We start from the raw sequence: 57,671 nt of genomic DNA, 5'->3' as shown, positions 1-57,671 counted from the left end.
AATCAATAAAGAGGTACCACCAAAAAATAATGCCCAACCTTGCTGTACACCAAAGCTAACTACAATGGCAGGGAAAATGGCAATTAAGGCCAAAAACACAGAACCAGGAAGGGTGATTTGCGACATTATACGATCTAAATACTCGGCAGTTTCGGTTCCAGGACGAATCCCAGGGATAAACCCACCGCTTCTCTTAAGATCATCAGCCATTTTATTGGTAGGCACTGTAATTGCGGTATAAAAGTATGTAAATACAATAATCAATAAAGCAAAAACTAAGTTATACCAGAAGCCAAAGATATTTTGAAAAGCCGAGGTTATACCTTGCGCTGTTTCTGAATCTGAAAGTCCAGCAACAGCTGCAGGTATAAACATAATAGCTTGTGCAAAAATGATAGGCATTACTCCAGAAGCGTTTAACTTTAGGGGTATAAACTGTCTAGCACCTCCAAAAATATTTTTCTCATAGCCACCTGTAGCATTTCTACGTGCATACTGCACAGGAATTTGACGAACGGCCATTACCAACATTACCGATGCAAAAATAATCGCAAACCAAATAGCTAATTCGATTAAGATCATAATCAAACCACCATTACTTTCGGCAACACGCGATTGTATTTCTTGCAAAAATGATTGTGGAAGTGTAGCAATGATTCCCACCATAATTAATAAGGAGATTCCGTTACCAATACCTTTATCGGTAATTCGCTCACCTAACCACATTGCAAAAATACATCCTGTTGTTAAAATAATAACCGATGAAACTATAAAGGTAAAAGAGTCTCCTAACAAAAATGCACTATCTGGTAGTGTTGCATAAAGGTTATAAATGTACCCTGGGCCCTGCACTAAAGTAATAGCAATAGTAAGCCAACGGGTAATTTGATTAATCTTCTTACGTCCACTTTCGCCTTCCTTTTGCAGTTTTTGCAAATAAGGAACGGCAATCCCCATCAATTGTACTACAATCGATGCAGATATATAAGGCATAATTCCTAATGCAAAAATAGATGCATTTGAAAATGCCCCACCTGTAAAGGCATTAAGTAAACCCAGCAAACCTCCATCGGTTTGGTTTGCTAGATCTGTTAGTTGGGAGGCATCTATTCCTGGAAGAACAACTTGTGCTCCAAAACGATAAACAAGTAAAAGCCCAAGGGTAACCAAAATTCGGTTTTTGAGCTCTTCAATTTTCCAGATGTTTTTTATAGTTTCAAAAAATTTCATTGTTTCTCTATTATAAGGTTGTTGCTTCTCCTCCAGCAGCTTCGATAGCTTCTTTTGCAGTCGCTGTGAATTTATGTGCAGTTATTTTCAAACTTGCTTTCAACTCACCTCTTCCTAATATTTTGATTAAATCTCTTTTATTGGCCAATCGGTTTTCAACTAGAGTTTCAACCGTTACCTCTTCTTTAATCTTTCCTTCGTCAACCAATCGCTGTAACGTATCTAAGTTAATACCTTGATAAGCCACACGATTACGATTAGTAAATCCAAATTTCGGGACTCTTCTTTGAAGTGGCATCTGACCACCTTCAAATCCGATTTTCTTAGAATAACCAGAACGAGATTTAGCACCTTTGTGCCCACGAGTTGCAGTTCCTCCTTTACCAGAACCTTCACCTCGTCCTACTCGTTTGTTATTCTTACGAACTGAACCTTTTGCAGGTTTTAAATTATTTAATTCCATCGTGTTCAATTATTTTGCTTCCTCAACAGAAACTAAATGTTTTACTTTATTTATCATTCCAAGAATGTTAGGGGTGTCGTTATGCTCAACGCTTTGTCCGATCTTTTTCAACCCTAAAGCCTCCAATGTTAATTTTTGATTCTTGGTTCGGTTAATAGCACTACGTACTTTGGTAACTTTAATTTTTGCCATGACTTCCTGTATTATCCGTTAAAAACTTTATCTAATGAGATTCCTCTTTGCTTGGCAATTGTTTCTGCACTTCTTAACTGCAATAAAGCATCAAATGTGGCTTTAACAACATTGTGTGGGTTTGAAGAACCTTGCGATTTAGACAATACATCATGCACGCCAACTGCTTCAAGTACTGCTCTTACAGCACCACCTGCAATCACCCCTGTACCAGGAGCTGCAGGTAAAATAAGTACTCGCGCACCGCTATATTTACCCTTTTGCTCGTGAGGAACGGTTCCTTTATATAAAGGAATTCTAACTAAATTCTTCTTTGCATCTTCTACAGCTTTTGCAATAGCTTCTGCAACTTCTTTAGATTTACCTAAACCGTGACCTACTACACCATTTTCATCTCCAACAACTACGATTGCAGAGAATCCAAAAGCTCTACCACCTTTAGTAACTTTTGTAACACGTTGTACACCTACTAAGCGGTCTTTTAAATCTAAACCACTTGGCTTTACAAGTTCTACGTTTTTATAATCTTGATACATATTATTTTAGAATTTTAGTCCTCCTTCTCGAGCACCGTCTGCTAATGATTTAACTCTACCGTGATATAAATAGCCCCCTCGATCAAAGGTTACTAATTCTACACCAGCATTCTTTGCACGTTCTGCAATTAATTTTCCTACCTCTTGAGCAACTTCAATTTTAGTTCCCTTTGAGGTAATTTCTTTATCTCGAGAAGATGCCGCTGCTAGGGTTACTCCGTCTACATCATTGACCAACTGTGCATAAATTTCTTTATTACTTCTGTACACAGATAATCTAGGACGAGAAGCATTACCAGCTAAATTTTTGCGTATTCTTCTTCTGATTTTTTCTCTTCTTTTTTCTTTTGAAAATGCCATAATTACAATCTTTTAAGCTGATTTACCTGCTTTTCTTCTTAATTGTTCTCCTACAAATTTAATTCCTTTTCCTTTGTAAGGCTCTGGCTTACGGAATGATCGAATTTTTGCAGCCACTTGACCTACAAGTTGCTTATCATGAGAAGTTAGTTTAACGATTGGATTTTTTCCTTTTTCAGAAATTGCCTCAACTTTAACCTCTGGCGCCAATTCTAAAACAATATTATGCGAGAATCCCAAGGCTAAGTCTAAAACCTGCCCCTGGTTAGAGGCACGGTAACCCACCCCCACTAATTCTAATTCTTTAGTAAAACCGTTTGATACACCTTCAACCATATTTTGGATTAAAGCTCTATACAAACCATGTTTACCCTTAAAGTTCTTTTTATCTGAAGAACGCTCTAAAATAACTTGGTTATCTTCTATTTTTATTTCGATATCCGAGAATTCTTGAGTTAACTCTCCTAACTTACCTTTTACAGTAATCAACCCCTCATCTAGGGTTACAGTTACTCCTTCTGGTATCGAAACTGGACTGTTTCCTATTCTTGACATAACTTTTGTCTTTTAAAAATTAGTAAACGTAGCAAAGTAATTCACCACCTACTTTCTCTCTTTGGGCTTGCTTACCTGTCATAACTCCTTTTGAAGTAGAAACAATAGCAATTCCTAATCCGTTAAGGATTCGTGGAATCTCGTTCGCCCCTGCATATTTACGCAGACCAGGCTTACTAATTCGTTGTAATTTTTTAATTACACTCTCTTTAGTATCCTTGTCATACTTAAGCGCGATTTTGATACTTCCTTGAGCGGTAGTATCTTCAAACTTATAACTTAAGATATACCCTTGATCGAATAAAATCTTTGTTATTTGTTTTTTTAGATTAGAAGCAGGAATTTCAACTACACGGTGATTTGCCGCCATAGCGTTTCTAATTCTTGTCAAATAATCTGCAATAGGATCTGTATTCATTTTACAAATATTTTGATTGTGGTTTTCTTCTTTTTTATAGAACCTTCAATCAGTTAAACAATATTACCAACTGGCTTTCTTTACACCAGGTATCAAACCTTTGTTGGCCATTTCTCTAAACATTACACGAGAAATTCCAAATTGTCTCATGTAACCTTTAGGTCTTCCGGTTAATTTACATCTATTATGTAAGCGAACTGGAGAGGCGTTTTTAGGTAATTTTTGCAATGCTTCATAATCACCAGCTTCTTTCAAAGCTTTTCTCTTTTCAGCATATTTATCTACCAATTTTTGTCTCTTCACCTCGCGGGCTTTCATTGATTCTTTAGCCATGTTATTTCTTTTTAAATGGTAAACCTAGTTCTGTCAATAAAGACTTCGCTTCTTTATCGGTTTTTGCCGTGGTTACAAATGTAATATCCATACCTGATATTTTGTTCACTGTATCGATATTTATTTCAGGAAAAATAATTTGCTCAGTAATTCCTAAGTTATAATTACCTCTACCGTCAAAACCAGTGGCTTTAATTCCGTTAAAATCACGCACTCTTGGTAAAGAAGCGGTGATTAATCGATCTAAAAATTCATACATACGCTCACCTCTTAAAGTAACTTTGGCACCAATAGGCATACCTTTTCGTAATTTAAAAGAGGCAACATCTTTCTTTGAAATGGTTGCAACAGCTTTTTGACCTGTGATTGTAGTTAATTCATCAACGGCGTGATCAATTAATTTTTTATCAGCCACAGCTGCTCCTACACCTCTACTTACTACAATTTTAGTAAGCTTAGGCACTTCCATTTTATTTTCGTAACTAAATTCTTCCGTAAGAGCAGAAATGACCTTGTCTTTATACTCTTGTTTAAGTCTTGGTACGTAGCTCATAACTAAATTAGTTCATTAGATTTTTTAGAAAATCTCACTTTCTTTTCTCCCTCCATTTTAAAACCTACACGTGTAGTTTCTCCATTTTTATCGATAAGAGATAAATTTGAAATATGAATAGGAGCTTCTTTCTTTTGAATCCCACCTTGTGGATTAGAAGCACTAGGCTTCTGGTGTTTAGAAACCAAATTGATTCCTTCCACAATGGCCTTCTGTTTGTCAACCAATACCTTTTGCACTTTACCTTCTTGACCCTTATGATCTCCAGCAATTACGCGTACGGTATCTCCTGATTTTATTTTAAGCTTTGTCATTTTTTCTGTATTAAAGCACCTCTGGCGCTAATGATACAATTTTCATAAATTGCTTATCGCGTAGTTCTCTCGCAACTGGGCCAAATACGCGAGTTCCTCGCATTTCACCAGTTGGATTTAACAACACACAAGCATTATCATCAAAGCGGATGTATGAACCATCTGCTCTACGAACTTCTTTTTTGGTACGCACCACTACTGCGGTAGAAACGGCTCCTTTTTTAACGCTTCCGTTAGGAGTAGATTCTTTCACACTTACCACAATTTTGTCTCCAACAGAAGCATAACGCTTCTTGGTACCTCCCAATACACGGATAGTCAAAACCTCTTTGGCTCCAGTATTGTCTGCTACTTTTAATCTAGATTCTTGTTGTACCATAATTACTTAGCTCTTTCTATGATTTCTACTAATCTCCAACATTTAGATTTACTCATAGGTTTAGTTTCCATAATCCTAACCGTATCTCCTTCGTTGCAGTCATTTTTTTCATCGTGCGCTACGTACTTCTTCGTTTTTAATACGAATTTTCCATACATAGGGTGTTTCATTTTTTTCACTTCAGAAACCACAATAGATTTCTGCATTTTGTTACTAGTAACAACACCTATACGTTCTTTTCTTAAATTTCTTTTTTCCATTACTCAGCAGAATTATTGTAATTCTCTTTTTGTGATTTCTGTTGCTATACGTGCAATACTTCTTCTCACGTTTCTTATTTGCGCCGGGTTATCTAAAGGCGTGATCGCATGAGCCATTTTTAAATCTCTGTACGATTGTTCTTGTATAGCCAATTGCTCTTGCAATTCAGCTACAGATAATTCTTTTACTTCTGATTGTTTCATAACTCAAAAATTATTCTTGATAATCCCTTGCAACAATAAACTTAGTTCTTACAGGCAGTTTTTGAGCCGCTAAACGCAAGGCCTCTTTGGCTGACTCCTGAGGAACACCTCCTATTTCAAATAAGATTCTTCCTGGCTTCACAACAGCTGCCCAATACTCTACATTACCCTTACCTTTACCCATACGTACTTCTAATGGTTTCTTGGTAATTGGCTTATCTGGGAAAATTTTAATCCAAATAGACCCTTCTCTTTTCAAGTATCTTGTTGCTGCAATACGCGCAGCTTCAATTTGACGCGCAGTCACGAAGCTAGAATCTAATGATTTGATTCCAAAAGTACCGTTTGAAAGTCTGTGCCCTCTACCGGCATTTCCTTTCATACGACCTTTTTGCTGCTTTCTATATTTCGTTCTTTTAGGCTGTAACATTTCTCTTAATTTAAAAAATTACTTTCTACGACGTGATTTGTTACCACCTCGTCCAGATCCAGATTTACCTCCTTGCTTTTTAGACATTCCAACAAGTGGAGATAGTTCTCTTTTTCCGTATACTTCACCTTTCATGATCCATACTTTAACCCCTAATCTACCATAGGTAGTGTGGGCCTCAACTAAAGCATAATCAATATCGGCTCTAAAGGTTGATAAAGGTATTCTACCCTCTTTATAGGCTTCACTACGCGCCATTTCAGCTCCGTTTAAACGACCCGAAATTTGCACTTTAATACCTTCAGCATTCATACGCATTGCAGCCGCAATAGCCATTTTAATTGCACGACGGTAAGAAATTCTATTTTCAATTTGTCTTGCAATACTCGCCGCCACTAAATGAGCATCTAGTTCTGGTCTTTTAATCTCAAAAATATTAACCTGAACTTCTTTTCCAGTAATTTTCTTAAGCTCTTCTTTTAACTTGTCTACCTCTTGACCTCCTTTACCAATAATGATACCTGGTCTGGCCGTAGTGATAGTAACGGTTACAAGTTTAAGCGTACGCTCAATAATCACTCTAGATACACTAGCTTTAGAAAGACGAGCATGGATGTATTTTCTAATCTTATCGTCTTCAGCTAATTTATCGCCGTAGTTGTCTCCTCCGTACCAGTTAGATTCCCATCCTCTGATGATACCAAGTCTATTCCCGATTGGATTTGTTTTTTGTCCCATACTACTTCTTAGCTTTGTGTATTATTTTTAGATCCTAAAATCATAGTTACATGATTTGATCTCTTTCTTATTCTATGTGCTCTTCCTTGAGGTGCTGGTCTTAATCTTTTCAACATACTACCACCGTCAACTCTAATTTCTTTAATATAAAGTTCTGCATCTTCTAGACTCGCCTCTTCATTCTTGGCTTGCCAGTTTGCTATCGCAGACAACAAAAGTTTTTCTAAACGAATAGATGCTTCTTTTGTGTTAAACTTTAATATTTGAAGCGCCTTTTCTACACCTTCACCACGTACTAAATCTGCTACTAAACGCATTTTTCTTGGCGAAGTAGGGCAGTTATTTAGCTTTGCGAAAGCTACTTGTTTCTTAGCTTCTTTAATTTGCTCTGCTCTTTCTTTTTTACGAACTCCCATAGCTTCAATTATTTTTTACCTTTATTTTTAGAACCTCCGTGCCCTCTATAAGAACGAGTTGGTGAAAATTCTCCTAATTTATGACCCACCATATTCTCTGTCACATAAACTGGTACAAACTGTCTACCGTTATGCACCCCTATAGTCTGGCCTACAAAATCTGGAGTTATCATCGAAGCTCTTGACCACGTTTTGATAACAGTCTTTTTTCCAGACTCTACATTTTGCGCTACCTTTTTCTCTAACTTATAGTGAACGTAAGGTCCTTTTTTTAATGAACGTGCCATATCTTATTATTTCTTTCTACGTTCTACAATAAACTTATTACTCGCTTTGGTTTTAGAACGAGTTCTATAACCCTTGGCCGGTATACCTTTTCTAGATCTTGGATGACCTCCTGAAGCTCTACCTTCACCTCCACCCATTGGGTGATCAACTGGGTTCATTACTACCGGTCTCGTTCTAGGTCTTCTACCTAACCAACGTTTTCTACCTGCTTTACCAGATACCAATAATTGATGATCACTATTTGAAACAGCACCAATAGTAGCCATACACTCACTCAAGATCAATCTTATTTCTCCTGAAGGTAATTTTACCGTTGCATACTTTCCTTCTCTAGCGATTAATTGAGCAAAAGCACCAGCACTACGCGCCATTACAGCACCTTGACCAGGTCTTAACTCAATACAAGAAATCACCGTACCCAAAGGAATTTCCTTCAAAGGCATAGCGTTTCCAATTTCAGTTGCTACATCGTTACCAGAAACCAAGTTCTGACCTACCTGTAAACCGTTTTGAGCAATAACATAGCGTTTTTCACCATCTTGATAGTTCAGTAACGCGATGAACGCAGTTCTGTTCGGATCATACTCGATTGAAGCAACAGTAGCAGGAATCCCTGCTTTGTTACGTTTGAAATCGATAATACGATAACGTTTCTTATGACCACCACCTCTATAACGCATGGTCATTTTTCCTTGACTGTTTCTACCTCCTGTTCTTTTTCTCGGAGCAAGTAAACTTTTCTCCGGCTTATCAGTAGTTATGGCGTCATACCCATTAACTACTCTAAAACGCTGACCAGGAGTGATTGGTTTTAATTTTCTAACCGACATCCTTTAATTCTTAAAGATTAGTATATAAATCTATTGTCTCTCCGTCTGCCACCTGTACAATTGCCTTTTTATAAGCATTTGTTTTACCAGTCACGACACCCGTTTTAGTATAACGAGTTTTTCGATCTGGACGGACAATCATTGTGCGAACTTTTTCAACTGAAACGCCATAAGCAGACTCTACTGCGTCTTTTATTTCAATCTTGTTCGCCTTTTTATTCACCACAAAAGCAAAGCGATTATTCAATTCGCTATCATTAGTTGCTTTTTCTGTAATAATAGGTTTTATTAAGATACTCATAACGCTTATTTACTCAAATTCTTTTCAATTTCTTCTAACGACTCCTCAGTCAACACAACTTTATTTGCGTGCATTAATTTGTAAGTGCTTATTTCTGAGGCAGTTACAACTTCTGAGGTTTTTAAATTACGTGATGACAAATATACATTTTTATTTGTTTCACCCAATACTATCAATGATTTTTTATCATTTAAGCCTAAATTAGCTAAAAAGCTTAAAAAATCCTTAGTTTTTGGTTTATCAAAATTAAAATCCTCAACAACCATTAAGTTGTTAGATTTTGCCTTTTGAGAAAGAACCGATCTTCTAGCCAAACGCTTAAGGTTTTTATTCAATTTAAAACCATAATTTCTTGGTCTAGGTCCAAATATACGGCCACCCCCTCTAAAGATTGGCGACTTAATACTACCCGCACGGGCCGTACCTGTTCCTTTTTGCTTCTTAATCTTACGAGTACTTCCTACAATTTCGGCTCTTTCTTTAGCCTTATGTGTACCTTGTCTTTGATTTGCCAAGTACTGCTTAACATCTAAGTAAACAGCGTGCTCGTTAGGCTCAATTCCAAAAACAGCATCAGAAAGGTTTGCCTCTCTACCTGTTTCTTTACCTTGTTTATCTAAAACTGCTACTTTCATTATTTCTGAATAGTTACGTAAGCGTTTTTGTGGCCAGGAACACATCCTTTAACTACTAGCAGATTTTTTTCTGCTACCACTTTTAACACTTTAAGATTTTCTACTTTCACTCTTTCGCCTCCCATTTGACCTGCCATACGCATTCCTTTAAAAACACGCGCAGGGTAAGAAGCCGCACCAATCGATCCTGGAGCTCTTAAACGGTTATGTTGACCGTGCGTTTGTTGTCCAACACCACCAAAACCGTGACGCTTTACAACCCCTTGAAAACCTTTACCTTTAGAAGTTCCTGCTACATCAACAAATTCTCCTTCTGTAAAGTGCTCTACAGTAATTTGATCACCTAATTTGTAATCTTCTTCAAATCCTTGGAACTCGACAACTTTACGTTTTGCACCAGTACCTGCTTTCTTAAAGTGACCTGCAGCCGCTTTTGTAGTAGCTTTGTCTGATTTGTCATCGAAACCAAGTTGAAGAGCTTCATACCCGTCAACCTCGATGGTTCTGACTTGGGTAACTACACATGGTCCTGCTTGAATAACGGTACACGGAATATTTTTTCCGTTTTCGTCAAAAATGCTGGTCATGCCTATTTTCTTTCCTATTAACCCAGACATAATTATTATTTATTATTAAACATTTATATTAAAAAAATTTAGGGGCTAGAAAAATATATCTAACCCCTAGACTATATTCTTCCGTTTTTCCCTCGCTCGCAGCTCAGGACATGTTACTATCACTTGTAATCAAGTAATAGCTTGGTAAATCATTAAACTTTAATCTCTACCTCTACTCCACTTGGAAGCTCTAATTTCATAAGAGCATCAATTGTTTTAGAAGATGAGCTATATATATCTAATAATCTTTTATAAGAACTCAACTCGAACTGCTCACGCGCTTTTTTATTTACGTGTGGCGAACGCAACACAGTAAATATTTTTTTATGCGTAGGTAAAGGTATCGGCCCCGTTACCACAGCCCCTGTAGTTTTAACTGTTTTTACAATTTTCTCAGCAGATTTATCTACCAAGTTATAATCGTAAGATTTTAATTTTATTCTAATTTTCTGACTCATGTTTCCTTGATATTAGTCGTTAGCTCCTTTTGCTGCTTTGATTACTTCTTCTGAGATATTTGAAGGAGTTTCAGCATAGTGAGAAAATTCCATTGTAGAGGTAGCTCTACCTGAAGATAAGGTTCTTAGTGTAGTTACATAACCAAACATTTCTGCCAATGGCACTTCAGCTTTAATAACTTTTGCACCAGATCTATCAGACATATTATTAACTTGACCTCTTCTTCTGTTTAAGTCACCTACGATATCTCCCATATTTTCTTCTGGAGTAACCACTTCGTTTTTCATAATTGGCTCAAGGATAATAGCACCTGCTTTTTTAGCTGCCGCTTTATATCCTAATTTAGCCGCCAATTCGAACGATAATTGATCAGAATCAACAGGGTGAAATGATCCGTCTTTTAAAGTAACCTTTAAAGTATCCATTTGGAACCCTGCCAAGGGTCCGTTTTTCATCGCTTCTTCAAAACCTTTTTGAACCGAAGGAATAAATTCTTTTGGAATTCTACCCCCTTTAATTTCGTCTACGAACTGAAGACCAGTACCTTCGAAATCTTCATCAACAGGCCCCATTTCAAATACGATATCTGCGAACTTACCACGACCACCAGACTGCTTTTTATAAACTTCTCTGTGCTCAGCAGTTTGTGTAACAGCCTCTTTATACTCTACTTGCGGCTCACCTTCGTTAACCTCTACTTTAAATTCTCTTTTTAAACGATCTACTAAAATTTCGATATGCAACTCTCCCATACCCGAAATAATAGTTTGCCCTGAAGCTTCGTCAGTTTTTACCTGGAAAGTTGGATCTTCTTCAGCTAATTTAGCCAAAGCCATACCCATTTTATCAACATCAGCTTTTGTCTTTGGCTCTACCGCAATACCAATAACTGGCGCAGGGAAAGTCATTGATTCAAGCACGATTGGATTATCCATATCGGTAAGGGTATCGCCGGTTTTAATATCTTTAAAACCTACTGCAGCCCCAATATCACCAGCTTCGATACGATCGATAGGCTCTTGCTTATTGGCGTGCATCTGATACATTCTTGAAATACGCTCTTTTTTACCAGAACGATTGTTTAATACGTAAGAACCAGCATCCAATGCTCCTGAATAAGTTCTAAAGAATGCCAAACGACCTACGAAAGGATCGGTTGCAATCTTAAATGCTAAAGCAGAAAAAGGAGATTCTACATTTGGCTTACGCACTTCTGCATCTCCAGTTTGCGGATTAGTCCCTTCGATAGCATCGATATCTACCGGTGACGGCAAATAACGCATTACCGAATCAAGCATAGCCTGAACTCCTTTATTTTTAAAAGCTGAACCACACATCATTGGTATAATAGACATGTCAATTGTAGCTGCTCTTAAAGCTGCAATAATCTCATCTTCAGTAATAGAGTTTTCGTCTTCAAAGAACTTCTCCATTAACTCTTCGTCATATTCAGCAACAGCTTCAACAAGCTGAGCTCTATACTTATCTACATCTTCAACTAATTCAGCAGGAATTTCGATTTCCTTATAAGTCATACCGAAGTTATCCTCATCCCAAATAATTGCTTTTTTAGAAATAAGATCAACCACTCCTTTAAAATCAATTTCATCACCGATTGGCACTTGCAAAGGAACAGGGTTACCTCCTAACATTTCACGCACCTGATTACAAACATTAAAAAAGTCTGCACCTTGTCTATCCATTTTGTTCACAAAACCTAGACGCGGTACACGATATTTATCCGCTTGTCTCCATACGGTTTCAGACTGCGGCTCAACACCATCAACTGCACTAAATAAAGCCACAACACCATCTAAGATACGCAATGAACGCTCCACTTCAACGGTAAAATCAACGTGACCTGGCGTATCGATAATATTTACTACGTATTCTTGATCTCTATAGTTCCAGGTACAGTGCGTTGCCGCAGAAGTAATGGTAATACCACGCTCCTGCTCCTGCTCCATCCAGTCCATAGTTGCAGCACCTTCGTGTGTTTCACCTATTTTATGATTTACACCAGTGTAAAACAAAATACGCTCTGTGGTAGTTGTTTTACCCGCATCAATATGCGCTGCAATTCCTATATTTCTTGTAAATTTTAAATCTCTTTGTGCCATTGTTTTTTAGAATCTAAAGTGTGAGAATGCTTTGTTTGCTTCGGCCATTCTGTGCGTATCTACTCTCTTTTTAACCGCAGCACCTTCTTCTTTAGCGGCAGCTAAAACTTCTGCAGCCAATTTTGCCGCCATTCCTTTTTCATTACGCTTACGCGCAAACATAATCAACCACTTCATAGCGGTTGAAACTTTTCTATCTGGACGAATTTGCATAGGTATTTGAAAGGTAGCTCCACCAACTCTTCTACTGCGCACTTCTACGTGCGGCATTACGTTAGATAAAGCATCTTTCCATAGCTCTAAAGCCGATTTTTCTTCGTCTTGCTTTTTCTCTTCTACAATATCAATTGCATCATAAAAAATCTTAAAAGCGATTGACTTTTTACCGTCCCACATCATCATGTTAACGAACCTAGTTACTAACTGGTCATTAAACTTAGGATCTGGTAAAAGAGGTCTCTTTTTTGCCTGTCTTTTTCTCATGTCTTCTCTTAAATAAGTTAATTGTTAACGGTTATTGTTAATAGATAAATGTATTTCTCAACTTTTAGCGATTAACAAATAACTTTTACTTTTTAGGGCGTTTTGCTCCGTACTTTGACCTACGTTGCGTTCTACCTTCTACTCCGGCCGTATCTAATGCTCCACGAACAATATGATACCTAACCCCTGGTAAATCTTTTACCCTTCCACCTCTAACTAATACTATCGAGTGCTCTTGCAAATTGTGTCCTTCTCCTGGGATGTAAGCATTTACTTCCTTACCATTGGTCAACCTTACCCTAGCTACTTTACGCATAGCCGAGTTTGGTTTTTTTGGCGTAGTGGTGTAAACACGCGTACAAACCCCACGTCTTTGAGGACAAGAATCCAAAGCAGCCGATTTAGACTTCTTAGTTATTTTGGTTCTTCCTTTTCTTACTAATTGTGAAATTGTTGGCATAATTTCTTTTACACTAATTATTAAAATATTAATTCCCGTTTTTTCGGGTTTGCAAATGTAAAAATTAATTTCAAAAAAGCAAATTATAATCAATTAATTTTCAATACAATTGTACTTTGCATAAACAAGTTTATTCGATTAATTTCGTTATCCTAAAAAGCACCGATAAAAAAAATAAGTGAATCGCACCTTTATACAAATAATACTTCTACTGTTAATAAGCTGTCCTTTTGGTTTTTCACAAACAACAGTAAAAGCTTATATTTTAAACACAGTAATCTCTAAAGCAAAATCGGATACATTAGAAGTGCTACAAACAAAATCCGTAAAGGAACTAAAAAGAGTTTTGAACCAAAGAATAACCAACCTCCAAAAACAAGGCTATATAGATGCAGAATTCAACTTTTTAAAAGCACAAAAAAACAATACCTATATATATAGATTAAAAAAAGGCAAGCAATTTGAATACATACATTTAAAAATAACAGACAGTCTAGCGTTGGATTTAGCCGAATGTGATTTAAAAATTTTCAACAAAACAATTAAACTACCAATAGTTGGTTTAGAAGAACAACTCACAAAAATAAACAACTGTTTAGCCAATAAAGGCCAGCCTTTTTTACAAATACAAATAATCAAGATTCAAAAAAAGGACAACAACCTATTTGCCGCACTTCAATTAAATTCATCTAAAAACAGACAACTCGATGAAATTATCATAAAAGGCTACTCCAAGTTTCCCAAATCTTTTTTAAAACATCGCTTACAACTTATTACAGGAGTGAATTTCAACAAAGAAGAGATTTTGGAGAAATACAAACAAATCCAGCAATTAAATTTTGCCTCAAGCATAAAACCACCCGAAATTTTATTCCAAAAAGACAGTACCAAGCTATATCTATTTTTAAACAAGCAAAAACAAAACGAATTTGATGGCTACTTAGGATTTTCAAATGAGGATCAAGGGAAATTTAATTTAAACGGCTACTTGAATTTATCATTACTTAACAATTTTAATCAAGGGGAACGAATAGATCTCTCCTATTTAAATAATGCCGAATCTCAATTAGAATTTAAATTAGCAACAGAACTTCCTCATCTATTTAATTCTCCAATTGGTATTAATCTACGTTTTAACTTACTACGAAAAGACAGTACCTTTACACGCAACACCTTTGGAGCTCAGATACACTATAGCATTAAAAACTGGAAACCCTATATAGGCTACACCTCTATTAAGTCAAACCAGACCCAGTCAAGCGCATCCTATTCACAAACAGCAAATCTTGGCAATTACCGCGCTAAATTTTTTCAAGTAGGTGCTCGCCTCGACGCAAACCAAAGAAAAGATTTTTTCACTCCGCCCAGTTATCTAAACCTAAGTGCTTCTTTTGGCTCACGAAAAGCAACTATCAATAGCCCTCAGCAAATTTACACGCTGCAACACCAACACTTCCTACCAATTGCAAAACGTAGCGGAATACGCACCCATCTAACAGCTCACTATCTTGAGAGTAAGGACTATTTTATTAACGAATTAAGCTTTTTTGGAGGAATTAACAGCTTTCGCGGAATTGAAGAAAACAGTTTAACGACCAATTTTTACGCCATACTGCAAACCGAATACCGTTTCAAATTCGCCTCTAACTTTTATTTACATAGTATTTTAGACTATGGCCTTTACACACCCTTACCTAATTCTTCGTTAGAAAATCTAACCAGCCTAGGTTTTGGTTTGGCTTTAAACACCAAAGCAGGTAAACTAGAGGTAATGTTTGCTAATGCCAAGTACCCCGGCACAGGCTTTAAATTTAGAAATACATTAGTACACCTGCGTCTTCAAAGCAGGTTTTAAAACCCTCCTATTTCTTGCTTACTCAAAGTGTTAAAAATTAATTTTAGTAAAAATAAGTTGCATTATTAAGTATTTATTAAGATTTTTGACGTTGGCTAATTCAAATAAATTACAAAATGAAAACAAAGTTTAGTGGAATTTTGACGCTATTTCTAGCGTTTATGGTGCAACTATCGTTTGCCCAACAAAAATCAGTTTCCGGAACGGTTACCGACGACACCGGTATGCCGTTACCAGGAGTTAACATTATTATTAAAGGAACGTCTTCTGGTACTCAATCAGATTTTGATGGTAATTACAGCTTAAATGCTACCCAAGGAGATGTTTTAGAATTTACTTACATTGGTTTCCAAACTCAACAAGTTACTGTTGGTGCAGCAAACACTTACAATGTATCTATGAAAGCAGGTAACGAGTTAGACGAGATCGTTGTGACTGGTTACTCAAGCATAGACAAAACAAAGTATGCGGGTTCTATTTCAACCGTTAAGGCTGAGGCATTAGAGTCTGTGCCAATTCCTTCTTTTGACCAAGTATTACAAGGTCAAGCAGCAGGTCTTCAGGTTTCTGCAGGTTCTGGTCAACCAGGTTCATCTGCACGTGTTAGAATTCGTGGTAACGGATCTATTAATGGAGATAACAACCCATTATACATCGTAGACGGTATTCAAATTGGGGCGGCAGATTTTTCTGCTTTAAACTCAAACGATTTTGACCGAGTAGATGTATTGAAAGATGCAAGTGCAACCGCTCTTTACGGATCTCGTGGAGCAAACGGTGTAATTGTAGTAACTACTAAGAAAGGTTCTTTCTCACAGGCTACAACTTTCAACTACAAATCGTCAATTGGTTTTTCTGAAATTAGTGAACCTCGGTTTGATATGATGAACTCTAGCCAGTTATTAAATTTCCAAAGAACTATCAATCGTGGTGTAGGAGCTGGTTTAACCGATGCTCAAATCGCTGAGTTAGCTCAAGTAAATACCGACTGGAGCGAGCAATTCTTTAGAACTGGTGTAATTAATACACAAGAATTAAGTATGAGCGGAGGTAATGAAAACACGCGTTTCTTTAGCAGCGCCCAGTACTTAGACCAAGAAGGTTTAATAAAGCGTTCTGGATTACAACGTTTTACTTTACGTAACAACTTAGAGCACAGACCAAACGAAAAAACACAAATTGGTTTAAACACCCAGTTAGCGTTTACCAAACAATCTAGAATTGACTCGGAAGGTTCTGTTACCTTACAAAACCCTTTTGCTGCCGCTTATTTAGGATCACCTTACCACCCAGTATATGACGAAAACGGAGATTTCGCAACTGGTGGAGGACGTGTAGGTCCCAATGCATTAGAGCACTTATTAAGAAGTGATAACGATCGTTTAAGAACTAAGATTGTAGCTTCTGGTTTTGCCAAGAGAGAAATCTTTGACAATGTAACTGCTGGAATCAACTTAGGGGTAGATTATGAGCAGACTAACATTGTTCGATTTACAGATCCTAACACAGAATACGGTCGTACTACTACTCCTGGAAATGCAGGACGATATAACGAAGCTAACTCATACAATGCCAATTTCACTTCTACTACCAACATTGGTTATGCTAATACTTTTAATGAAAAGCACGACTTCAGTATAGACGGCTATATAGAGTATTTCAAGAATCATTTCAGATCTAGTAGTTTTACCGGCTACGGAATCAATGAACTATTAGTTGGTTACCCAGGTGGTATCACTGCTGGTACTCCAGATAACGAACTTATCCCTACTGTAGGCGGCTCAGATTACGAAGAAGGTTTATTCTCTTATTTCGCAATTGCTGATTACGGTTACGATGATAGATTTGGTATCGGTGCTTCGATCAGACGCGATGCTTCTAGTTTATTTGCTGATTCAAACAAATGGGCAACTTTCTGGTCTGTAGCAGGTCGTTGGAACATTAGTGAAGAGGCTTTTATGCAAGATGTAAGCTTTGTTGATAACTTAAAATTCAAAGCAAGTTATGGTACTTCTGGAAATAAAAATGCGATTACCGCTTTTCAATATGCTACTGGATACGGACAAGTATCTTATGCAGGTCAACCAGGATTTGCCCCTACCAACATTGGTAACCCAGATTTAAGATGGGAGGTTTCCAAACAATTGAACACTGGTTTTGATTTCGATTTATTCGATTATAGACTATCAGGAAGTGTTGAATATTACAACAACTTAACTACAGATTTATTTGTAAATTATAACTTAAGTGCTACCTCAGGAACTACTGCTATTCAAAGTAATAATGGTGAAATGAGAAATGCTGGGGTTGATTTATCACTAAACTATAACCTTTTAAGAGGTGAAGGCCGTGATGAAGTAAACATCAACTTAAGCTTTAATGGTAACTACAACAAAAACGAAATCGTTGATTTAGGACAAGTTAACGAGTTTGAGCTAGGTACTTCCATTATCCGTGAAGGATTGCCATTAGGAACTCACTACATCGTTGGATGGGCTGGAGTAAACCCGGCAAACGGACAACCATTGTATACCGACAAAGACGGTAACGTAACCAACGTATACTCTGAGGATAACTCTAGAGCAGATTTTGGAAGCTTTAACCCTGAGTATACAGGTGGTTTTGGTGGAGATATTTCTTACAAAGGTTTCACCTTATCTACATTGTTCACTTTCCAGGCAGAATACTACCGTTTCAACAACCAAACTTTCTTCCAAGAAAATCCTAACTTTGCACAGTACAACTTAAGTACTAAAATGTTAGATATGTGGCAACAACCTGGTGATGTAACCGAAGTACAGAGCTACCTTTACAACAGAGAGTTTACTTCTAAAGATATCGAAGATGCATCTTTCTTAAGATGGAGAAACGTAACTTTATCTTACAACTTCTCTGATGACGTAGTAGATGCTTTAAAATATTTCAAAGGAATCCGCGTTTATGGTATGGCACAAAACTTAGCCACTTGGACCAAGTTTACAGGTTTTGATCCTGAAGATGATAACAATATCGCACAGTACGAATACCCTACTCCAACAACCATCACTTTTGGTGTAGACTTAAAATTTTAATCTCCTATGAAAAATATATTTAAATTTAAATTAATTTTACTGGCCATTCTTACCATGGTATCTTGTAAAGATGCTTATGAGGTTGAGCCAAAAGATGAAGTGTTTGAAGAGAACGCTTTCAATACTGTTGATCAGTTAGAGACCGGTTTATACGGAGTGTATAGCGGTATATCAGGATCTGCATTAATCGATTTTACCTCAAAGTTTGTTGATGACTTAACAATCGCGGCTTCTAACCGTGGACAGGGAATTCAAGTATTTACTTGGTCAATCAACTCAGGTACAAATGAGCCAGAATCAATCTGGAACAACTATTACCTCGTGATCAACCGTGCTAACCGTATTTTACGTGCAGCAGAGGGAGTTGAGGCTAATACAGAAGCAGAGCAAGAGAAAAAAGACCGAATCATTGCTGAATTGCACGCTATTCGCGGATTTGCGCACTTCGATTTAATGCGTCTTTATTCTGCAAGCTACGAGCCTAATGCTGAGTCTGTGCCAATCGTAGACCGTGTTTGGGTATACGAGCAGCCGGCTAGAAATACTGTTGCAGATGTAGCAAAATTTATTAGCGATGAATTCAAAGCGGCTCAAGATATATTTGCTACTTTACCTGCCTCTACAGACATCAACAGAATGTCTAGTTTAGCAGTTAGCGCTTACCAAGCTCGTTTGGCTTTGTATACGGGAGATTTACCTGGAGCCATTAATTTTTCTACAGAAGTAATTAATAACTCTATTTTAGCTACTACTCAAACTGAATACTTAGGTATTTGGGCAGATGAATTCACTAGTGAAACTTTATGGCAATTAGCCAGAACACCTGGTCAAGGAGCAATTGGTACTTTATTTACCGACACCAACGGAGATGTTTTCTTTAATGTTTCTGAGGAAATGTTAAATACATTAAACAACAACGATTGGACAGATGATCATAGAACATATGCTGTATTAGATACACAAAACTTTGATCCAGCCAACCTACAAGTTGGTAAATACTTAGGTTCAGAAGCTAATCCATTTTTAAATAATATAAAAATGATTAGAACTTCAGAAATGTATTTAATTCGTGCAGAGGCATATGCTAGAGATAACCAATTAGGTTTAGCCTCTGCTGATATGGAAACTTTAAAAAATGCAAGAAAAGATATTACTGTAACTGTAGGTTATGCTTCGCAAGCTAATGCTTTAGCAGATATTTTAGAAGAAAGAAGAATTGAATTAGCTTACGAGGGGCACAGAATGTTTGACTTGAGAAGATATGACTTAGGTGTAGACCGTTTACCTAACGATTGTGATAACGCTGCTGGAGCTTGCTCATTAGATAGCGATGATTATAGATTTGCTTTACCAATTCCACAATCTGAGCGTTTTGCAAATGATAACATTTCACAAAACCCAGGTTACTAAAAAATTAAAACTATGAAAAAATTATTTTTATTATTATTTGTAGCTTCATTCGCATTTGTTTCTTGTGATGAGAATGAAGATCCACAAACTTATCAGGGTGATAGTTTAACCTATTTTGCTGATGGAACAACAAGTACATTTTTTGTTGAAGAAAATGCTACTGAAGGATATAAAATTCCTGTTGGTGTAACCGACAAAGCTGCTACCGACAGAACTTTTACCGTTAGTGTTGATGCAGATTTGACTACTGCAACACCAGATCAGTATAGCGTTGGTACTTCTTTTGTAATTCCTGCGAACGAGCACATTGGATATATTGAAGTACAAGGAGATTATGACAATATTGCTTTAGAAGGTTCTATTCTTGCTTTAAAATTAGAAAGTATAGAGGGCTCTAATATTGCAGATTTCGATAATGTATACCAATTGAAATTAAGTCAGTTTTGCCCATTTGATATCGCATTAGAATATAACGGAACTGCCTCTATTGTAGGTCAAGGTACTGTAAATTCTTACGATGTTGAATTGGTTCCTACTGGCAACTTAAATGAGTACAACGTAGCCACTATTTGGGGAGACTTCGTAGCAGCGGCTACCGGAAACCCATCGTATGCAGGAGAGTATCAATACGCTGGAGTGTTAAGCATTGATTGCTTAGGCGTAGTAACCTATTCAAGTGATGAAGCCAGCCTTCCTGGAGGTACTGGTAGTTACAACGAAGGTACAGGTAATTTCACTATTATCTTAGACCAGGAGTTGTTTGAAAATCCTTTCCAAGTAGAGGTTGTTTTAACACCAAAAAACTAAGAGTATTTCTCTAACGGTTTTAAAAGGGCTAATCAAAATGATTAGCCTTTTTTTTATTTACATTTTCGTTTTTCTAAAAAAAATCTTAAATTGTGCAAAAAAATTTTATGAAATTAAATAAACTATTATCACTGGGTTTTGTTTTAACCTCTGGTTTAGCTTTTTCTCAAACAGCAAGCGAGGTAAGAGAAATTCAGAAACAAAACCAACCTATTAAAATAGAATTAGCTAAAGAGCTTACCAGTAACCTCGAAGCTAAAAGAAATGCGGCCAGAAAAAAAGCTGAAAGTTTTGGTATTTCTACTGATAAAATGGAAAACAACAAACGCTATAATTTGGTAGGTTTTGAAAACGGTAAACCTATCTACCGCACTACACATAATCTCGATGCAGCCAAGTCAACTCGTGCTAGTTTTCTATGGCAAGGAGGCCCTTTAGGATTAAATCTAGAGGGGCAAAACATGACGATAGGAATATGGGACGGGGGTCGCGTACGAAAAGATCACCAAGAATTTGCTACTGCTTCAGGCTCTAGAGTTGTATTAGGAGATGCCACGCCATTTAATCAAGATGAGTTTGATTCACACGGTACACACGTAGGAGGGACCATGGCTGCGGCAGGAACAAATCCTAACGCTAAAGGTATGGCTCCCCAGGCTACTTTAGTATCTTACAACTGGACCTCAGATTTAAGCGAAGTAGACACAGAAGCACAAAACGGCCTCTTAATTTCAAACCATTCTTATGGTATTCCTGTAAACGATGGTGGAAGTCAAAATGCTCCTACCTGGTTGATGGGTTGTTATGACACACAAGCTCGTCTATGGGATTTAAAAGCAAATGCCTACCCGTACTACTTAATGGTAGTTTCGGCTGGTAATGACGGACAATCGAGTTACCAAGGCGGTTTAAGGGCTGGATATGATAAATTAACCGGAGAGAAGAACGCCAAAAATAACCTAGTAGTAGGAAATGCACAAGACGCAAGTGTTGATCCAAGCAGCGGTGAGCTTTTATTTCCTGTTTTTATTAATTCAGGAAGTAGTCAAGGACCATCTGATGATGGCCGTATAAAACCAGATGTTGTAGGAAACGGTACACAGTTATTTTCGCCAGTTGAGGCGTCTACAGCTTCTTACGCCACCTTTTCTGGAACTTCAATGGCTGCTCCAAATGTTGCAGGAACATTAACTTTAGTTCAACAATATTACAATCAAGAAAAAACTAATTTCATGTTGTCTTCTAGTTTAAGAGCCCTTGCCATTCATACTGCAGACGATTTAGGTAACACCGGACCAGACGCTAGATACGGATGGGGATTAGTAAATGCAAAAAAAGCGATTGAAGTAATTCAAGATTCTCAAACAGATAACGCTAGAATTGAAGAAGTTGATCTTGACAATGGAGACACTTTTACTTTTACCGTAACTAAAGATCCTAGTCAAGATTTACGCGTAACAATTGCTTGGAACGATCCTGCAGGAAATGCTAAAGACGGACAGTTGAATAGCCCTACCCCTGCCCTTGTAAACGATTTAGATTTACGTGTCACCAACCAAGCTACTAATACTACTTTATTACCTTATCGCTTAAACTTAAGTAATGTTGCGGCACCAGCCACTTTAGGTGACAACACTGTTGATAACGTTGAAAGTATTCTTGTTGAAAGTACAGATGCGAATACTTACGAAATAAAGGTAAGCCATAAGGGTTCTTTGAGCGGAAGCAGCCAAATGGTAAGTATCGTAGTATCTGGAGTACAATCTACTAGCTTAAGCGCAGAACAGGTTACTCTTTCAGAAGATATTTCAGTTTGGCCAAACCCTGTACGTGGAGCTAGTGATATAAATATTGCTTTGGGAGATAATATCAATGCTAATGCTCAAGTAAAATTATATGACTTACAGGGAAGATTAGTAGCCAATAAAGATTATGACAATACTTACGGTAATCTAAAATTATCTACAGCGTCTTTGCAACGTGGTGTTTATATTTTACAAGTTGGTGTTAACGGAGAAAACTATCAACATAAGATTTTGATAGAGTAAAACCTATTTAATTTAATTTATAAAAATAGGGTTTGATTAAATCAAACCCTATTTTTGTTTTTTAATAAATATTAAAATGAGTACAATTATATTTGGCATACATGCCGTACACGAGGCAATTAAAAGCAATCAAACCCTAGACAAAATTTTTGTGGATGCTGCTGTACAATCAGCAGGAATTAAGGAAATCTTAAAGTTGGCCGAAAATGCCAGTGTACAAATTGCATACGTACCTCATCAAAAAATAGATAAATTAGCTAAAAATGGTAATCATCAAGGGATCGTAGCAAAAATTTCACCAATACAATTTCATAGTCTTGAAACTATATTAGAAGAAAATCAGAAAACAAAAAAATCTAAATTGTACTTAATTCTAGATGGCGTTTCAGACGTACGCAACTTTGGAGCTATTATTCGTACGGCAGAAAGCGTTGGGGTTGACGCTATTATTTTCCCCAAACAAGGTAGTGCATCTATAAATGAGCAAATGGTAAAGACCTCTACAGGTGCCATATTTAATATCCCTCTATGCAAAGTAGACCACACCAAGGATGCTTTATTTTATTTAAAATCATACGGCATAAAAACCATAGCAGCCACCGAAAAGGCCTCTAAAATGGTATATGATGTAAATTTTAGAGATTCTATAGCCATCATTATGGGAAGTGAAGGCAAAGGTGTTTCTAAGGCAGCTTTGAAAATGAGTGACGATAAAGTAAAACTACCAATTTTTGGCGAAACAAGTTCGCTAAACGTATCGGTTGCTTGTGGTGCAATTTTATTTGAAGTTGTTCGGCAAAGGCTCTAATCATTTGTCGTAGTAGTAACCCAGAAGTTGTGGTTAACTGAATCGTCCTTATTATTATCTTTATCTAATTTTACATCTACCTCTTTATCACTTAATAGGGGCGGTTGACTTGGTACAAAGTTGCCATCGGCATCAAAATGTTGCATAAAGACATCTTCCGCTTCGTTATAATCTGGCTTTTGCCAATCATAAACCGGTAGTTTTTCAATTACGCGAGACTTAAAAAAAAGAGCTAGACCCAAACCAGCAATAAAACCAGCCAAATGTCCTTCCCAACTCACTCCGCGTTCACCTGGAAAAAGACCCCAGACCAAACTACCGTAAACAAATACCACCAAAAGAGCTAAGGCAATTAACCTATAATGCTTAGACCAAATACCTTTAAAAAATAAAAAACTAGCCAACATATAAATGATGCCACTTGCTCCTATATGCACGCTTCCAGACTTCCCCAAAAGCCAAGTTAAGACACCCGCTATTAAAAATCCGTAAAGAAGTACTTTACCCGCTATCGGCTTGTAGAAGTATAAAAGACTCATTAATAATACAAATAACGGAATGCTATTGTTGTATAAATGATTTATGCTCCCGTGTATAAAAGGGGCACAAAAAACACCTATTAATCCTTTTAAGGATTTTGGCCCTACCCCATATGAATTTAAATTAATATGAAACTTTATTTCAAACCAATATACTATCCACAGTAGTAGTACACTAAATAATGGAATTAATAAGGTACCCGCAGACCAAGTGTGAATTTGTTTTTGATTTTGCATACAGAAAGGTAATCAAATTTTTAACCAAAAACTTATTCCAGTAATATTGTCAGTTACTTTTGTACTTTTGCATTATGAACACACCATTAGCCGAACGCATACGTCCACAGAATTTAGAGGATTATATCAGTCAGCAGCATTTAGTGGGGCCACAGGGTAGCCTAACACAACAAATTAAGCAAGGTATCTTGCCTTCTTTATTATTTTGGGGTCCGCCTGGAGTGGGTAAAACCACGCTTGCACAGATTATTGCACAAACAGCTGATCGACCTTTTTTTACTTTAAGTGCAATAAATAGTGGTGTGAAGGAGGTGCGAGAGGTTATTGAAAAAGCCAAAAAGCAAGACGGATTGTTCACGACCAAAAACCCTATTCTATTTATAGACGAAATACATCGCTTTAGCAAATCACAACAAGATTCATTATTGGGGGCGGTAGAAAGAGGTATCATCACTTTAATAGGCGCGACCACAGAAAATCCAAGTTTTGAGGTAATACCCGCATTGCTCTCTCGCTGCCAAGTATATACGCTTAACCCATTTAGCCAAGACGATCTTAAAGAATTACTCAAACGGGCCCAAGAGAAAGACGAATATTTAAGTAAAAAATCCATTGAAATAAAAGAGTATGACGCTTTATTTCGAGCGTCGGGCGGAGATGCACGAAAATTACTTAATATCTTTGAGTTATTGGTCAGCAATTCTACCGAAGATCCGGTGGTGATTACTAATGCTTTAGTAAGCCAACAAATACAGAGCAATCCTGCTAGGTACGATAAAACGGGCGAACAACATTATGACATAATTTCGGCTTTTATAAAATCTATACGTGGTAGCGATCCCAACGCAGCTGTTTATTGGCTAGCTCGAATGATTGAAGGTGGCGAAGATGTAAAGTTTATCGCTAGACGCTTAATAATTTCGGCAAGTGAAGACATCGGATTAGCGAACCCAACCGCTTTAATTCTAGCGAATAATACTTTTCAAGCCGTGAGCACGGTAGGTTTGCCTGAAGCCAGAATTATTTTAAGTCAATGTGTAATCTACTTAGCTACATCGGCAAAGAGCAATGCCAGTTATATGGCCATAAATAAAGCCCAACAGCAAGTGAAACAAACCGGAGACCTACCAATACCTTTACACTTACGCAACGCACCTACAAAGCTTATGAAAGACTTAGGGTATGGTAAGTCGTACAAGTATGCTCATGATTACAAAAACAATTTTGTAGAGGAAGAGTTTCTTCCAGACGCCCTTCAAGGTAAAAAATTTTACGATCCTGGGGATAACACTCGCGAAAGCTCTAATTTAAAATTTTTAAAACAGCGTTGGGGAAATAAGTACAATTATTGACTTATTGCAGTGAGTATTATTTTCTCTTGTTTACCCGTTTGCATATTAAAATATTCAACAATTAAATCTTGATTGGTATCGATTTTTAAACTTCCATTTATATCAGCCGAGTTAAAAAGATACTGTTTATCTGAATTTTCGGTAATAACTGCTTTTCTATTTCCTTCCGCGTCAAGCAATAAATAGCCTAGCTCAATTTTTTGTAATTGATATCTTTTTCCTTCCCAATTGTATTGTGGGGCTAATTGTTTTTGAATTGATTGCTTTTGCTGCAGCTGAGTTTCATGCTGCTCGCCTTTCTTTAAAGGTTCATAGGCGTATCTATATCCGCCAAATTTATCAAAAGCATCGCGTAAAGCCTCTTGATGTGCTTTATCAAATTTTTTCTCTCTACTACTGCCCTGAGCTTTATATACAATTTGATTTCGACAATCATAAAACACCAGTGTAACCTCTGTAGTAAAAGCAAACATACCTCCTTGAGTTAAAACGCTAGCACGTAAATTTAGGCAAGGATCTTGTTGAGCCGCTATTGGTAAAGTTTCATTATCCATAAAGACATTAAAACCGTGCTGCTTTAACAAGTGTCTCGTAAGTGAGGATAGCAAATACTCATTTTCTTGTTTAGCCGAATCGAACTGAACCGGAACAATAACATTTTCATAAGCATTTAATTTTCGAATCTCGCTTTCTTGTGCTTTAACTGAAATAAAATATATCGAAAAAAATAGTAGTGCTAAAAATTTTAATTTCATAAGTATTGTTTAAAAGAATTGTTTTAATTCGTTAAAATGTAAAATTTTATTCCCCGTATGAGGAATTTTATTTTCAGGATCAAATAAAATAGACTTAAGGCCAAAAGATTCTGCACCCAGTATATCGGCCTCTAAATTATCGCCAATCATAATACTCTGTTGTTTTTGTGCATTGGCCTTATTCAAAGCGTGCTCGAATATGGCCGGATTGGGTTTTTTAACGCCTACGTCTTCTGAGGTAGTCAAAGTAGTAAAATAATGGCTTAGATTAGAGCGCTTTAATTTTATAGCCTGCACTTCTTTAAAACCATTAGTAATAATATGCAACCTCAACTCTTTTTTTATTAATTCTTGTAACATTTGTTCTACACCGTCAAAAAGATGATTGTTCAATGGCAAATGCTCGATATACGCTTGAGACAAAACGTGAATCAAATCAGGCTCTATAGTGTAACCCGATGCTAGCATCGCTTCATTTAATCTATTAAAACGCAGATCTTCCTTACTTATTTTTTCTTCTCTAAAGAGCTTCCAATATTTAAAATTTATAGGTACATAATGCGTTAAGAAATGTTCTAAATCGACAGGAACCCTATTTTTTTTAAATATATCTTGAAAAGCTAAGGCGGAATTCTTCTCAAAATCCCACAATGTATGATCTAGGTCAAAAAATACATCTTTAATCATTGGTTTGTAATTTTTCTAGAAGGGATAAATACTTTACTTGTTCATCCCACGGATCTAATAGTGCATTTTCAATCAAACACAAAAATTTACCATTCACCTCGCGCACTTTACTATTCATTGCCTCAATTCTCACTTTTATATCAAAAAAAGAAAACTCTTGAAAACAGAGACTGCTTAATGCATAAGGGTGAATAGTCAATGGGGAAATTCTTTCAAAGTTAATATCATAATATAAAAAGGGGGTGCAGGTTCCTGCCCTAAAACCTGGATGCTTAGGGTATCCCATAGAAAAATCCTGACTAATTTCTAATTTATCTAAATTGTTGTAAAATTGCGGCAGGTTGACTCCATATTGAAAACTTAAAACACGGGACAAAGGAGTATTTACAATATTTTCCCATCTTTTCTTTTCCTTTCGTAAAATCGCTAATTTATCAATTGCATCAAAACCAGGCAACAAACCTAAAACGCCATAATCACCCATAGACTTTATAAGCGCCTGATAGCTCAATTTGTGAAAACTTATATTTTTATTTTGCAATGAAAAATCAGATAACTGAAAAAAAAATGTCCACTGCATTTTATGCAATCTAGCCCGTTCAATAAGCCTATCATAAATGTCGTAAGGATCACTTTGTAAAAAAATTAAAGTTTTAATTCTTTCAAGGCTCGGTTTAAACTGCAATTTAACAATATCTCTTACCAACGCGCCTAATGTTCTTACAATACCTTTCTTTTTATACTTAAATACTTCTTGCACCACCATTATTGAGCTTGCTTGGTAGGTTCTTTGAAGTGGTAATTTTTTCTCGAAGCGGTTTTCAAGTAGATCTCTAAACTTTAAAGTCCATAAATCTATGACGGGCAATTCTAAAAAATCTTCCTTGAAGGCTAAACTTTCCTGAAAAGGAAATCGTCCTAGCTCATCTTTCACATGAGGCAAATATTCTTCATATCGACTAAGTAGAAAGAAACTGGCTGCAAAAATATCAAAGGGCACATCACTATCTTGACTACATTTAAAAAAACAAGGTAAGCCCTCCCAATCTCCAATATTTATTTCAATATCTTGAATGCCTTGTTGATCAAGTAAATCGTGTTGCTGTACAAAAAACTCATTTCCCAATTTTTTTTTACCGTAAGAGATTTTCAACCCTGGATGAGCGATAAACTCTTCAATCTTTGAAGTAAACTGAATTTCATAACCTAATATAGAATTGAGCAGGTGCTTAAATGTATATGAAATTCGGGGAGTAAGTGTTTTTACATAAATTAAAAACATGGGCTATTAAATAAGTCCTTCATTAGCGAAGCTAAAGTAAGCATTTTCGGTTACAATGAGGTGATCTAGTACTTTTATATCTAAGCTCTCACCTGCTTTTTTAAGTTTTAGGGTCAAGTTTTTATCCGCCATGCTAGGCTTTAGATTCCCAGAAGGGTGATTATGCGCCAAAATTATACTCACTGCATTTTCTTCTAGAGCCTTCTTAAACACTAAACGTACATCTACTAAAGTACCAGTTATTCCGCCTTTGCTCAATTGAAATGTACATAAAACTTTATTGCTGTTACTTAAAAACACTACCCAAAATTCTTCGTGCCCTAAATCACCTATTAAGGGCTGCATCAAATCAAAAACAGAATCGCTTGAGGTAATTTTAACCCTTTTTTTTGGCTCCTCTGCTCTTCGTCTTCTACCCAATTCTAAAGCAGCCACAATACTAATTGCCTTTGCTTCTCCTATACCCTTGAATTTCATGAGTTCCTTAACGGATTTTTTCCCGAGAAGGCCCAACTCATTCTGACTAGCTTGCAGAATTCTTTGCGATAAAGTTACGGCACTTTCTTCTCGATTACCAGAGCCAATCAGAATGGCCAAAAGCTCGGCATCTGAAAGGCTTGTCTTGCCTTTTAACAAAAGTTTTTCTCTAGGCCTATCAGATTCTGCCCAATATTTAATTGAAAAGGAGGTAGATTCAGTCATGTGTAATTAGATAAGTATCTAAATTACAGCATAAAACTAAGATATCCAAGCCTTTACTTCTTCAAAATCAAGCCCTCCGTAATTTCCACTGCTCATGAAGAGAACCGCATGATTCTTAAAAGAATATTTTTTTAAAAATGCCTTAAAGGCTTGTGGATCCGTGTAAACTTTCAAGTTTTTATGTCTAAAAGCACTTTCAATAGCTCTAGCATCAATCTGAGGTAAACCTTTTAAGGCCACGGCTTCGGGCGAATAAAAAACCACGACCTCATCGGCAGCATCAAGTGTGTGGGTATACTGAGTTAAAAATTCGGCATTTAAGCTGCTGTAAGTATGTAACTCTAAACAAGCCAATATCTTCTTGCCTTTATATTGTTCTTTTATAGCTTGAGTTGTTGCCTTAACCTTAGAGGGACTATGTGCAAAATCTTTAAAGGCCACACATTTTGTATTTTCTGCAATGCGCTCCAATCGTTTTGAAGCACCTTTAAAACTAGCAATGGCTTCATAAAAGTCTGACTCATCAATACCCATATGTTGACAAACCCATTTAGCACCAGCTAGGTTATTAAGATTATGTTTGCCAAAAACCGCTACTGGCATAAAACCCTCAGGCGTATCTATTAGCGTTTCTCCTTCCTCTATGTTATACAGAGGTGTTCTATAAGGCTGTTTTCGCGTAGGATTTTGTGCGGCTTCTGCAATAGCTTTTACTGCTTCATCTTCCTCATTATAAATTAAAATACTTCCGGGTACCATTGTTTCGGTAAAACGACTGAATTGCTCTTGATAATTTTCTTCTGTAGGAAAAACATTAACGTGATCCCAAGCTATTCCACTTATCAAAGCAATATTAGCCTTATACCAATGAAATTTCGGTTTAAGATCTATGGGTGAAGATAAGTACTCATCACCCTCTAGCAAGATAAAATCGTTTTCTTGAGTTAGATGCACCATAGTATCAAAACCTTCAAGTTGTGCCCCAACCATAAAATCTACTTCTTTTTCGTGGTAATGCAAAACGTGTAAAATCATTGAAGTGATAGTTGTTTTACCATGGCTACCTCCTATAACCACACGAGTTTTGTTTTTGCTATGTTCATATAGAAACTCTGGATAAGAAACAATTTTTAAGCCCAATGTCTTCGCTTTTTGAAGCTCTGGATTATCTTTTTTGGCGTGCATCCCCAATATAACCACATCTATTGCTGTAGTAATTTTTTCAGGAAACCAGCCCATCTGTTCTGGTATTAAATTGGCTTTTTGCAACCTCGACTTACTGGGTTCAAAAATAGCATCATCACTACCAGTTACTTTTTCTCCTTTTTGATGAAGTGCTAATGCCAAATTGTGCATAGCGCTTCCGCCTATAGCTATAAAATGAATATGCATAAAAAAATAATTCTAGCGTAAAGATATTAAATGACAGTAGTATTAAGAAGATTTTGCCATAAAAGCATGCCAATTTTCTTTAGGATGTGCTCGAATTGCTTGTTGGAGCAAAGCATTAATTTTTTCTCGAGTAAAATTCGCCTGTTTATATAGTGCTAAGAGTTTTTGATAACAGGTTACAGAATTGCCTAATTTTAAGGCTTTAACTAAATATTTTTCTGCTTGCTTATAGTTTTCAATTTCTTTATACACGTGCCCATAAGCTAGGTATCCATCAATTTCACTTATTGCCTTTAATTCATTAGCATAGCCTAAAGCCACATCTGTACCACCACCTAAAATTTTAGGAAGTTTTAAATAAAGTTCTAATAAAGCCCATCTTGCTCCTAGATGCGTTTTATCTAAGGCAGCCGCACGTTTTAAATAATGTTTAATATCTGAAATATAAAAAGCAGCCTGAAACTTTGATAGCTCCAAAGCTTTTAACCCCAAAGCACCACCATATTTATAATTATAATTAGCATTATCAGGTTTTTCTTTAAGCAGCAAGTCATAAAAGTGAAGCGCTTTGTCCCATTTTTTTTCATGGGCTGCAATATCTCCTAAATATTCACAAGCCTTAAAATAATTCTTTGAAATGGGTTCAACTTGCATCAGTTGGTTTTTAGCCAACACCCATTGCTGGTCTTTGTAATAAGCCTTTCCCTTTTCAAATGCAGTTTGGCCGAACAGCGTAAAACAGCACAGAAAACATAGGTATGATAGTAAATTCTTCACGGCGTAAAAATAGCAAAATTGAGACCAAATTGAAGATTAACTCAACTAAATTAGATATTTAAAAAGTTTAATCTATTTATGTATCTTTAAAAAAATTAGAGATTTTATGAAGAAAAGATACATTTTAGGGTTGTTATTGGTGCTTACTAGCCAACTTCAGTTTGCTCAAAAAAGCTTCGAAAAACGTTGGTCGACGGTTGAGCAATTGGAGCAAGAAGGAAGATTAAGTAGTGCCCTTGAAAAAGCCGAGTTAATTTTAAAAAAAGCAGATAAAAAAGAAAATGCTTCTCAATTTATAAAAGCTTTTCTCTATGTTTCTAAATACAAACTCCTTTTAAAAGAAGAAAGTCATTATGAAGTTTATCAAGACTTCTTAACTGAAATAGAAAAACAACCAGCCCCTACTAAGCAAATCCTATATTCTTTTCTAGCCGAAAATTTAAATGAATTCTATCGAGCAAATAGAAGGGCTATCGACAGAAGAACACCGGTTCAAAATCCATCCAATGATTATAGGTTATGGGATGCTAAACATTTTAAATATCAAATTGATTTTTACTACAACAAATCGCTTACTAAAAAAGAACTATTGCTAGCTACAAACTTAAACGCACTCGAGCCAGCGCTACATTACGGTATTAATTATAATCGTTTTAGAAGTACATTATTAGATTTACTCTCAAATCGTTATTTAAATTACTTGAAGCAACAGTCTCCAACCAAGACTAAAATTGACATAGACTTAATCGAGTCAAATAATCTTTATGCTCTACCAGAAAAATTTTCTCAATTACAGTTACCGAAAGACACCGCCAATAGCAGCTTTATTAAAAGATTAGAAGTGTACCAGCATTTAACACGACAGCATCAGAAAAACCAAAATAGAAGTTCTTTACTAGTAACTACCTTAGAACGTTTAAGCTTTATAAAGGACCAGGATCACCGAAGAGATCGAAATACGCTTTATAAAAACGCAATTCTAATTCTTAAAAACGAGGTGAAATCCGATAAGGAGCTCGCTTGGATTCATTACTACCTAGCTCGATTTTATTTAGATGAAGCCGAAAAAAATAGTCACCCCGATTATTTAAATAAAAGTCTAACCCATCTTAAAAAAGTTAAAGAAATTGCCCCAGACAGTTACCCTGCTGTAGAATCTTCGCATCTCGAGTATGTGATTTTAGATAAAAAATACCGTGTTACCATTAACAACAAGCCATTAGCCCATAAAAAGTTTAGAGCTCTTGTACATTATAAAAATATAGATAGCTTGTACGTACATATTTATAAATCTAAGTTACACCACTCTAAATATCCGCACACTAAGCAAGACTCTGTGATTAAAGCCAATTACGCGCGTGCTAAAAAGCTTAGTTTGCAATCCTTTTCTCTGCCAAAAAAAACAGATCATTATACCTACTCAACAGAAATTCTGCTTGAGGCCCTACCTGCAGGGGATTATTTAGCCATTTTTACTAAAAAAGAAAACTTGAATTTTGAAAGTGAGGAATTTCTATACCATAATTTTAAAGTAACTGATTTAAGCCTTACCAGTTTTAATTTGAGCCCTAATCAACAAGTCTATATTGCTAGTAGAACCTCGGGTAAACCCATTAAAAATGCAAAAATTCACGCTAAGAATAGACCAAACGAATACTACAGAACCAATCAAAAAGGGCTAGCTACTATACCTGCACCAGCTATAAATAAAACCGAGAGACTCCCCATAACTATTACAAAAGATGGCGACACGTTGCAGACTGATCTTATTTTTTTTAAACAAAATTTTGATGAGGATAGCCAGAATGATTTCTTATTAAAAGGGAGCTTATTTACAGATCGCAGCATCTACAGGCCTGGACAAGAGGTACACTTTAAAGCAATTTTGACCGAACAAGGAAAAAAAATACGCAAAACAGTTGCTAACCAAAATATTACCATCTATATGCGTAATGCAAATCATCAAATAATTGATAGTTTGCAAATTACCACCAATTCCTATGGCTCTGGACATGGAAAGTTTAAACTGCCAGAAAATGGCCTTACGGGAAGTTATAACTTAATTTTAAAAGAAGAATTAGCATCAGATAGCACCTATGCTGGTGCAGATTGGAGAGGAACTTATTGTTATTTCAACGTTGAAGAATATAAAAGACCCCGCTTTGAAGTTCTCTTTGACAGCATTAAGACAACACATGTTATAAATGATTCTATTTCGTTAGGCGGAAAAGCCAAAGCATATTTCGGCGGAAGCCTAACACAAGCTAAGGTAACTTACACGATAGACCGTGAAGTATTTAATTCTTATCGATATAGTTTACCCTATCAAGAGATCAAGAAAAAACGATTATACAAGGGGGCAACAGCAACCGATGCAAACGGGAATTTTAAAATTGAATTTAAAGCCTTGGCTCCTAATCATATTAAATCTGATTTAAAACCCATTTACACCTATACTATAAATGCGGTTGTAACCGATGTAAATGGTGAAACACAAAGTGCTTCTCAACAAATTCGTTTAGGGTATCACGCAGCAGATGTTTATTTTGATTTACCCAATAATTACTCTAATGTTGTAAGTTTAGATAAAAATGCAGCCATACTAGTAAAAGCTACCGATTTAAATGGTTTACCAACCAAAGTAGATGGATATCTCTATTTATACCAATATAAAACACCAAACCGCAACTTGTTAAAAAGGGATATTCCTTTACCTGAAATACAACAAATACCTTACAATGAGTTTATTAAAAATTTTCCGCATACAGCATACGACAGTTTAGATTTAGCCGAAAAATGGCCAAAAACTGAAATTTTAAAAATTCCTATCAAAATAAATCAAACAGAAAGTATAAACCTTGCAGCTTACCAAAAGCAACTTAAAAGCGGACAGTATCTTTTAGCTTATAAAGGCGAAGATATCCGTGAACTTCCCGTTGAAGTAAACCGACGAATTACCCTGGTCAACCCCAATCGGCCAAATTTAAATCTTGATCAAAAAACCATAAATTTTGATTACGACCTGGACCAAGAAAAAAAGCAAATAAGGCTTGATTTTAAAACCTCGTTTAAAAATTTACACTTATTAACCAATCTAACTTTCGGTGATGGTAAACTGCAACAAGAGGTTATGCATTTAAATCAAAATAAAAAGAGTATCATTCTTTCGATCCCTAAAAATGCGAAATACCTACATTTAGAGTATTTTTACAACTACTTGGGACGTTACGGAAATAAGCGCCATAAAATTGAACTTCTCCCCCCAACTAAAAACAAAACAAAGCTAAAATTTGAAGTTTTACATTTTCGTGATAAACTTGAACCCGGTCAAGCCGAACAATGGCAACTTAAAGTTTTAAATCAAGATGGAAGTCCAGCTGAAGCGGAAGTACTCGCGAGTATGTATGACGCTTCTTTAGATCAATTTCAACCTCATCGCTGGAGGAATGTATTACACCATAATTATTTCAAACCTGAAAAAAATGGACTTCCCCACAGTGTCAATCATTTAGGACACTATAACCAAGTTTACATTTCAAGGACTACTCAACATTTGAATAGCAGTGGGTATAATTTTTTCTCACCGAATTATGCTAATTTTAATTATTTTGGTTACCATTTTATTTACACCAGCCTAACCAACAAAACCTATTTAAAAGGACTGGCTGTAAATAAATACCAAGCCAAAAACACACCCCAAGGCTATATTGCAGGTAAAATCACCGACCGTTTAGGCACAGCCTTACCAGGTGTACAGGTTTTTAACCAAACAAAAAAACAAGCAACTTTAAGCAATTTTGACGGGTACTTCATTCTGAAAGGAGAACCTAGCGACTTATTGTTTGTTAGATATATAGGACATAATAAAGCACAAATTATAGCTAAAAAATACAACAACCTTACATTAAAGAATGGATTTGTTCACAACAATGATAAAATCATAAGCTTTTATAGCGCTGCTGAATACAGCTCTGAAGAAGTAAGTTCTTCCATTTTATCTGATAATTATCCGAGGTTCAAAGATCTACTTCAGAACAAAGCCCTAGGTCTAAAGCTTGTAGGAGGAGGTTATGGACAAGTGGGTGCTGCTACAAGGGTTCGTATCCGTGGTAATGGCAGTGTTTTAGATAAGGTACCGCTGTATGTAATAAACGGCAAAATAATTGACGCTAGCAAGTTTAAAGACATACCAGCAGATCAAATTATCGATATGCAAATGCTTTCGGGAGCCAGTGCTAAAGCTCTATATGGTGCTCAGGCCGTTAATGGCGTTGTGCTTATCACAACCAACCAAGAACCAAAAGATCAACTGCAACAAATAGAGGCGCGCACTAACTTGAATGAAACCGCTTTTTTCTTGCCTCAATTAAAAACCAACAAAAAAGGAGAAATCATCTTTAATTTTAAAAGTCCAGAGGCATTAACAAAATGGCATTTTCAAGCTTTTGCTCACGATAAACAGCTTAATCAAGATAAGTTAGACCTTTATGTCAATACCCAGAAAAAACTTAACCTCATTCCTAATTTTCCTCGATTTTTTAGAAGTAAAGATAGTTTAAGTATTTCGGCAAAAATTAGCAATCTCTCGAATGAAGCGATAGAAGGAATCATTCAACTGTCTTTCACCAATAAGGACCAAAGCCCCGTAGACTTATTCACAAATTCACAACAAATTAAAAACTTCAGTCTAAACGCAAAAAATAATACCGAGGTAACCTGGAAAATAGCCATTCCAGAAGGGCTTTCGGCTGTCAAGTATCGTATTGTAGCAAAAGCCGATAATCTAGGCGATGGTGAAGAAGGGCTTATACCTGTGTTTACCAATCGTGTTTTAACCACCGAAACACTGCCCATTTGGGTTAATCCGAATGAGCAGAAAGAGTATAGTTTTAATAGTTTAAAAAATAATAATTCAGTAACCAAAGAAAATCACCAGTTGGTTTTTGAGTATACCTCAAATCCGGCTTGGACCAGTTTATTGGCGCTACCTTATTTAGTAGAATATCCGCACGAATGTTCAGAACAAATATTTGCAAAATTTTATGCGAGTCATCTTACAAAGCTAATGCAAGAATTAAACCCGGAAATTAAAAAGGTATTGCATCAATGGCAAAAGAATAAAACCACTATTCCCGATTGGCATAAAAATACCGATTTAAAACAAATGCTCTGGGAAGAAAGCCCCTGGCTAAAAACAGCAGGAACCCCAGCGGAACAACAAAAAAGAATTGCAGAAGTACTCGACATAGAAAGAACGCAACAAAATATTCACCAAGCCTTAAAAAAACTATCTAACCTACAACTTGATAACGGAGGCTTTCCTTGGTTTGGGGGCGGTCGTGCCAACAGATTCATTTCTCTGCACATTTATGCTGGATTAGGCAAACTTCAGAAGTTAGATTCCGCAATAGCTCAAATGCCAGAGGTTAAAAAAATAACAGAGCAATTAGCCAGCTATTTAGATTTTGAATTTCTGCAGCCAAATGACAGTGAAAAAATGTACTCGTTCACCACATCAGCTATTCAATACGCTTATGCTAAAAGTTGTTATGACCTAAAAGCTACGGCCGATTTTAAACGCTACATAGAAGCTATGTTTGAAGCCTATGAAGATAATTGGACGTCTTTGACTATACAATCACAGCTAAACCTTGCTATTTTAGCGCAGCGTCATAAAAATACAGATTTGGCAAAACAGATTTTAACTGCTCTGCGAGAAAGTGCTGTAATAAATACAAAGCACGGAATGTATTGGAAAGAACTAAAGAAAAATTATGGCTGGCACAATGAACCCATTACTACACAAGTTAGGGCCATTGAAGCTTTCGCGGAAATTGCAGGAGATAAAAAAACGATTACGAAACTCAAAACTTGGTTAATACGTCAAAGAAAAAACCAAGCTTGGCACTCAACAAAAGCTACTACAGAAGCTATTTATGCACTACTTATTTACGGAGAGCAAGCAACACTGCAAAAAGAATCTCCTAACATAAAAATTGGTGAAGAAAAAATTAGCTTTGACAATTCCAGCGCTGCCGGTTATGTAAAAAAAATATGGCAAGGCAATTCTATTACTAAAGAACTCGCCAATATAGCTATTAAGAATAATTCAAAAACCGCACAGTATGGCGCAATGTATTGGCAGTATTTTGAAGAGTCTGATGCCTTGCAAGCCAGTAACCAAGAAAACCTTAAGATTGAGAAAGAATTGTTCAAAAATGTAGAAACCCCTGAAGGGAGTGTATTAAGGCCCATATTGGTAGATCAACTTCGTGTAGGAGACTTAATTAGGGTTCGTTTAATAATAAAGGCAAAAGAAGATTTTAATTTTATGCATTTAAAAGATAGCCGTGCAGCTGGTCTAGAACCAGTTGATGTTATATCCAAATACAAATGGCAAGATGGTTTAGGTTATTACCAGAGCACAAAAGATGCAGCAACACACTTCTTTTTTGATAAAATACCGGCCGGCACTTATGTAATCGAATACAACCTAAGGGTGGTTAATGCAGGTAGTTTTTCAAATGGGCTATCCGAATTGCAAAGTATGTATGCACCAGAAATTAAAGTACAATCCAAAGGTAAACGACTTGAATTATTGCCACGAACAAAAAATTAAATATGACCTGAATTTCTAATTGTAGGCAAAAAAAAGCGATTAGGGATAACCTAATCGCTTTTTTTATAAATTGTTATTTTGGTGGAAATTCCTTTACGCCTTTACTGATTAGGCGATTAAAAAATACTTGTTTTTCTTTTGGATTCATTTGCCTCTTATAGTGATCTTCTACAACCGCTTGCCAAAATAATTCGTTGGTTTGAGCCTGACTAAAATTAAGACTTAAACTCAATATGGTTTTGGTTGTACTTATTGGTATGCCTCCTGAAACCCCACCGCCAACGTGGCCTCCACCACCACCAAAGCCAATTCCTATTTGAGAGTTGTTACGCTGTTGAAACACGTCGGTTTCTAAAAGAATTTTAAAATCGGGATTACTGCTTTTTACATAACCTTGTTGGGCTAAGTGGTCTTCAACAGCTTTTATAAGGCGTTCTTGGTCTAGCTCATTTAAATGATCAGCAGCAATATTATGTTGAGGATAAAACTGATAAGTGCGATAATTTTGGAAATTTACTTTAGCATCATAATCTACATAAACCTTCGGACCGCAACTCATCAAAAACAAACAAAAAACCAAACTTAAAATACGTGTCATGCTAATAAATTTACCACAAGATACTGAAAAACAAATCACTAATTAAGTTTTAAATAGGCTTTTTATTTAAGTTTTCCCATAATACATCTTTTAATTGGGCTATTCCTTGCTGCGCTACAGCTGATATAAATAAATAAGGAATTTTATCAAAATAGGCATCGAGTTCTTCTTGTTGTTCAGATTGCAGCTCTTGATCGAGCATATCGCTTTTAGAAATAGCCACAACCCGATCTTTATCTAATAATTCTGGATTGTATCGACGCAATTCATCCAACAAAATCTCATACTGTTTTATGACATCATCAGCATCACAGGGTATTAAAAAAAGTAATGTAGAGTTTCGCTCAATATGCCTTAAAAATCGATAACCTAGCCCCCTACCTTCTGCTGCTCCTTCTATAATCCCGGGAATATCAGCCATTACAAAGCTTTGGTAGTCGCGATACTTTACAATACCCAAATTGGGCTTTAAAGTGGTAAACTCATAATCGGCTATTTTGGGTTTAGCTGCCGTGATAACCGAAAGTAATGTAGATTTTCCTGCATTAGGAAAACCAACAAGACCTACGTCTGCAAGTACCTTCAACTCTAAAGTTATATCCCGCTCCTCTCCTGGTATGCCCGGTTGTGCATAACGAGGTGTTTGATTTGTAGAGGATTTAAAATGCCAATTTCCTCTTCCTCCTTTTCCGCCTCGAGCGATAATAATTTCCTGATTATTTTCAGTTATCTCATCTATGATAGCCTGGGTATCAGTATCTCGAATTACGGTTCCTAATGGCACATCGATATACACGTCTTCCCCATCGGCTCCCGTGCTTCTTTGTTTTCCGCCATTTCCGCCGTGTTCTGCTTTGATATGGCGTTTAAAATTAAATTCGTAGAGCGTCCAAAGGTTTTCATTACCACGAATAATCACATGGCCCCCTCTACCGCCATCTCCGCCGTCGGGACCGCCTTTAGTAATGTATTTTTCTCTATGCAAATGCATAGAACCTTTTCCGCCATTACCTGAGCTAACGTGTAATTTAACGTAGTCTATAAAATTTCCTTCTTTCACTTCTTTTTAGTTTTCTAACTTATCGATTACTTGACAAATTCTTTCGGTAATTTCGGCGATGCTGCCTACTCCATTAACACCAAAGTACTTGTTCTGTTTTTGGTAAAATGATTTTACCACGGCCGTTTCTTTATGGTATACCTCTATTCTTTTTCGAATTACTTCTTCGTTGGCATCATCTTTTCTACCTGAAGTTTTACCTCGTTCCAACAATCGTTCAACCAGAACCTCATCATCTACCTCTAGGGCAATCATTGCATCTACTTGTTCGTCGTGTTTGGCTAAAAAGGCATCAAGCGCTTCTGCTTGAACTTTTGTACGAGGAAAACCATCAAAAATATATCCACTTGCTGGCTTTTGCTTAGACACCTCATCTTTTAACATGTCAACGGTTACCGAGTCTGGAACCAATTGCCCTTTTTCTATAAAGGATTTGGCTTGAACCCCCAATGGAGTATCATTTTTCATATTATACCTAAAAATGTCTCCGGTAGATAAATGAATTAAGTTATACTTTTCTTTAAGTATGCTTGCTTGTGTTCCTTTACCGGCTCCTGGAGGGCCAAATAATACTATTTTAATCATGTTGTGTTTCGATTAATTGATAAACTTCGGGTAAATTTCTTCCTAAACCATCATAATCTAATCCAAATCCTACTATGAATTTATTGGGTATTTCTATTCCGATATAATCCAAAGAGTGGTTTTGATGATAAGCTTCTGGCTTATAAAATAAGGTTGCAATCTTGTAACTGCTCACCTCCTGATTTTCTAAGATATTAATAATTTTGGTTAGGGTATGTCCTGTATCTACAATATCCTCTAAAACGATTACATCTCTTCCTTTTAAGTTATTTACGCCGATAAGCTCTTGCACTTGTTGAGTGGTTTGGGTACCTGCGTAAGACCTTAACTTGGTAAACTCTACTTCGCAATTTCCACTGATTTTTTGCGTTAAGGCTGCTACAAAAGGAAATGCTCCATTAAGAACACCTAGAAAAACAGGGGTTTTTCCTGCATAGTCTTTTTGGATTTTCTCTGCCATTTTACTTATAGCCGAGTCAATTTGAGACTTATCAATAAAAGGAGTAAAGGTAAGATCGTGAATTTTTATCATAGATCTAAATTAAAATCAGGCTGCAAAGATAAATATTTCGAATTAAAGATAGCGACTTCAGGCAAACCAATTCTTATAAAAAACTTGTTTAATCTAGTTGATAAATCTTATTTTTGCCCAAACACAACACTACATGAACTATTTCTCTTCAAATTTTACGCTCGGTATCTTAGGTGGTGGGCAATTGGGTAAGATGATGCTTTATGAAACCCGCAAATACGACATTTGCACAAAAGTAATAGATCCCAACCCTGCTGCTCCTGCACGTTTGGCCTGTGATAAATTTGTGGTAGGTGATCTTATGGATTACGATACCGTAGTAAATTTTGGTCAAGATGTAGATATTCTTACTTTCGAAATTGAATCGGTTAATATCGAGGCTTTAGAGTATTTAGAGCAAAAAGGTAAATTGGTTTATCCTAGCGCTTCTACTTTAAAGAAAATACAAAACAAAGGAGACCAAAAAGAGTTTTATTTAAAAAAAGAAATCCCTACCGCTCCTTTTACCAGGTATCAAAGTAAAGATGAGCTTGTCACCGATTGGGCTCAAAAAAAGAAAACTTTTCCTTTTATCTGGAAAAGTTGTACAGGAGGTTATGACGGTAAAGGGGTTGCCGTTATAAAAAACAAGGAAGATTTAATTCCTTTACCCGATGTGCCCTGCATCGCCGAAGAAATGATTCATTTTAAAAATGAATTAGCGGTAATTGTAGCGCGAAATGCCAATGGAGAAGTAAAAACTTATCCCGTTGTCGAAATGGAATTCCACCCAGAGGCCAATCAAGTAGAGTATGTTATTTGCCCTGCTAGAATTGCAGATGAGGTGGCTCAAAACGCTAGAGCCGTGGCGCATAAAGTTTCAGAGTCTTTTGAACACGTTGGCTTGTTGGCAGTAGAATTGTTTCAAACACAAGATGACCAAATTCTAGTAAACGAGGTCGCACCCAGACCGCATAATAGCGGGCACTATAGTATCGAAGCGAGTTTTACCAATCAATTTGAACAGCACATTCGTTCAGTATTAAATCTACCTTTAGGGGCAACCGAAAGTAAAGTAGGTGGAGTGATGGTTAACCTTGTAGGTGAAGAAAACTATAACGGTCCGGTACATTATCAAAATATCGAAAAAATTATGCAGTTACCCGGGGTAACACCGCACATTTACGGCAAAAAAGAAACCCGCCCTTTTAGAAAAATGGGACACGTTTGCATAGTTAACAAAGATTTAAATCAGGCTCGAAAAATAGCTGAACAAGTGAAGCAGTCAATTAAAGTAATAAGCTTAACAAAATAGACAAACCACAGTAATAATAATCATTAGATTTACTGGTTTTTTTATGCTTAACGGATTTAATCCGGTTTAACCGAAAATAAGAACAATAAAAAATTATTACCATGAGTAAAGTAGGGATAATTATGGGAAGTACAAGTGATCTTCCAGTAATGCAAGAGGCGATTGATATTTTAGCCGGATTCGATATTGAAGTAGAAGTTGACATTGTATCGGCGCACAGAACACCAGAAAAATTATTTGATTACGGAAAAAACGCTCACGAGCGTGGTTTTAAGGTTATTATTGCAGGCGCCGGTGGTGCAGCTCACCTACCTGGGATGATTGCCTCTCTTTCTCCGTTACCGGTGATTGGAGTTCCTGTAAAATCGAGAAATTCTATTGATGGCTGGGACTCTGTTCTTTCTATTTTACAAATGCCAGGTGGCGTTCCTGTAGCAACTGTAGCTTTAGACGGAGCTAAAAATGCTGGTATTCTTGCTGCACAAATTATTGGTACTGCAGATAAATGTGTGCTCGATAAAATTATTACTTATAAAGAAGGACTTAAGCAAAAGGTGATTGAAGGAGCAAAAAACCTTAGAAATCACAACTAATTTTTAAATCTTCCTTTAAACCTCATTAATTTTTTTTACAAATTGATGAGGTTTTTTTATACATTTTATTCATCTTTAGTAAAAATTTATACGTATGTCTAAAATTTATTATTTCATAAGCCTTCTATTTATTTGCGGATGGCAGTTATCTGCTCAAAACACTAATATAAGAGCACTGCAATTGGTTGAAATGGCCAAAGAAAAGCTAGATAAAAATTATGAATTTAATCAAGTAAATTTTGATTTTATTTATCAGTTAAATAAAGATGAATTGATTGATGAGTTGCAAATAGAAATTAAAAAACATAGCGAACTAGGAGCTCAAGCTACTAAGCAGTTGCAACGCAAAGTAGAAAAACTAATTGATAAAGAACCCTTATTAACCAACCAGTACAAAACATTAACCCAAGGTAAAGCAAGTATAACTAACAAAAAGCTTCAATTCAATGACTTTACAAAGAAAGCAAAAGGTGGCGATTCTATTGGATTCATTTCCCCCACCACTCCTATTTATGAAATTTTAACCGAGCAACTTGATAAAGACGACACCTACCAATTAAAGTCGGGTATGTTCACTTGCCAGGAAAATGCTAATTTAAATCAATGTAATAATTATACAGCTAATACAGAAAATTTGAAATTAGATATTGAGGAAGCCCTAGAAGATTCAAATTTGACTTCGCGAAAGTTTGAGTATGATTTCTTATACCAAACCTATAATTATGACTACAGCATTAAATCAATTAAAGAAATGGATTCTACAGCTATTGCTGAAATTGAGTTTAAACCTAAAAAAGAAAACGCTTCCTATACTGGTAGTATGCACATCGACCTAAAAACTCAAGCAATAGTAAAACTGAACTATCGTTTGTTACCAGGTCACACCACAGCTTCTTTTAATGCCAAATTCTTATTGGGCTTTAAAACCGTAACTACCGAGCTAGATAAAACAATTATTTATCAAAAACTAGCTAATGGTAAATACTTTCCTGCGCATCTTATAATTCATAAAACAATTAAATTATGGGGTAATAGAACTATTAAGCTTAAGGGGAATAAAAGCAATAATCGATTAAAGTTAGAATTTACAAAAGGCAGTAAAGAAAAGATTAAACAAAAGATGCTTTTTAACCAAGCAACGCCAATGGCCCAATCTTCATCTGACATCAAATAGTAATGCCATCTTATGCTCTTAAATTAATTTGCCTCTTACTCCTTAATCTCACTTTTACTGTAACCTGTTTAAGTCAGCAATTAACCGGTAAAATTATAGATCAAGAAGCAAATCCCGTGGCATATGCACACATTCAATACAGGGATCAAATGGGTGTTGCCAGCAATTTAAAAGGTGTTTATACCTTAAATCTACAAGATTACCCCGCAGATGCTATTTTTAAAATAAGCGCATTGGGTTATAAAACTGTAATACTGCCAGTTAGCGAACTAAAAGAAAAACCAAGGATTACTTTAGTTGCTTTGGCAGAAGAACTTGGAGAAGTGATTTTGACAAGTCAAAAATTAGATATTCATGACCTACTTCAACAAGTCTATTTAAACTATAGAAAAAACCATAATGCAAACGGCTTGTGTTTTGAAGTGCTCATGCGTGAAAGCGATGAGAACCATCTAAAAGATGCCGAATTTGAGGTAGACAAAGCTAGCTTTTTAAGCAAAGCTTTAACACAAAAATTTAATCGGCAAATTAAAGAAAGTCTAGCCAACTCTAAAAACAATTTACCCAGCCAACAAAGACAAATTGAGTCAAAAATATATATCACCCCAAACCAAGATTCTTTAAAATTAAAATTGTTGCAAGTCAATCAACTTAGGAACGAGCGATACCTTGCACCTAAAAACAATTTTTTAAAAGAGACCTTTCGACTCATTCAACAAGGGCTCGATAGCGAAAATACCTTTAAAATAAAGTCTGGGATGATTCCTCTGGGTAAAAATCACAAGGTAAACCAACTTTTTCAAATTGACAGCAGTCAAAGTAAAAGTATTAAAACAGAAAATGAACGTGATTTTTACAAAAGCCTATTTTTTAATCGCAGTCCGCTTAACCTAGATCAATATGACTTCATCCAACAGTTTACTAATTACAACTGGAAACACGTTAAAACTAGATTGTTTCAAGATGAATTGGTTTATGAATTGCACTTTACTCCAAAAAATAAAAAAGCCGATTATTCTGGCAAATTATATATAAGCAAGGCTAGCAAAGCCATCTTACAAGCCAGCTACCAACTAGCAGAAAACCGTGTAGACCGCAATATTAATCTCAAATTTTTATTAGGCTTAAAATATGTGGCAAATGTTCACCAAGCTAAAGTAATATTTAAGCGAGATAGTACAAGCAATCGATATTTACCGCAATACATAAATTGGAAAACAGGCCAGTACATTTACATAAATAGGCCATTAAAATTAAAAGAAAACAATACTAAGTCTAGCGAAAAAACAAAACTTAAATTAAACTTTAAAATAGAACAGCAAAACAATGTTTTAAATGAGTTGATGCTAATTAATCCTCAACCCATTGCTTTCGCGGATTTCAAAGCGGTTAATGAAAAAGAGAAGCTAAAAATTCTTTACACACCAGCTTTTGATGAATCATTTTGGCTGCGTTATAATAAAGAGCTAGAAGCGTCTAGCAGCAACGAATAGTTACCGTTTATTTTTCCTGATTGCTTCAACTTCTAGCCATAAACTAGAGTTTCAAAAAATAACATTCAATAATTATAGCATATAAATTAAAGCTTCAAGAATCTAAATTAGATTTGTTTTTTAAAGATATCCTATATAATACAGCTGATCCTAAACCTATAAAAACAGCCGTTTTAAGATCAAGATTAGCTGCAAAATAAAGGAAAAAGCTAAGTGACAATCCGCCTAATAAATGAATAAGATTTTTTTTCATTTAGTATTTTTTAATTAATTATTAGTTTTAAATTGTGTAAGCTTACGCCGGAAAAATAAGAAAACAACCATATGAAAAGCGTCAAATTCTAAAATACAATTCTGATTTGCAGCATAATAAATATTTTAAAATATTAAAAACGTAATATTATATGCCAAACTTTTTTTGACTAAAAATTAAGACCTCAACTCTCCTACTCTTTGTATCTTTACACTTGTACAGAAAAATAAATTATGAGTCAGGAAAACCCATTATTGGAGCCTTTTGATGCTGCTCCATTTTCTAAAATAAAAAATGAACATTTTAAACCGGCTTTTCAAGAAGCTATAAAAAAAGCAAAAGCAGAAATTGATAGCATTACTTCTAATGAAGAAACGCCAACTTTCGAGAATACCTTAGAAGCTTTAGAATTTGCAGGTGAAACCTTAAGTCGAGTTTCGAGCATATTTTTCAATTTAAATTCGGCAGAAACAAATGAAGAAATTCAGAAAATAGCGCAAGAAGTTTCTCCTTGGTTAAGTGAATTCAGTAATGATCTAACCTTAAATGAAGAGTTATTTAAACGTGTAAAAAGCGTTTACGAGCAAAAAGACAGCTTAGAACTGAGTGTAGAACAAAAAACACTGCTCGATAAACATTACAAAAGTTTCACAAGAAACGGGGCTAATTTACCAGAAGATAAAAAAGAGCAACTTCGAGAAATCGATAAAGAGCTTTCTAGACTTTCACTTTCGTTTGGCGAAAATGTTTTAGCAGAAACCAATCGTTACGAGCTTCATATTGAAGATGAAAAAGATTTAAAAGGTTTACCAGAAAGCGAATTAGAAAATGCTAATTTATTAGCTAAAGCAAAAGGAAAAAACGGCTATATTTTCACGCTTCAATACCCGAGTTATATCCCGTTTATGAAGTATGCAGAAAACCGAGAACTGCGTAAAAAACTTTCGATTGCTTTTGGGGCAAAAGGTTTTCAGAATGATGAATATGACAATCAAGAAAATGTATTGAAGATTGCAAAACTTCGTCACCAACGGGCTAATTTATTAGGTTACAAAACCCACGCGCATTTTGTTTTAGAAGAACGTATGGCAAAAAGCCCTGAAAAAGTAAATGAATTTCTTAACGAAATGCTCGAAAAAGCGAAACCTGCCGCAGAACAGGAATTTAAAGAACTAGAGCAATTTGCAAAAGAATTAGATGGGATCGACCATTTAGAAAAATGGGACAGCGCTTATTATGCAGAGAAGCTAAAACAACAACGCTTTCAATTAGATGATGAAAAGCTCAAGCCTTATTTTAAACTCGACAATGTAATTCAGGGAGTTTTTACGGTAGCTAAAAAATTATATGATCTACATTTTAAAGAAGTTTTCAATATAGATAAGTACCACGAGGAGGTAAAAACTTATGAGGTTTACGACGGTGATCATAACTTTATGGCACTATTTTATGCCGATTTTCACCCGAGGGAAGGCAAGAGAAATGGCGCTTGGATGACCATTTATAAAGACCAGAAAATGAAAGACGGTAAAAACGAGCGTCCGCATGTTTCTAACGTTTGTAATTTTACCCGACCCACTTCTAAAAAACCGTCCTTACTTACTTTTAATGAGGTTACTACATTATTTCACGAGTTTGGTCACGCGTTGCACGGCATGTTAGCCAACTCAACCTACCCTAGTTTATCGGGAGCTTCTGTGTATTGGGATTTTGTCGAACTGCCTAGTCAAGTTTTCGAGAACTGGTGTTATGAACCAGAAGCCTTAGCTTTATTTGCTCGCCATTATGAAACCGATGAAGTAATTCCGATGGAGTTAGTTGAGAAAATAAAAAAATCGGCCAACTTTCACGAGGGAATGCAAACGGTACGTCAATTGAGTTTCGGGATGTTAGATATGGCTTGGCACGCTGTAGACCCTACAAACATTAAATCTGTAAAAGAAAACGAGTTAGATGCCTTTGAAAACACTAAATTGTACCCTGATGTGGCAGAGAACTGTATGAGCACTTCATTCTCTCATATTTTTCAGGGTGGCTATTCGGCGGGTTATTATTCATATAAGTGGGCAGAAGTTTTAGATGCCGATGCTTTTGCGTATTTTCAAGAAGAAGGAATTTTTAATAAAACCGTAGCCGATAAATTTAAAGACCATATTTTGAGTAAAGGAGGTACTGAAGATCCAATGGTTTTATATAAACGCTTTCGCGGAAAAGAGCCTAACCCAGAGGCTTTACTAAAAAGAGCAGGGCTTTTAAAATAGTACAAATTGCAATAGGGATAGTAGCAAGCTACCGTGTAGCGCGGATAGCCCGGCCCTCTCTTGAAAAAGAGAGGGATTGCCCTCTTGCGCATTATTTTATCTTTTTAGGGTTTTGCTTTACAAAAGCGGCCCAACCACTGTAATTTTTGCTTTGTACTTTTTTACCAGAGTTGTAGTGATGGCATACAGCAGCAGCTAAACCATCGGTTGAATCAAGATTTTTGGGCAAACTCTTTAACTTCAAAAGACTTTGTAACATTTTGGCGACCTGTTCTTTGCTGGCGTTACCATTGCCAGTAATAGCCATTTTTATTTTTTTGGGCGAATATTCGGTAACGGGAACTTCACGACTTAAACCGGCGGCCATCGCAACTCCTTGGGCACGACCTAGCTTTAACATAGATTGCACGTTTTTTCCAAAAAAAGGTGCTTCAATAGCAATTTCATCGGGATGATAGGCATCGATCAGAGATAAAGTGCGCTCAAAGATCAATTTTAATTTTATATAGTGGTCATCATATTTGGTTAATAAAAGTTCGTTGAGTTGTAAAAACTCCATCTTTTTATCTTGAACTTTAATAAGTCCAAATCCCATTATGGTGGTACCTGGATCTATACCCAAAATTATCTTTTCTGTTTTCAACTGCTATTTTATTTGTTTCTTTGCGTATGCAAGTATGTCAGCACAAAGCTAAGCAAATGTTTTTAGTTGGCCTCAAATGGTTTCTGTTTGGGGGGCTTTGCATTTTTATTTATTATCAATTATCATCTCAATTCACAATAGATAAGATCGTCTTTACAGAGCGAAATATTGGTTTTTGGGGTATACTTGGTTGCCTATGCTTTACGCTTATAAATTGGTGGCTAGAGATACTAAAATGGCATATATTAACTTTAAGTTTAAAGCTTAAGTCTTTCAAAAATTCTATTCAGGAATATTTGATTGCGCATGCTGTAGGTGTATTAACCCCTAACAAAATAGGTGAATTTGGCGTTAAAACTCTATTTTACCCAAAGAATCACAGAAAAAAAATTTTAAGCCGTAAAACCTGGGCAAGTTTTTCACAAATGCTAGCTACCTTGTTTTTTGGTTTTTTAGGTTTGCTCTTCTATATCCTTATACAATCTATAATTCCCGGTTTAAGTAAAGCGCAAGTTTATTTTATTTTTGGTATAACGGTTGTTTTTATTTTTATAATCTTAGTTGAATGGCGATACCAGTTTATTAAAAAATGGATGCAAACTCGGTTAAACTTTACGGATATTATACCGCTACCAACAAAAAGAAAAATTGTAGCTTTAAGTTTTGCAAGACATTTGGTTTTCTCGCACCAATTTGTATTGGTTCTAATGCTCTTTGAAGTACAAATTTCTTATAGCAGCGCTATTTGCGGAATTTGGTTGGTTTATTTGCTTGCCAGTATTATTCCTCAATTTTTATTTTCTGACGCGCTTACCAAAACAGGGTTTGCCGTAGTTATTTTTAGCTTATATTCAAATCAACAAGCAACTATTGCTTTGGCGGTATTGATAATGTGGTGTTTAAATTTTGTACTTCCCACACTTCTAGGTGCTATTTTAAATTTGCTTCATCCTTACAAAACCACAGAATAATATGATAGCTATTAGTTTTTTCATACTCTATGCGTTGGTTTTAATTTGGTTGAGGCACGGAGTTAATCAGGTAAAATATAGGTCAAAAACAAGTAAAACATCCTCGATTAGATTTAGCATTTGTATTCCTATGCATAATGAAGCTAAAAATTTGCCCGGATTATTAAAATCAATCTTAGATTTAGATTATCCTCAAGAGTTATATGAAATTATTTTTATTAATGACCGCAGCACCGATGAAACTGCTTCAATAATTACAAGCTTTAAAAAAGAAAATCCAAATCACAACATAAGGCTACTTCATCAAGAGAAGGCTCAACAAGCACCCAAAAAAGAGGCCTTGATTTTAGCCATTAATGCCAGCCAGTTTTCATATATCGCCACCACAGATGCCGATGTTTTATTGCCTAAAAGTTGGCTGAAAGGTTTTGCACACGAAATCTCAATGAACAAAGCAAAGCTCGTTGTAGGACCGGTTACTTATTTAGCAGGTGAAGGTTTTTTAAATCAATTTCAAGCGCATGATTATTTAAGTTTACAAGGGGTAAGCCTAGGTAGTTTTGGTGGAGGATCTATATTATTTTGCAGCGCGGCCAATATGGCTTATTGCAAAGATAGTTTCCTTGCTTTAGGTGGTTTTAAAAACAATTTGCATATTAGTAGCGGTGATGACACATTTGTTCTCGAAAAGTTTAAAACTAGTGGATTACCCATTGGATATAGCTTAGTTTATGCCGAACCGGTTTTTACCTATCCTTTGAAATCGTGGCGAGATTTATTTATGCAACGTGTTCGATGGGCAGCAAAAAACACACATTTAAACTTTGGATGGAATCAATTAATAGGCGCATTGGTTTTTATTGTCAATGCTAGTTTATTAATTTTATTGATTCTAGGCGGTCTTTTTAAAATTAGCTATATTTTTCTTTCTGGTGGACTTTGGGTTTTTAAGTTATTAGTTGATATGGCTTTTTTAAGAGCGACCGCAAAAAAAATAGGTGTTCCTTTTTGTTCTCATAAATTTATTTTTTCTGCCTTAGTTTACCCTTTTTTTGTGGTATTGATTTTTTTATTTTCTTTAAAAGGTGGCTTTAATTGGAAAGGAAAATATTACAAGCGCTAGTAATTATTCACTAATGATTTGAACAGGAAGTTGGAAGGTAGTTTGTACTGGAACGCCACGCTTTTGAGCAGGATATACTTCGGGTAAGTTTTCTATAGATTCGGTTAGCCATTGTTTTAATTCAGGTAGTTGATGGGCTAGGCCTATATTTTGCTTTAGTGAATCAACAAAAATTTCCCCTTTTCGTGTAATTTTAAAATAAACCACCAATTGTTCATGAATAGAATCGGTTACCAAAGCGTGCTGCTTACTCAACTCTTCGATCACCCACTTTGTAAGTGTTGTCTCAAAACAGCGCTGTTGTGCTTGGAGTCCGTCGCAATGGGCACAACTTTTAAATACGGGGTATTGCTCTACTTGGTGCCAGTCAATTTGTTTTAATTCTTCCTCTACCAAATCATTTGGATTCATTTTTTGTTTTTCAAAAAATGAACAGCTGCCTAGCAGTACCAAACACAGTATAGCTACAATAACTCTCATAAGGTAAAAGTAACGAAACTAAATATAAAGATAATCTAAAAATAACTTTTATTATCCTGCAAAAAAAACCAGTAAGATATTAATCCTACTGGTTTATAGTTTACTATCAAAAAAATTCCGACTAGCTCTGTTTGATCCAACTTACTACAGCCTCATCTGTAGGTAAGGTAGATGAAGGTAGCGTTTTCACTAAATAGCCTTGTTCATCTATTAAATATTTCTGAAAATTCCATTTCACTTCGCTATCCATTACACCATTTAGTTCTTTTTGAGTTAAAAATTTATAAACTGGGTGTATATCACTTCCTTTTACAGAAATTTTACTCATCATTGGGAAGGTCACCCCATAATTGGCTTCGCAAAATTGAGCAATTTGTTCTTCGCTACCGGGCTCCTGATTGGCAAAGTTATTAGCCGGAAAACCAATTATCACAAAATTATCATCTTTAAATCGCTCATACAAAGCCTGCAGGTCTTTATATTGGGGAGTATAACCACATTTACTGGCGGTGTTCACCAACATTACTTTCTTGCCTTTTAATTCGCTTAAATTAAAGGTTTCACCATAAATATCATCAACACTATAACTATAAATGCTTTGCTTTTCCATGTTTTTCGAATCCTTGTATTGCTTTTTCTGCTGGCCACAAGCTGTTAAAGTAAATAAAGCCAAACACGCGTAGATAAAATTCTTCATACTTTTTCTTTCAAAGGTACAAACAAATGCTTGGGTAAACATTCGGGTTAATTATTTTAAGATTTATTTATGGCTTGTTGCCTAGAGTTTGCTTGTAATGTTTCTCTTTTTTTAAATCTGATATACGGTACTTCGCTAAATTTATCCATTTCTGTACATCGGGTTTATTTTTATACTTTTCTATAAAAATGTTATAATATTTTATTCGTAAATCTAAATCAGCATAATAGTTATCGGCGGCATTAGCCAGTTCAAAACCACTCCTTATCAAATCGGGATTTTCTAAAATCGCAAGTTCGAAATACCGCATTGCCTCTTTATAATTTCGCTGTTGTTTGTAGGTAATTCCTAAGGATTGATATAGCGAACTTAGATCGGGTTTACTCAATAAAAGTGCATAAAGCAAGTGCTTCTCGGCAAGGGTGTAGGATTCCTCTATATTGTAAAGTCGCCCCAAATATATATGAGCCGTTGCATTTTTATCATCTTGTTTTATAACTTTTTTAAAACAGCCAATTGCTTTTTGATTTTGTTTATGCCTAATGTAACAAACCCCTAATTTTTCATAAACCTGCTCAGTTTGGTAACCTGACTCAATTAAGCTTTCAAACAAAACAATGGCTCGCTTTGTATTTTGAAGTGCATAAGCATTTAAGCCAGCCAAAAGTAGCCCTTTAGTATTTTTCGGAATTATTCTTAAAGCCCTATTTATATAATTGTCTGATTCTTTAAAATTCTTACGCTTGTAGTTAAATAAAGCCAACTCATAAAGACTATTAAAATGATTAGGATTAATTTCAATGCTCTGTAAAAGCGGTTTATGGTAAGGCTTTGCTTTAGACACTTTACGGATTAAAGCTAACTCATAATAAAAGTTAGCCTGATTGGGATATTGTTTTATTAAATCCGTGAAAACGCTATCTGCTTTTTTATAATTTCGATTTACTTTAAGCAATTTCGCATAGTTGATTTTAGCTACGACCAAATCGGGATTAATCCTAATTGCTTGCTTATAGGCTTTAATCGCCGCATTTAAATTACCAAGTGCCCTATAGCTATTGGCCATTTTCTCATATATACCAACGCTCTTTGGTTTTTGCTTTTGATATAAATTGAGGGCTTCGTCGTATTGTCCGATAGTAAACAAACTATCTGCTAAAGCAAGGGTCGAAGTTTGTGCTTCGACCCGCTGAAAAATTCCTATTAAAATAAATAAACTCAAAATTCTTAACATCTAGTCAATTTTAAATATAATAGGTAAACTATATAAAACATTAACTGGTTTACCGTCTTGCATTCCAGGTTGCATTCTAGGTAGACTATTCACTACTCGTTCTGCTTCTTTTTGTAATTCTGGGTGAGAAGCACGAGAGTCAACATCTTTAATACTACCATCCTTGGCAATAACAAATCGTACATAAACCCTATTTTTTCCAGTCAAACCAAGTCTTTTCCCTAAACCAACATCAAAATTATTATTTACAAAATCTTTTATTTTATCACTAAAACATTGTTTTCTTATTGTATTATTAGATCCTTCATCACAACCTGGATAAGTAGGTACCGTTTCTATAGCTGAAAAAGGAACACCATCAGTTTCTATATTACTATTCTTATCGAAATCATAAACTTTTTTATTTTCGCCATCTGTAATGACTAATTTATACATCACTTTATCTTCAATTATTTTTTTTGATAATTCTCTAAATCTACGATTTTCATCATCAGTCAAATTATTAATATCTTCCACTTCGATGACTCCATAATTCTCTGTCCCATCAGTCAAAAGCCATTCTGTAGGAGGAGCTGGCGGTGGCGGTGGGGCTGGAAGCTCAGATTGATTAGTTTCTACGGTTTCTATATTTTCTGAACATGACACGTACGTGAGCATGGCTGCAATTAGCGGCAAAACAATTAAATACTTTAGCTTTGCTTGCGCAGCTGATTTTGATTTTTGTAACATAACGATTCGTTTTTTGATTAATGAATGATTAAAGAATTGATTGATGAATGATATGTGATGAGTCCCAAAAGCTACATTAAGTAAACTTTGGTAATAATTAATTTTTGATGTATTCTGCGTAACGTATTCATCGGCTATAAATTCATGCAGACTTGTTATTTGTCTTTGGTAAGCAAATACCGCAGGATGAAACCAAAACAAGAGTTTTAAAATTTCAAAAAACAATAAATCAAGACTGTGGTTTTGCCTTACGTGAACCCATTCGTGCTGTAATATGTGTTGTCTTTGCTTTTCCTTAATTTCGCTACCTATAAATATTTGATTGTAGAATGTACAGGCAATTCTGCTGTTTTGTATTTCGCTATAAAAAATACCTTCTTGTTGTTTTTGAATTCCACTTTTCTTGAATTTTCTAAACTGATTCCATTTTTTTATCAGAAGCAAGAAAGCGACGCAAAAACCAATTCCATAAAAAATTAAAAACCCATTTTGCCATAAAAATTGACTCCAATTAAAGGCTTCCAAATTATTATTCCCGGCTTGAATTTCTTCGGCTGCGACCGCAAAATCACCTAATAAAACGGGTGGTAAATTAATAAATGTTGCCCCCGTAGAATCTTTTGGTCTTAAAAAATCTAAGGTTATGAATGGTAAAAGCAGGGCCAAACATGGAGTTATTAGTAAATAGATGCGATTGTAGTTAAAAAAAGTTTCCTTTTTGAAAAACAACAGGTAAGCCACATAAAAGACCGCTAAGAATAAACTGAATTGTACTGTATATAATTCCATCTTATTGTTTTTTATTAATTTCTTTTAAAATCTCCTCCAATTCTGCGGTGCTCATATCATTTTTTTTTACAAAAAAAGAAAGCATACTCTTCATAGATCCATCAAAATAGTTGTTCATAAGCTTGGTCATAGAAAATTTGCTGTAACTATCTTTTTTAACCAACGGAAAATAAATATGCCCTCTCCCAACTTTTTTATAACCCACAAAACCTTTACTTTCTAAAATTCTTACAATCGTAGAAATTGTGTTATAAGCGGGTTTTGGTTTTGGCATCTCCTCTATAATAGATGCCACATTCGCTTCTTCTAATTTCCATAGTTGTTGCATTACCTCTTCTTCAGCCTTGGTCAATTCTTTCATATAGCAGTTTTTTCTTAAAAAGTTATTTTTAATTCAGTAAAAAATATACCTCTCTGGTTCATTTAAATTATAATGTCTATTCAAATATAACTAAATTTTTAGTTTAAACTAATTTTTTAGTTATAAAATTAAATGCATGAGAATTAAATAAAAAAAGTACTTTTATCTCGAAATCAATTTCAAAAAGATGGATGTATTTTTACTTATTTGTGGATTTTTGCTTTGTTGTACTGGAATTGCAGGTAGTTTTTTACCCGTTTTACCAGGTATTAGTCTAAGTTGGTTAGGTTTAGTGCTGCTGGCTTTTACAAAGGCCGTGCCCGCAAATTATTGGCTTCTAGGTATCACCCTATTCATTTGTATTGTCATTTTAATTCTAGACTACATCATTCCTGCCCAAGGAACAAAAAAGTTTGGAGGAGGAAAGGCCGCTGCTTACGGCACCAGTATTGGCTTAATAATTGGGCTTTTTGTACCCATACCATTTGGTTTTTTAATAGGTGCTTTTCTAGGTGCATTTTTGGGAGAATTATTATTTGTTAAAGCAAGCACATTTAAGAAATCATTGAAGGCTGCAGTAGGTTCTTTTCTAGGGTTTTTAGCCTCTACCTTTATGGCTTTTTTTACTGCCTGTATTTATTTAGGAATATTTATTTACCAAGTGGTAATACACTGGAATAACTTTTTCTAAACCCATTTAACATAATTTATAAGTTCTGGGCGTTCGCGCTTTACTAATTCAGCTTCACCGGGCACACCTAAATAAAACAAACCCAAACAACGCTCGTTATCAGCAGTTTTCAAGTAGCTAGGAATTTTATCTATTAAACTGGGAGAACTCCAATAACCTCCTAAGCCTTTTGCTGTTGCTCCCAACCATAAATTTTGAACCGCCATCGCCGTAGCCGCTAGCTCCTCCCATTCAGGTACACGCTTTTCTGGGTCTGGCTGCATATTGATAACCACTATATGACTGCTATTTAAAACCTTTTGTTTTAATTTATTATACTTAAAGTCAGAGAATTTAGCAGCAGTATTTTTATATGTATTCGCCAAAAATTCCGCAAAAGCAATTTTAGCTTCACCGCCTATGACATGGAAGCGCCAAGGAAAAGTCTTACGATGGCTAGGCGCCCAATGAGCCAATTCTAATAATTCTGTAATCTTTGCGTCAGGAATAACCTCTCCCGTAAATTGATTAGGAAAAATACTTCTTCTTTCTTTAATCGTGCTTTCCATACTACTATTTATAAAAATTTTTTAATGACAGCTGCGACCCTTAGCTTGTCAGCATCGGTTAAATTTGATCCAGAAGGTAAACATAGGCCATTTGCAAACAAATCTGATGCCACTGTTTTGCCAACAAAAGGCGCATCTTTAAAAACCGGCTGCAAATGCATAGGTTTCCATAACGGACGAGATTCTATATTTTCCTTTTCTAATGCTAATCGTAATTCTTCTTTATCCCAATTCCTTTTTGTTTTTGTTGGATCAATTAAAATAGCACTCAACCAATGGTTAGAATAATATTCTTCAGTTGGTTCCTTAAAAACTTCTACGCCACCGGCATCTTTAAAAAGTTCTCTGTAAAATTCATTCATTTTACGCCGAGCAGCAATATGCTCATCCAAAACCAACATCTGTCCCCTACCAATACCTGCGGCGATATTGCTCAACCGATAATTATAACCTATTTCGGAGTGTTGATAATGGGGCGCGGCATCTCTTGCTTGAGTAGCTAAAAAAATAGAACGCTCTTTGGTGGCCTTATCCTTACAAACTAAGGCACCCCCACCACTAGTTGTAATAATTTTATTTCCATTAAAAGATAGAATTCCAAAATCACCAAAAGTTCCACAGGCCTGCTTAGCATAGCTGCTACCCAATGCTTCTGCCGCATCTTCAATAAGCGTTATATTATAAGAATCACAAAGGGTTTTAATCTCTTGTATTTTAGCGGGCATTCCATATAAATGAACAACAATCACCGCTTTGGGCTTTTTATGATTAGCAATAGCAAAATCAATGGCCTGTTTTAAAGCCAGTGGGCAGATATTCCAAGTTTCGGGTTCAGAGTCAACAAAAATCGGTTTAGCCCCAAGATAGGTAATCGGGTTGGCTGAAGCCGAAAAGGTCATACTTTGGCAGAGTACAAAATCATCACGTTCTACCCCAGCTAAAACCAAACTTAAATGTAAAGCTGCCGTACCACTAGATAAAGCCGCTACGTGTCTATCCCCTAAATATTTCTCAAGATCTTTCTCAAACCCAATAACGTTAGGACCCAAAGGGGCAATCCAATTTTCATCGAAAGCAGAATGAATGAAATCTAATTCTTTGCCACCCATATGCGGTGAAGACAGCCAAATTTTTTCTAAACTCATAAATTAAAAATATGGCATAAAAATAAGCCTTTATTTATAATTTAAACACCTTATATCTTTATAAAGTTAAAAGGATAATGGCGTTCCCTTTTTATAGAAAAAAGGTCGGGCTATCGCTACTCGCTTTGCGGGCATAGGCCCCGCAAGAGCTTAAACAAGCCGCTCTATCCCTAACGCAAAAATTACAAACGCATCATTCAACCTATTCGGTTTTTATAAGCCATACCCAACAGCTGCGTTATTGTTATCGGTTTATTAAGTATTAAGCCTAAGCTGGGCTAAAGCTAATGATCCTTTAGCACTTAAAAAAAGCTGGTCATTTATTCTATAACCTCCTTTAAGCACAAGCCACTAAGACGTAGTATAAAAAACCAGTGGATATGAGCCCCAAGAGCTTAAAACGATTCGGGAACTACTTACTTTTATAAACAAAAAAAAAGCACCTATCTTTCGATAAGTGCTTTAAAAAAAGGCGGCGACATACTCTCCCACAAAATAGCAG

The 57,671-nt window shown here is 35.8% G+C and carries 61 protein-coding genes (1 of these 61 running past the window's edge); 16 read left to right on the top strand and 45 right to left on the bottom strand.

Annotated elements, in window-relative coordinates; all coding sequences use genetic code 11:
* The 25 genes from secY to rpsL all read right to left on the bottom strand — a co-directional run.
* A protein-coding gene (secY, locus tag ACH2AZ_RS10505) for a preprotein translocase subunit SecY (protein ID WP_147860649.1) crosses the window boundary here: on the bottom strand, positions 1–1,230 show its 5' portion. The gene continues 108 nt to the left of window position 1, outside the view; only the first 1,230 of its 1,338 coding nucleotides appear in the window; it begins with the start codon at positions 1,228–1,230; its stop codon lies beyond the left edge, outside the window.
* A gap of 10 nt (positions 1,231–1,240) precedes the next feature.
* Entirely contained in the window at positions 1,241–1,693 is a 453-nt protein-coding gene (rplO, locus tag ACH2AZ_RS10500) for a 50S ribosomal protein L15 (protein ID WP_394907835.1), read from the bottom strand.
* Positions 1,694–1,702: 9 nt separating this feature from the next.
* Positions 1,703–1,885: a 50S ribosomal protein L30 gene (rpmD, locus tag ACH2AZ_RS10495; protein WP_147860651.1), complete on the bottom strand. Its 183-nt coding sequence runs from the start codon at positions 1,883–1,885 to the stop codon at positions 1,703–1,705.
* A gap of 11 nt (positions 1,886–1,896) precedes the next feature.
* Positions 1,897–2,421 (bottom strand): 30S ribosomal protein S5, encoded by a 525-nt coding sequence (gene rpsE / locus ACH2AZ_RS10490; protein ID WP_379043431.1) that lies wholly within the window; start codon positions 2,419–2,421, stop codon positions 1,897–1,899.
* 6 nt (positions 2,422–2,427) lie between these two features.
* Positions 2,428–2,781 (bottom strand): 50S ribosomal protein L18, encoded by a 354-nt coding sequence (rplR, locus tag ACH2AZ_RS10485; RefSeq protein WP_147860653.1) that lies wholly within the window; start codon positions 2,779–2,781, stop codon positions 2,428–2,430.
* A 12-nt stretch (positions 2,782–2,793) separates the two neighbouring features.
* On the bottom strand, positions 2,794–3,336 hold the full coding sequence (rplF, locus tag ACH2AZ_RS10480; RefSeq protein WP_147860654.1) for a 50S ribosomal protein L6: 543 nt from the start codon (positions 3,334–3,336) through the stop codon (positions 2,794–2,796).
* Between the two features lie 19 nt (positions 3,337–3,355).
* Positions 3,356–3,754: a 30S ribosomal protein S8 gene (gene rpsH, locus ACH2AZ_RS10475; protein WP_147860655.1), complete on the bottom strand. Its 399-nt coding sequence runs from the start codon at positions 3,752–3,754 to the stop codon at positions 3,356–3,358.
* Positions 3,755–3,817: 63 nt separating this feature from the next.
* Complete coding sequence (gene rpsN, locus ACH2AZ_RS10470; protein ID WP_147860656.1) at positions 3,818–4,087, bottom strand: 30S ribosomal protein S14; 270 nt, start codon at positions 4,085–4,087, stop codon at positions 3,818–3,820.
* A 1-nt stretch (position 4,088) separates the two neighbouring features.
* The gene (gene rplE / locus ACH2AZ_RS10465) at positions 4,089–4,640 is read right to left on the bottom strand and encodes a 50S ribosomal protein L5 (protein ID WP_147860657.1); all 552 of its coding nucleotides are present in this window, start codon (positions 4,638–4,640) and stop codon (positions 4,089–4,091) included.
* Positions 4,641–4,642: 2 nt separating this feature from the next.
* The gene (rplX, locus tag ACH2AZ_RS10460; RefSeq protein WP_379043440.1) at positions 4,643–4,954 is read right to left on the bottom strand and encodes a 50S ribosomal protein L24; all 312 of its coding nucleotides are present in this window, start codon (positions 4,952–4,954) and stop codon (positions 4,643–4,645) included.
* A 10-nt stretch (positions 4,955–4,964) separates the two neighbouring features.
* Positions 4,965–5,333, bottom strand: coding sequence for a 50S ribosomal protein L14 (gene rplN, locus ACH2AZ_RS10455; RefSeq protein ID WP_147860659.1), 369 nt, complete (start codon positions 5,331–5,333; stop codon positions 4,965–4,967).
* A 2-nt stretch (positions 5,334–5,335) separates the two neighbouring features.
* Positions 5,336–5,593, bottom strand: coding sequence for a 30S ribosomal protein S17 (gene rpsQ / locus ACH2AZ_RS10450; protein WP_147860660.1), 258 nt, complete (start codon positions 5,591–5,593; stop codon positions 5,336–5,338).
* Between the two features lie 12 nt (positions 5,594–5,605).
* Complete coding sequence (gene rpmC / locus ACH2AZ_RS10445) at positions 5,606–5,797, bottom strand: 50S ribosomal protein L29 (RefSeq protein WP_147860661.1); 192 nt, start codon at positions 5,795–5,797, stop codon at positions 5,606–5,608.
* Positions 5,798–5,807: 10 nt separating this feature from the next.
* Positions 5,808–6,227, bottom strand: a complete 420-nt coding sequence (gene rplP / locus ACH2AZ_RS10440) for a 50S ribosomal protein L16 (RefSeq protein ID WP_147860662.1) — start codon at positions 6,225–6,227, stop codon at positions 5,808–5,810.
* A gap of 18 nt (positions 6,228–6,245) precedes the next feature.
* The gene (rpsC, locus tag ACH2AZ_RS10435; RefSeq protein WP_147860663.1) at positions 6,246–6,965 is read right to left on the bottom strand and encodes a 30S ribosomal protein S3; all 720 of its coding nucleotides are present in this window, start codon (positions 6,963–6,965) and stop codon (positions 6,246–6,248) included.
* Positions 6,966–6,973: 8 nt separating this feature from the next.
* Entirely contained in the window at positions 6,974–7,381 is a 408-nt protein-coding gene (gene rplV, locus ACH2AZ_RS10430) for a 50S ribosomal protein L22 (RefSeq protein ID WP_147860664.1), read from the bottom strand.
* Positions 7,382–7,389: 8 nt separating this feature from the next.
* Positions 7,390–7,668: a 30S ribosomal protein S19 gene (rpsS, locus tag ACH2AZ_RS10425; RefSeq protein WP_147860665.1), complete on the bottom strand. Its 279-nt coding sequence runs from the start codon at positions 7,666–7,668 to the stop codon at positions 7,390–7,392.
* A gap of 6 nt (positions 7,669–7,674) precedes the next feature.
* Positions 7,675–8,499: a 50S ribosomal protein L2 gene (rplB, locus tag ACH2AZ_RS10420; protein WP_394907799.1), complete on the bottom strand. Its 825-nt coding sequence runs from the start codon at positions 8,497–8,499 to the stop codon at positions 7,675–7,677.
* A gap of 10 nt (positions 8,500–8,509) precedes the next feature.
* Positions 8,510–8,800, bottom strand: coding sequence for a 50S ribosomal protein L23 (gene rplW, locus ACH2AZ_RS10415; protein ID WP_147860667.1), 291 nt, complete (start codon positions 8,798–8,800; stop codon positions 8,510–8,512).
* A gap of 5 nt (positions 8,801–8,805) precedes the next feature.
* Entirely contained in the window at positions 8,806–9,435 is a 630-nt protein-coding gene (rplD, locus tag ACH2AZ_RS10410; RefSeq protein WP_394907798.1) for a 50S ribosomal protein L4, read from the bottom strand.
* Positions 9,435–10,052, bottom strand: a complete 618-nt coding sequence (gene rplC / locus ACH2AZ_RS10405) for a 50S ribosomal protein L3 (RefSeq protein WP_147860669.1) — start codon at positions 10,050–10,052, stop codon at positions 9,435–9,437. The genes rplD and rplC overlap by 1 nt, the downstream gene beginning before the upstream one ends.
* A 152-nt stretch (positions 10,053–10,204) precedes the next feature.
* Positions 10,205–10,510: a 30S ribosomal protein S10 gene (rpsJ, locus tag ACH2AZ_RS10400; protein ID WP_147860670.1), complete on the bottom strand. Its 306-nt coding sequence runs from the start codon at positions 10,508–10,510 to the stop codon at positions 10,205–10,207.
* Positions 10,511–10,522: 12 nt separating this feature from the next.
* Entirely contained in the window at positions 10,523–12,631 is a 2,109-nt protein-coding gene (fusA, locus tag ACH2AZ_RS10395) for an elongation factor G (protein ID WP_394907797.1), read from the bottom strand.
* Between the two features lie 6 nt (positions 12,632–12,637).
* A complete protein-coding gene (gene rpsG / locus ACH2AZ_RS10390; protein WP_379043462.1) occupies positions 12,638–13,114 on the bottom strand; it encodes a 30S ribosomal protein S7 in 477 nt (158 codons plus the stop codon).
* An 85-nt stretch (positions 13,115–13,199) separates the two neighbouring features.
* A complete protein-coding gene (gene rpsL / locus ACH2AZ_RS10385; protein WP_117157697.1) occupies positions 13,200–13,574 on the bottom strand; it encodes a 30S ribosomal protein S12 in 375 nt (124 codons plus the stop codon).
* A 346-nt stretch (positions 13,575–13,920) separates the two neighbouring features.
* Here rpsL and ACH2AZ_RS10380 point away from each other — a divergent pair, with 346 nt between their 5' ends.
* From ACH2AZ_RS10380 to rlmB, 6 genes are all read left to right on the top strand, one after another.
* Positions 13,921–15,429: a hypothetical protein gene (locus ACH2AZ_RS10380; RefSeq protein WP_394907796.1), complete on the top strand. Its 1,509-nt coding sequence runs from the start codon at positions 13,921–13,923 to the stop codon at positions 15,427–15,429.
* Positions 15,430–15,545: 116 nt separating this feature from the next.
* Entirely contained in the window at positions 15,546–18,500 is a 2,955-nt protein-coding gene (locus ACH2AZ_RS10375) for a SusC/RagA family TonB-linked outer membrane protein (RefSeq protein WP_394907795.1), read from the top strand.
* Positions 18,501–18,506: 6 nt separating this feature from the next.
* On the top strand, positions 18,507–19,910 hold the full coding sequence (locus ACH2AZ_RS10370; protein WP_394907794.1) for a RagB/SusD family nutrient uptake outer membrane protein: 1,404 nt from the start codon (positions 18,507–18,509) through the stop codon (positions 19,908–19,910).
* Between the two features lie 12 nt (positions 19,911–19,922).
* On the top strand, positions 19,923–20,717 hold the full coding sequence (locus ACH2AZ_RS10365) for a hypothetical protein (protein WP_394907793.1): 795 nt from the start codon (positions 19,923–19,925) through the stop codon (positions 20,715–20,717).
* A gap of 107 nt (positions 20,718–20,824) precedes the next feature.
* Positions 20,825–22,765, top strand: coding sequence for a S8 family serine peptidase (locus ACH2AZ_RS10360; RefSeq protein WP_394907792.1), 1,941 nt, complete (start codon positions 20,825–20,827; stop codon positions 22,763–22,765).
* Positions 22,766–22,841: 76 nt separating this feature from the next.
* Positions 22,842–23,573, top strand: coding sequence for a 23S rRNA (guanosine(2251)-2'-O)-methyltransferase RlmB (rlmB, locus tag ACH2AZ_RS10355; protein ID WP_394907791.1), 732 nt, complete (start codon positions 22,842–22,844; stop codon positions 23,571–23,573).
* Here the strand turns inward: rlmB and ACH2AZ_RS10350 are convergent.
* The gene (locus tag ACH2AZ_RS10350; protein ID WP_394907790.1) at positions 23,570–24,349 is read right to left on the bottom strand and encodes a rhomboid family intramembrane serine protease; all 780 of its coding nucleotides are present in this window, start codon (positions 24,347–24,349) and stop codon (positions 23,570–23,572) included. The two genes, rlmB and ACH2AZ_RS10350, sit on opposite strands and share 4 nt — an antisense overlap.
* A 74-nt stretch (positions 24,350–24,423) precedes the next feature.
* Between ACH2AZ_RS10350 and ACH2AZ_RS10345 the strand changes: the two genes are divergently transcribed.
* Entirely contained in the window at positions 24,424–25,701 is a 1,278-nt protein-coding gene (locus ACH2AZ_RS10345; RefSeq protein WP_394907789.1) for a replication-associated recombination protein A, read from the top strand.
* Here ACH2AZ_RS10345 and ACH2AZ_RS10340 read toward each other — a convergent pair.
* Genes ACH2AZ_RS10340 through ACH2AZ_RS10315 form a run of 6 tightly spaced genes read right to left on the bottom strand, consistent with a single transcriptional unit; the run spans position 25,695 to position 31,296 of the window.
* Positions 25,695–26,456, bottom strand: coding sequence for a hypothetical protein (locus ACH2AZ_RS10340; RefSeq protein ID WP_394907788.1), 762 nt, complete (start codon positions 26,454–26,456; stop codon positions 25,695–25,697). The two genes, ACH2AZ_RS10345 and ACH2AZ_RS10340, sit on opposite strands and share 7 nt — an antisense overlap.
* Before the next feature lie 9 nt (positions 26,457–26,465).
* Positions 26,466–27,143 carry a YjjG family noncanonical pyrimidine nucleotidase gene (locus ACH2AZ_RS10335; protein WP_394907787.1) on the bottom strand — a complete coding sequence of 226 codons (678 nt, stop codon included), beginning with the start codon at positions 27,141–27,143 and terminating at the stop codon, positions 26,466–26,468.
* Positions 27,136–28,425: a DUF7033 domain-containing protein gene (locus ACH2AZ_RS10330; RefSeq protein ID WP_394907786.1), complete on the bottom strand. Its 1,290-nt coding sequence runs from the start codon at positions 28,423–28,425 to the stop codon at positions 27,136–27,138. Before ACH2AZ_RS10330 ends, ACH2AZ_RS10335 begins: the two co-directional genes overlap by 8 nt.
* A 6-nt stretch (positions 28,426–28,431) precedes the next feature.
* Complete coding sequence (gene radC / locus ACH2AZ_RS10325; RefSeq protein ID WP_379043496.1) at positions 28,432–29,127, bottom strand: DNA repair protein RadC; 696 nt, start codon at positions 29,125–29,127, stop codon at positions 28,432–28,434.
* 36 nt (positions 29,128–29,163) lie between these two features.
* On the bottom strand, positions 29,164–30,519 hold the full coding sequence (gene murC, locus ACH2AZ_RS10320; protein WP_394907785.1) for a UDP-N-acetylmuramate--L-alanine ligase: 1,356 nt from the start codon (positions 30,517–30,519) through the stop codon (positions 29,164–29,166).
* A gap of 42 nt (positions 30,520–30,561) precedes the next feature.
* On the bottom strand, positions 30,562–31,296 hold the full coding sequence (locus ACH2AZ_RS10315) for a tetratricopeptide repeat protein (RefSeq protein WP_394907784.1): 735 nt from the start codon (positions 31,294–31,296) through the stop codon (positions 30,562–30,564).
* A 106-nt stretch (positions 31,297–31,402) separates the two neighbouring features.
* Here ACH2AZ_RS10315 and ACH2AZ_RS10310 point away from each other — a divergent pair, with 106 nt between their 5' ends.
* Positions 31,403–37,915, top strand: a complete 6,513-nt coding sequence (locus ACH2AZ_RS10310; RefSeq protein ID WP_394907783.1) for an MG2 domain-containing protein — start codon at positions 31,403–31,405, stop codon at positions 37,913–37,915.
* A gap of 73 nt (positions 37,916–37,988) precedes the next feature.
* Here the strand turns inward: ACH2AZ_RS10310 and ACH2AZ_RS10305 are convergent, their stop codons facing one another.
* Genes ACH2AZ_RS10305 through ACH2AZ_RS10290 form a run of 4 tightly spaced genes read right to left on the bottom strand, consistent with a single transcriptional unit; the run spans position 37,989 to position 40,690 of the window.
* A complete protein-coding gene (locus ACH2AZ_RS10305; RefSeq protein ID WP_394907782.1) occupies positions 37,989–38,513 on the bottom strand; it encodes a DUF4136 domain-containing protein in 525 nt (174 codons plus the stop codon).
* Positions 38,514–38,562: 49 nt separating this feature from the next.
* The gene (gene obgE / locus ACH2AZ_RS10300) at positions 38,563–39,573 is read right to left on the bottom strand and encodes a GTPase ObgE (protein ID WP_379043511.1); all 1,011 of its coding nucleotides are present in this window, start codon (positions 39,571–39,573) and stop codon (positions 38,563–38,565) included.
* Positions 39,574–39,579: 6 nt separating this feature from the next.
* Complete coding sequence (locus ACH2AZ_RS10295) at positions 39,580–40,158, bottom strand: adenylate kinase (protein WP_394907781.1); 579 nt, start codon at positions 40,156–40,158, stop codon at positions 39,580–39,582.
* The gene (locus tag ACH2AZ_RS10290; RefSeq protein ID WP_379043517.1) at positions 40,151–40,690 is read right to left on the bottom strand and encodes a phosphoribosyltransferase; all 540 of its coding nucleotides are present in this window, start codon (positions 40,688–40,690) and stop codon (positions 40,151–40,153) included. Before ACH2AZ_RS10290 ends, ACH2AZ_RS10295 begins: the two co-directional genes overlap by 8 nt.
* 133 nt (positions 40,691–40,823) lie before the next feature.
* Here ACH2AZ_RS10290 and ACH2AZ_RS10285 point away from each other — a divergent pair, with 133 nt between their 5' ends.
* From ACH2AZ_RS10285 to ACH2AZ_RS10270, 4 genes are all read left to right on the top strand, one after another.
* Positions 40,824–41,984: a 5-(carboxyamino)imidazole ribonucleotide synthase gene (locus ACH2AZ_RS10285; protein WP_394907780.1), complete on the top strand. Its 1,161-nt coding sequence runs from the start codon at positions 40,824–40,826 to the stop codon at positions 41,982–41,984.
* A gap of 101 nt (positions 41,985–42,085) precedes the next feature.
* The gene (purE, locus tag ACH2AZ_RS10280) at positions 42,086–42,577 is read left to right on the top strand and encodes a 5-(carboxyamino)imidazole ribonucleotide mutase (RefSeq protein WP_394907779.1); all 492 of its coding nucleotides are present in this window, start codon (positions 42,086–42,088) and stop codon (positions 42,575–42,577) included.
* 94 nt (positions 42,578–42,671) lie between these two features.
* Complete coding sequence (locus ACH2AZ_RS10275; RefSeq protein WP_394907778.1) at positions 42,672–43,751, top strand: hypothetical protein; 1,080 nt, start codon at positions 42,672–42,674, stop codon at positions 43,749–43,751.
* Positions 43,752–43,753: 2 nt separating this feature from the next.
* On the top strand, positions 43,754–45,244 hold the full coding sequence (locus ACH2AZ_RS10270; protein ID WP_394907777.1) for a hypothetical protein: 1,491 nt from the start codon (positions 43,754–43,756) through the stop codon (positions 45,242–45,244).
* A gap of 94 nt (positions 45,245–45,338) precedes the next feature.
* On the opposite strand, the gene ACH2AZ_RS10265 is transcribed toward ACH2AZ_RS10270, so the two are convergent.
* Entirely contained in the window at positions 45,339–45,497 is a 159-nt protein-coding gene (locus ACH2AZ_RS10265; RefSeq protein WP_379043532.1) for a hypothetical protein, read from the bottom strand.
* A 233-nt stretch (positions 45,498–45,730) separates the two neighbouring features.
* Between ACH2AZ_RS10265 and ACH2AZ_RS10260 the strand changes: the two genes are divergently transcribed.
* Entirely contained in the window at positions 45,731–47,758 is a 2,028-nt protein-coding gene (locus ACH2AZ_RS10260; protein ID WP_394907776.1) for a M3 family metallopeptidase, read from the top strand.
* Between the two features lie 91 nt (positions 47,759–47,849).
* Here ACH2AZ_RS10260 and ruvC read toward each other — a convergent pair whose 3' ends face one another.
* A complete protein-coding gene (gene ruvC / locus ACH2AZ_RS10255) occupies positions 47,850–48,401 on the bottom strand; it encodes a crossover junction endodeoxyribonuclease RuvC (protein WP_379043538.1) in 552 nt (183 codons plus the stop codon).
* A gap of 56 nt (positions 48,402–48,457) precedes the next feature.
* Here ruvC and ACH2AZ_RS10250 point away from each other — a divergent pair, with 56 nt between their 5' ends.
* Both ACH2AZ_RS10250 and ACH2AZ_RS10245 read left to right on the top strand, forming a co-directional pair.
* Positions 48,458–49,372 carry a hypothetical protein gene (locus tag ACH2AZ_RS10250; RefSeq protein WP_394907775.1) on the top strand — a complete coding sequence of 305 codons (915 nt, stop codon included), beginning with the start codon at positions 48,458–48,460 and terminating at the stop codon, positions 49,370–49,372.
* A 1-nt stretch (position 49,373) separates the two neighbouring features.
* Complete coding sequence (locus ACH2AZ_RS10245) at positions 49,374–50,495, top strand: glycosyltransferase (protein ID WP_379043544.1); 1,122 nt, start codon at positions 49,374–49,376, stop codon at positions 50,493–50,495.
* Positions 50,496–50,498: 3 nt separating this feature from the next.
* Here ACH2AZ_RS10245 and ACH2AZ_RS10240 read toward each other — a convergent pair whose 3' ends face one another.
* From ACH2AZ_RS10240 to ACH2AZ_RS10220, 5 genes are all read right to left on the bottom strand, one after another.
* The gene (locus ACH2AZ_RS10240) at positions 50,499–50,906 is read right to left on the bottom strand and encodes a hypothetical protein (protein WP_394907774.1); all 408 of its coding nucleotides are present in this window, start codon (positions 50,904–50,906) and stop codon (positions 50,499–50,501) included.
* Positions 50,907–51,096: 190 nt separating this feature from the next.
* Entirely contained in the window at positions 51,097–51,672 is a 576-nt protein-coding gene (locus ACH2AZ_RS10235) for a glutathione peroxidase (RefSeq protein WP_394907773.1), read from the bottom strand.
* A gap of 67 nt (positions 51,673–51,739) precedes the next feature.
* On the bottom strand, positions 51,740–52,906 hold the full coding sequence (locus ACH2AZ_RS10230) for a tetratricopeptide repeat protein (protein ID WP_394907772.1): 1,167 nt from the start codon (positions 52,904–52,906) through the stop codon (positions 51,740–51,742).
* On the bottom strand, positions 52,907–54,424 hold the full coding sequence (locus tag ACH2AZ_RS10225) for a M56 family metallopeptidase (RefSeq protein WP_394907771.1): 1,518 nt from the start codon (positions 54,422–54,424) through the stop codon (positions 52,907–52,909). It lies immediately after the preceding gene.
* Between the two features lies 1 nt (position 54,425).
* Entirely contained in the window at positions 54,426–54,785 is a 360-nt protein-coding gene (locus ACH2AZ_RS10220) for a BlaI/MecI/CopY family transcriptional regulator (RefSeq protein ID WP_379043557.1), read from the bottom strand.
* Between the two features lie 187 nt (positions 54,786–54,972).
* Here ACH2AZ_RS10220 and ACH2AZ_RS10215 point away from each other — a divergent pair, with 187 nt between their 5' ends.
* The gene (locus tag ACH2AZ_RS10215) at positions 54,973–55,476 is read left to right on the top strand and encodes a DUF456 domain-containing protein (protein WP_379043560.1); all 504 of its coding nucleotides are present in this window, start codon (positions 54,973–54,975) and stop codon (positions 55,474–55,476) included.
* Here the strand turns inward: ACH2AZ_RS10215 and ACH2AZ_RS10210 are convergent.
* Positions 55,473–56,024 (bottom strand): nitroreductase, encoded by a 552-nt coding sequence (locus ACH2AZ_RS10210; RefSeq protein WP_379043563.1) that lies wholly within the window; start codon positions 56,022–56,024, stop codon positions 55,473–55,475. The two genes, ACH2AZ_RS10215 and ACH2AZ_RS10210, sit on opposite strands and share 4 nt — an antisense overlap.
* A gap of 8 nt (positions 56,025–56,032) precedes the next feature.
* Complete coding sequence (locus tag ACH2AZ_RS10205; protein WP_394907770.1) at positions 56,033–57,169, bottom strand: DegT/DnrJ/EryC1/StrS family aminotransferase; 1,137 nt, start codon at positions 57,167–57,169, stop codon at positions 56,033–56,035.
* Positions 57,170–57,671: the final 502 nt, after the last annotated feature.

The organism is uncultured Mesonia sp. (genome assembly GCA_947499595.1).
GTDB classification, from domain to species: Bacteria; Bacteroidota; Bacteroidia; order Flavobacteriales; family Flavobacteriaceae; genus Mesonia; species Mesonia sediminis.
This window is presented reverse-complemented; position numbering and strand designations above follow the sequence as displayed.

Coding starts and splice junctions, on each gene's coding strand:
- ACH2AZ_RS10225 (WP_394907771.1), bottom strand. CDS start 54,424: ATGGAATTATATACAGTACAATTCAGTTTATTCTTAGCGGTCTTTTAT.
- ACH2AZ_RS10285 (WP_394907780.1), top strand. CDS start 40,824: ATGAACTATTTCTCTTCAAATTTTACGCTCGGTATCTTAGGTGGTGGG.
- rpsE (WP_379043431.1), bottom strand. CDS start 2,421: ATGTATCAAGATTATAAAAACGTAGAACTTGTAAAGCCAAGTGGTTTA.
- ACH2AZ_RS10330 (WP_394907786.1), bottom strand. CDS start 28,425: ATGTTTTTAATTTATGTAAAAACACTTACTCCCCGAATTTCATATACA.
- rplC (WP_147860669.1), bottom strand. CDS start 10,052: ATGTCTGGGTTAATAGGAAAGAAAATAGGCATGACCAGCATTTTTGAC.
- rpsC (WP_147860663.1), bottom strand. CDS start 6,965: ATGGGACAAAAAACAAATCCAATCGGGAATAGACTTGGTATCATCAGA.
- ACH2AZ_RS10310 (WP_394907783.1), top strand. CDS start 31,403: ATGAAGAAAAGATACATTTTAGGGTTGTTATTGGTGCTTACTAGCCAA.
- rplV (WP_147860664.1), bottom strand. CDS start 7,381: ATGGGAGTTCGTAAAAAAGAAAGAGCAGAGCAAATTAAAGAAGCTAAG.
- ACH2AZ_RS10335 (WP_394907787.1), bottom strand. CDS start 27,143: ATGATTAAAGATGTATTTTTTGACCTAGATCATACATTGTGGGATTTT.
- rpmC (WP_147860661.1), bottom strand. CDS start 5,797: ATGAAACAATCAGAAGTAAAAGAATTATCTGTAGCTGAATTGCAAGAG.
- ACH2AZ_RS10365 (WP_394907793.1), top strand. CDS start 19,923: ATGAAAAAATTATTTTTATTATTATTTGTAGCTTCATTCGCATTTGTT.
- rpsQ (WP_147860660.1), bottom strand. CDS start 5,593: ATGGAAAAAAGAAATTTAAGAAAAGAACGTATAGGTGTTGTTACTAGT.
- rpsH (WP_147860655.1), bottom strand. CDS start 3,754: ATGAATACAGATCCTATTGCAGATTATTTGACAAGAATTAGAAACGCT.
- rplP (WP_147860662.1), bottom strand. CDS start 6,227: ATGTTACAGCCTAAAAGAACGAAATATAGAAAGCAGCAAAAAGGTCGT.
- rplB (WP_394907799.1), bottom strand. CDS start 8,499: ATGTCGGTTAGAAAATTAAAACCAATCACTCCTGGTCAGCGTTTTAGA.
- ACH2AZ_RS10265 (WP_379043532.1), bottom strand. CDS start 45,497: ATGAAAAAAAATCTTATTCATTTATTAGGCGGATTGTCACTTAGCTTT.
- rpsS (WP_147860665.1), bottom strand. CDS start 7,668: ATGGCACGTTCATTAAAAAAAGGACCTTACGTTCACTATAAGTTAGAG.
- rpsL (WP_117157697.1), bottom strand. CDS start 13,574: ATGCCAACAATTTCACAATTAGTAAGAAAAGGAAGAACCAAAATAACT.
- ACH2AZ_RS10205 (WP_394907770.1), bottom strand. CDS start 57,169: ATGAGTTTAGAAAAAATTTGGCTGTCTTCACCGCATATGGGTGGCAAA.
- ACH2AZ_RS10305 (WP_394907782.1), bottom strand. CDS start 38,513: ATGACACGTATTTTAAGTTTGGTTTTTTGTTTGTTTTTGATGAGTTGC.
- rplO (WP_394907835.1), bottom strand. CDS start 1,693: ATGGAATTAAATAATTTAAAACCTGCAAAAGGTTCAGTTCGTAAGAAT.
- fusA (WP_394907797.1), bottom strand. CDS start 12,631: ATGGCACAAAGAGATTTAAAATTTACAAGAAATATAGGAATTGCAGCG.
- rpsG (WP_379043462.1), bottom strand. CDS start 13,114: ATGAGAAAAAGACAGGCAAAAAAGAGACCTCTTTTACCAGATCCTAAG.
- rpmD (WP_147860651.1), bottom strand. CDS start 1,885: ATGGCAAAAATTAAAGTTACCAAAGTACGTAGTGCTATTAACCGAACC.
- ACH2AZ_RS10360 (WP_394907792.1), top strand. CDS start 20,825: ATGAAATTAAATAAACTATTATCACTGGGTTTTGTTTTAACCTCTGGT.
- ACH2AZ_RS10260 (WP_394907776.1), top strand. CDS start 45,731: ATGAGTCAGGAAAACCCATTATTGGAGCCTTTTGATGCTGCTCCATTT.
- ACH2AZ_RS10370 (WP_394907794.1), top strand. CDS start 18,507: ATGAAAAATATATTTAAATTTAAATTAATTTTACTGGCCATTCTTACC.
- rpsN (WP_147860656.1), bottom strand. CDS start 4,087: ATGGCTAAAGAATCAATGAAAGCCCGCGAGGTGAAGAGACAAAAATTG.
- ACH2AZ_RS10375 (WP_394907795.1), top strand. CDS start 15,546: ATGAAAACAAAGTTTAGTGGAATTTTGACGCTATTTCTAGCGTTTATG.
- rpsJ (WP_147860670.1), bottom strand. CDS start 10,510: ATGAGTCAGAAAATTAGAATAAAATTAAAATCTTACGATTATAACTTG.
- ACH2AZ_RS10215 (WP_379043560.1), top strand. CDS start 54,973: ATGGATGTATTTTTACTTATTTGTGGATTTTTGCTTTGTTGTACTGGA.
- ACH2AZ_RS10220 (WP_379043557.1), bottom strand. CDS start 54,785: ATGAAAGAATTGACCAAGGCTGAAGAAGAGGTAATGCAACAACTATGG.
- rlmB (WP_394907791.1), top strand. CDS start 22,842: ATGAGTACAATTATATTTGGCATACATGCCGTACACGAGGCAATTAAA.
- radC (WP_379043496.1), bottom strand. CDS start 29,127: ATGACTGAATCTACCTCCTTTTCAATTAAATATTGGGCAGAATCTGAT.
- ACH2AZ_RS10275 (WP_394907778.1), top strand. CDS start 42,672: ATGTCTAAAATTTATTATTTCATAAGCCTTCTATTTATTTGCGGATGG.
- ACH2AZ_RS10245 (WP_379043544.1), top strand. CDS start 49,374: ATGATAGCTATTAGTTTTTTCATACTCTATGCGTTGGTTTTAATTTGG.
- rplE (WP_147860657.1), bottom strand. CDS start 4,640: ATGAGCTACGTACCAAGACTTAAACAAGAGTATAAAGACAAGGTCATT.
- murC (WP_394907785.1), bottom strand. CDS start 30,519: ATGCATATTCATTTTATAGCTATAGGCGGAAGCGCTATGCACAATTTG.
- rplR (WP_147860653.1), bottom strand. CDS start 2,781: ATGGCATTTTCAAAAGAAAAAAGAAGAGAAAAAATCAGAAGAAGAATA.
- ACH2AZ_RS10230 (WP_394907772.1), bottom strand. CDS start 52,906: ATGTTAAGAATTTTGAGTTTATTTATTTTAATAGGAATTTTTCAGCGG.
- purE (WP_394907779.1), top strand. CDS start 42,086: ATGAGTAAAGTAGGGATAATTATGGGAAGTACAAGTGATCTTCCAGTA.
- ACH2AZ_RS10250 (WP_394907775.1), top strand. CDS start 48,458: ATGTTTTTAGTTGGCCTCAAATGGTTTCTGTTTGGGGGGCTTTGCATT.
- ACH2AZ_RS10295 (WP_394907781.1), bottom strand. CDS start 40,158: ATGATTAAAATAGTATTATTTGGCCCTCCAGGAGCCGGTAAAGGAACA.
- rplD (WP_394907798.1), bottom strand. CDS start 9,435: ATGAAAGTAGCAGTTTTAGATAAACAAGGTAAAGAAACAGGTAGAGAG.
- rplX (WP_379043440.1), bottom strand. CDS start 4,954: ATGACAAAGCTTAAAATAAAATCAGGAGATACCGTACGCGTAATTGCT.
- ACH2AZ_RS10270 (WP_394907777.1), top strand. CDS start 43,754: ATGCCATCTTATGCTCTTAAATTAATTTGCCTCTTACTCCTTAATCTC.
- ACH2AZ_RS10240 (WP_394907774.1), bottom strand. CDS start 50,906: ATGAATCCAAATGATTTGGTAGAGGAAGAATTAAAACAAATTGACTGG.
- ACH2AZ_RS10350 (WP_394907790.1), bottom strand. CDS start 24,349: ATGCAAAATCAAAAACAAATTCACACTTGGTCTGCGGGTACCTTATTA.
- rplF (WP_147860654.1), bottom strand. CDS start 3,336: ATGTCAAGAATAGGAAACAGTCCAGTTTCGATACCAGAAGGAGTAACT.
- ACH2AZ_RS10210 (WP_379043563.1), bottom strand. CDS start 56,024: ATGGAAAGCACGATTAAAGAAAGAAGAAGTATTTTTCCTAATCAATTT.
- ACH2AZ_RS10290 (WP_379043517.1), bottom strand. CDS start 40,690: ATGATAAAAATTCACGATCTTACCTTTACTCCTTTTATTGATAAGTCT.
- ACH2AZ_RS10345 (WP_394907789.1), top strand. CDS start 24,424: ATGAACACACCATTAGCCGAACGCATACGTCCACAGAATTTAGAGGAT.
- rplN (WP_147860659.1), bottom strand. CDS start 5,333: ATGGTACAACAAGAATCTAGATTAAAAGTAGCAGACAATACTGGAGCC.
- ACH2AZ_RS10235 (WP_394907773.1), bottom strand. CDS start 51,672: ATGAAGAATTTTATCTACGCGTGTTTGGCTTTATTTACTTTAACAGCT.
- rplW (WP_147860667.1), bottom strand. CDS start 8,800: ATGAGTATCTTAATAAAACCTATTATTACAGAAAAAGCAACTAATGAT.
- ACH2AZ_RS10340 (WP_394907788.1), bottom strand. CDS start 26,456: ATGAAATTAAAATTTTTAGCACTACTATTTTTTTCGATATATTTTATT.